Annotated in this window: 46 protein-coding genes and 1 pseudogene (2 of these 47 running past the window's edge); 27 read left to right on the forward strand and 20 right to left on the reverse strand. The window is 70.5% G+C overall.

Going from position 1 to position 57,354, the window contains the following annotated elements:
• Positions 1–442, reverse strand: partial view of a THUMP-like domain-containing protein gene (locus ACLQ23_RS15480; RefSeq protein WP_355629021.1) — the 5' end (the start) only. It extends 755 nt beyond the left edge of the window; 442 of the gene's 1,197 nt are visible here — the first part of the coding sequence; the start codon lies at positions 440–442; its stop codon lies off the left edge, out of view.
• 301 nt (positions 443–743) lie between these two features.
• Between ACLQ23_RS15480 and groES the strand changes: the two genes are divergently transcribed.
• The 3 genes from groES (at position 744) to ACLQ23_RS15495 (ending at position 4,576) form a co-directional block, all read left to right on the forward strand.
• A complete protein-coding gene (gene groES / locus ACLQ23_RS15485; RefSeq protein ID WP_030330046.1) occupies positions 744–1,058 on the forward strand; it encodes a co-chaperone GroES in 315 nt (104 codons plus the stop codon).
• A gap of 70 nt (positions 1,059–1,128) precedes the next feature.
• Entirely contained in the window at positions 1,129–2,769 is a 1,641-nt protein-coding gene (groL, locus tag ACLQ23_RS15490; RefSeq protein ID WP_355590620.1) for a chaperonin GroEL, read from the forward strand.
• A gap of 124 nt (positions 2,770–2,893) precedes the next feature.
• The gene (locus ACLQ23_RS15495) at positions 2,894–4,576 is read left to right on the forward strand and encodes a molybdopterin-dependent oxidoreductase (protein WP_355629018.1); all 1,683 of its coding nucleotides are present in this window, start codon (positions 2,894–2,896) and stop codon (positions 4,574–4,576) included.
• Between the two features lie 136 nt (positions 4,577–4,712).
• Here ACLQ23_RS15495 and ACLQ23_RS15500 read toward each other — a convergent pair whose 3' ends face one another.
• Positions 4,713–5,096: a WhiB family transcriptional regulator gene (locus ACLQ23_RS15500; RefSeq protein WP_355590626.1), complete on the reverse strand. Its 384-nt coding sequence runs from the start codon at positions 5,094–5,096 to the stop codon at positions 4,713–4,715.
• Between the two features lie 255 nt (positions 5,097–5,351).
• Between ACLQ23_RS15500 and ACLQ23_RS15505 the strand changes: the two genes are divergently transcribed.
• A complete protein-coding gene (locus ACLQ23_RS15505) occupies positions 5,352–6,170 on the forward strand; it encodes a helix-turn-helix transcriptional regulator (RefSeq protein WP_355590629.1) in 819 nt (272 codons plus the stop codon).
• Between the two features lie 170 nt (positions 6,171–6,340).
• Here the strand turns inward: ACLQ23_RS15505 and ACLQ23_RS15510 are convergent, their stop codons facing one another.
• On the reverse strand, positions 6,341–6,757 hold the full coding sequence (locus ACLQ23_RS15510) for a DUF5319 domain-containing protein (RefSeq protein ID WP_355590632.1): 417 nt from the start codon (positions 6,755–6,757) through the stop codon (positions 6,341–6,343).
• A gap of 186 nt (positions 6,758–6,943) precedes the next feature.
• Between ACLQ23_RS15510 and guaB the strand changes: the two genes are divergently transcribed.
• Together guaB and ACLQ23_RS15520 are read left to right on the forward strand one after the other, a co-directional pair.
• Positions 6,944–8,506 carry an IMP dehydrogenase gene (gene guaB / locus ACLQ23_RS15515; protein WP_355590635.1) on the forward strand — a complete coding sequence of 521 codons (1,563 nt, stop codon included), beginning with the start codon at positions 6,944–6,946 and terminating at the stop codon, positions 8,504–8,506.
• Positions 8,507–8,536: 30 nt separating this feature from the next.
• Positions 8,537–9,655: a GuaB3 family IMP dehydrogenase-related protein gene (locus ACLQ23_RS15520; RefSeq protein ID WP_355590638.1), complete on the forward strand. Its 1,119-nt coding sequence runs from the start codon at positions 8,537–8,539 to the stop codon at positions 9,653–9,655.
• Positions 9,656–9,724: 69 nt separating this feature from the next.
• On the opposite strand, the gene ACLQ23_RS15525 is transcribed toward ACLQ23_RS15520, so the two are convergent.
• Positions 9,725–13,039 carry a ThuA domain-containing protein gene (locus ACLQ23_RS15525; protein WP_425734835.1) on the reverse strand — a complete coding sequence of 1,105 codons (3,315 nt, stop codon included), beginning with the start codon at positions 13,037–13,039 and terminating at the stop codon, positions 9,725–9,727.
• Positions 13,040–13,255: 216 nt separating this feature from the next.
• Entirely contained in the window at positions 13,256–14,389 is a 1,134-nt protein-coding gene (locus ACLQ23_RS15530) for a sugar phosphate isomerase/epimerase family protein (protein WP_355590644.1), read from the reverse strand.
• 398 nt (positions 14,390–14,787) lie between these two features.
• Between ACLQ23_RS15530 and ACLQ23_RS15535 the strand changes: the two genes are divergently transcribed.
• Positions 14,788–16,209 (forward strand): M1 family metallopeptidase, encoded by a 1,422-nt coding sequence (locus ACLQ23_RS15535; RefSeq protein ID WP_425880754.1) that lies wholly within the window; start codon positions 14,788–14,790, stop codon positions 16,207–16,209.
• Between the two features lie 105 nt (positions 16,210–16,314).
• Positions 16,315–17,775 (forward strand): M1 family metallopeptidase, encoded by a 1,461-nt coding sequence (locus tag ACLQ23_RS15540; RefSeq protein WP_355629010.1) that lies wholly within the window; start codon positions 16,315–16,317, stop codon positions 17,773–17,775.
• A gap of 121 nt (positions 17,776–17,896) precedes the next feature.
• Here the strand turns inward: ACLQ23_RS15540 and ACLQ23_RS15545 are convergent, their stop codons facing one another.
• Positions 17,897–19,018, reverse strand: coding sequence for an LCP family protein (locus ACLQ23_RS15545; protein ID WP_355629007.1), 1,122 nt, complete (start codon positions 19,016–19,018; stop codon positions 17,897–17,899).
• 142 nt (positions 19,019–19,160) lie between these two features.
• Between ACLQ23_RS15545 and ACLQ23_RS15550 the strand changes: the two genes are divergently transcribed.
• Together ACLQ23_RS15550 and guaA are read left to right on the forward strand one after the other, a co-directional pair.
• On the forward strand, positions 19,161–20,858 hold the full coding sequence (locus tag ACLQ23_RS15550) for an FAD-dependent oxidoreductase (RefSeq protein WP_425880755.1): 1,698 nt from the start codon (positions 19,161–19,163) through the stop codon (positions 20,856–20,858).
• A gap of 298 nt (positions 20,859–21,156) precedes the next feature.
• The gene (gene guaA, locus ACLQ23_RS15555; protein WP_355590659.1) at positions 21,157–22,713 is read left to right on the forward strand and encodes a glutamine-hydrolyzing GMP synthase; all 1,557 of its coding nucleotides are present in this window, start codon (positions 21,157–21,159) and stop codon (positions 22,711–22,713) included.
• A 7-nt stretch (positions 22,714–22,720) separates the two neighbouring features.
• On the opposite strand, the gene ACLQ23_RS15560 is transcribed toward guaA, so the two are convergent.
• On the reverse strand, positions 22,721–23,107 hold the full coding sequence (locus ACLQ23_RS15560; protein WP_355590662.1) for a PspC domain-containing protein: 387 nt from the start codon (positions 23,105–23,107) through the stop codon (positions 22,721–22,723).
• Positions 23,108–23,250: 143 nt separating this feature from the next.
• Here ACLQ23_RS15560 and ACLQ23_RS15565 point away from each other — a divergent pair, with 143 nt between their 5' ends.
• From ACLQ23_RS15565 to ACLQ23_RS15575, 3 genes are all read left to right on the forward strand, one after another.
• Entirely contained in the window at positions 23,251–24,201 is a 951-nt protein-coding gene (locus ACLQ23_RS15565) for an NUDIX hydrolase (protein ID WP_355590665.1), read from the forward strand.
• A gap of 98 nt (positions 24,202–24,299) precedes the next feature.
• Positions 24,300–25,289: an NUDIX hydrolase gene (locus tag ACLQ23_RS15570; protein WP_425880756.1), complete on the forward strand. Its 990-nt coding sequence runs from the start codon at positions 24,300–24,302 to the stop codon at positions 25,287–25,289.
• A 344-nt stretch (positions 25,290–25,633) separates the two neighbouring features.
• On the forward strand, positions 25,634–26,572 hold the full coding sequence (locus ACLQ23_RS15575; RefSeq protein ID WP_355591375.1) for a CDP-alcohol phosphatidyltransferase family protein: 939 nt from the start codon (positions 25,634–25,636) through the stop codon (positions 26,570–26,572).
• Positions 26,573–26,648: 76 nt separating this feature from the next.
• Here the strand turns inward: ACLQ23_RS15575 and ACLQ23_RS15580 are convergent, their stop codons facing one another.
• The 3 genes and pseudogenes from ACLQ23_RS15580 to ACLQ23_RS15590 all read right to left on the reverse strand — a co-directional run bounded on the left by ACLQ23_RS15580 (position 26,649) and on the right by ACLQ23_RS15590 (position 30,749).
• Entirely contained in the window at positions 26,649–27,902 is a 1,254-nt protein-coding gene (locus ACLQ23_RS15580) for a phosphatidylserine decarboxylase (RefSeq protein ID WP_355590668.1), read from the reverse strand.
• Positions 27,903–28,518: 616 nt separating this feature from the next.
• Positions 28,519–28,773, reverse strand: a pseudogene (locus ACLQ23_RS15585) (hypothetical protein); the annotation flags it as partial.
• A complete protein-coding gene (locus ACLQ23_RS15590; protein WP_355628998.1) occupies positions 28,770–30,749 on the reverse strand; it encodes a PspC domain-containing protein in 1,980 nt (659 codons plus the stop codon). The pseudogene ACLQ23_RS15585 and the gene ACLQ23_RS15590, both read right to left, overlap by 4 nt.
• A 159-nt stretch (positions 30,750–30,908) precedes the next feature.
• Here ACLQ23_RS15590 and ACLQ23_RS15595 point away from each other — a divergent pair, with 159 nt between their 5' ends.
• From ACLQ23_RS15595 to ACLQ23_RS15625, 7 genes are all read left to right on the forward strand, one after another.
• The gene (locus tag ACLQ23_RS15595) at positions 30,909–32,174 is read left to right on the forward strand and encodes a PspC domain-containing protein (RefSeq protein ID WP_355590674.1); all 1,266 of its coding nucleotides are present in this window, start codon (positions 30,909–30,911) and stop codon (positions 32,172–32,174) included.
• A 2-nt stretch (positions 32,175–32,176) separates the two neighbouring features.
• Positions 32,177–32,863 (forward strand): response regulator transcription factor, encoded by a 687-nt coding sequence (locus ACLQ23_RS15600; protein ID WP_355590677.1) that lies wholly within the window; start codon positions 32,177–32,179, stop codon positions 32,861–32,863.
• Between the two features lie 777 nt (positions 32,864–33,640).
• Positions 33,641–35,281, forward strand: coding sequence for a peptide ABC transporter substrate-binding protein (locus tag ACLQ23_RS15605; RefSeq protein ID WP_355590680.1), 1,641 nt, complete (start codon positions 33,641–33,643; stop codon positions 35,279–35,281).
• Positions 35,282–35,427: 146 nt separating this feature from the next.
• On the forward strand, positions 35,428–36,354 hold the full coding sequence (locus tag ACLQ23_RS15610) for an ABC transporter permease (RefSeq protein WP_355590683.1): 927 nt from the start codon (positions 35,428–35,430) through the stop codon (positions 36,352–36,354).
• A complete protein-coding gene (locus tag ACLQ23_RS15615) occupies positions 36,347–37,312 on the forward strand; it encodes an ABC transporter permease (RefSeq protein WP_355590686.1) in 966 nt (321 codons plus the stop codon). Before ACLQ23_RS15610 ends, ACLQ23_RS15615 begins: the two co-directional genes overlap by 8 nt.
• 26 nt (positions 37,313–37,338) lie before the next feature.
• Complete coding sequence (locus ACLQ23_RS15620; RefSeq protein WP_355591378.1) at positions 37,339–38,367, forward strand: ABC transporter ATP-binding protein; 1,029 nt, start codon at positions 37,339–37,341, stop codon at positions 38,365–38,367.
• On the forward strand, positions 38,360–39,373 hold the full coding sequence (locus ACLQ23_RS15625) for an ABC transporter ATP-binding protein (protein WP_355590689.1): 1,014 nt from the start codon (positions 38,360–38,362) through the stop codon (positions 39,371–39,373). The genes ACLQ23_RS15620 and ACLQ23_RS15625 overlap by 8 nt, the downstream gene beginning before the upstream one ends.
• Before the next feature lie 146 nt (positions 39,374–39,519).
• On the opposite strand, the gene ACLQ23_RS15630 is transcribed toward ACLQ23_RS15625, so the two are convergent.
• Positions 39,520–39,888: a chorismate mutase gene (locus ACLQ23_RS15630; RefSeq protein ID WP_355590692.1), complete on the reverse strand. Its 369-nt coding sequence runs from the start codon at positions 39,886–39,888 to the stop codon at positions 39,520–39,522.
• A gap of 346 nt (positions 39,889–40,234) precedes the next feature.
• On the opposite strand from ACLQ23_RS15630, the gene pcrA reads away from it, so the two are divergent.
• A complete protein-coding gene (gene pcrA, locus ACLQ23_RS15635) occupies positions 40,235–42,640 on the forward strand; it encodes a DNA helicase PcrA (RefSeq protein ID WP_355628995.1) in 2,406 nt (801 codons plus the stop codon).
• Between the two features lie 135 nt (positions 42,641–42,775).
• Here the strand turns inward: pcrA and ACLQ23_RS15640 are convergent, their stop codons facing one another.
• Complete coding sequence (locus ACLQ23_RS15640; RefSeq protein WP_425734839.1) at positions 42,776–43,564, reverse strand: M23 family metallopeptidase; 789 nt, start codon at positions 43,562–43,564, stop codon at positions 42,776–42,778.
• Between the two features lie 274 nt (positions 43,565–43,838).
• Positions 43,839–44,546: a M23 family metallopeptidase gene (locus tag ACLQ23_RS15645; RefSeq protein ID WP_355590695.1), complete on the reverse strand. Its 708-nt coding sequence runs from the start codon at positions 44,544–44,546 to the stop codon at positions 43,839–43,841.
• A 432-nt stretch (positions 44,547–44,978) separates the two neighbouring features.
• Here ACLQ23_RS15645 and ACLQ23_RS15650 point away from each other — a divergent pair, with 432 nt between their 5' ends.
• The 3 genes from ACLQ23_RS15650 (at position 44,979) to sucD (ending at position 47,883) form a co-directional block, all read left to right on the forward strand.
• Positions 44,979–45,383 (forward strand): cobalamin B12-binding domain-containing protein, encoded by a 405-nt coding sequence (locus ACLQ23_RS15650; protein ID WP_355590698.1) that lies wholly within the window; start codon positions 44,979–44,981, stop codon positions 45,381–45,383.
• Positions 45,384–45,814: 431 nt separating this feature from the next.
• Positions 45,815–46,993 (forward strand): ADP-forming succinate--CoA ligase subunit beta, encoded by a 1,179-nt coding sequence (gene sucC, locus ACLQ23_RS15655; RefSeq protein WP_355590701.1) that lies wholly within the window; start codon positions 45,815–45,817, stop codon positions 46,991–46,993.
• A 2-nt stretch (positions 46,994–46,995) separates the two neighbouring features.
• Entirely contained in the window at positions 46,996–47,883 is an 888-nt protein-coding gene (sucD, locus tag ACLQ23_RS15660; protein WP_355590704.1) for a succinate--CoA ligase subunit alpha, read from the forward strand.
• 84 nt (positions 47,884–47,967) lie between these two features.
• On the opposite strand, the gene ACLQ23_RS15665 is transcribed toward sucD, so the two are convergent.
• The gene (locus ACLQ23_RS15665; protein ID WP_355590706.1) at positions 47,968–48,237 is read right to left on the reverse strand and encodes a DUF4190 domain-containing protein; all 270 of its coding nucleotides are present in this window, start codon (positions 48,235–48,237) and stop codon (positions 47,968–47,970) included.
• A gap of 198 nt (positions 48,238–48,435) precedes the next feature.
• Here ACLQ23_RS15665 and ACLQ23_RS15670 point away from each other — a divergent pair, with 198 nt between their 5' ends.
• A complete protein-coding gene (locus ACLQ23_RS15670) occupies positions 48,436–49,773 on the forward strand; it encodes a cell division protein PerM (RefSeq protein ID WP_355590708.1) in 1,338 nt (445 codons plus the stop codon).
• A gap of 101 nt (positions 49,774–49,874) precedes the next feature.
• On the opposite strand, the gene ACLQ23_RS15675 is transcribed toward ACLQ23_RS15670, so the two are convergent.
• Together ACLQ23_RS15675 and ACLQ23_RS15680 are read right to left on the reverse strand one after the other, a co-directional pair.
• Complete coding sequence (locus tag ACLQ23_RS15675) at positions 49,875–50,465, reverse strand: DUF4190 domain-containing protein (protein WP_355590711.1); 591 nt, start codon at positions 50,463–50,465, stop codon at positions 49,875–49,877.
• Between the two features lie 25 nt (positions 50,466–50,490).
• Positions 50,491–50,787, reverse strand: coding sequence for a CD225/dispanin family protein (locus ACLQ23_RS15680; protein ID WP_355590714.1), 297 nt, complete (start codon positions 50,785–50,787; stop codon positions 50,491–50,493).
• 179 nt (positions 50,788–50,966) lie between these two features.
• On the opposite strand from ACLQ23_RS15680, the gene purN reads away from it, so the two are divergent.
• Positions 50,967–51,581, forward strand: a complete 615-nt coding sequence (gene purN / locus ACLQ23_RS15685) for a phosphoribosylglycinamide formyltransferase (protein ID WP_355590717.1) — start codon at positions 50,967–50,969, stop codon at positions 51,579–51,581.
• A complete protein-coding gene (gene purH / locus ACLQ23_RS15690; RefSeq protein ID WP_425880757.1) occupies positions 51,578–53,149 on the forward strand; it encodes a bifunctional phosphoribosylaminoimidazolecarboxamide formyltransferase/IMP cyclohydrolase in 1,572 nt (523 codons plus the stop codon). The genes purN and purH overlap by 4 nt, the downstream gene beginning before the upstream one ends.
• A 138-nt stretch (positions 53,150–53,287) precedes the next feature.
• Here the strand turns inward: purH and ACLQ23_RS15695 are convergent, their stop codons facing one another.
• From ACLQ23_RS15695 to ACLQ23_RS15710, 4 genes are all read right to left on the reverse strand, one after another.
• Positions 53,288–54,319, reverse strand: coding sequence for an ABC transporter ATP-binding protein (locus tag ACLQ23_RS15695; protein ID WP_355590723.1), 1,032 nt, complete (start codon positions 54,317–54,319; stop codon positions 53,288–53,290).
• Positions 54,303–55,331 (reverse strand): ABC transporter ATP-binding protein, encoded by a 1,029-nt coding sequence (locus ACLQ23_RS15700; RefSeq protein ID WP_425734840.1) that lies wholly within the window; start codon positions 55,329–55,331, stop codon positions 54,303–54,305. The genes ACLQ23_RS15695 and ACLQ23_RS15700 overlap by 17 nt, the downstream gene beginning before the upstream one ends.
• 188 nt (positions 55,332–55,519) lie before the next feature.
• On the reverse strand, positions 55,520–56,476 hold the full coding sequence (locus tag ACLQ23_RS15705; RefSeq protein WP_355632939.1) for an ABC transporter permease: 957 nt from the start codon (positions 56,474–56,476) through the stop codon (positions 55,520–55,522).
• An 18-nt stretch (positions 56,477–56,494) separates the two neighbouring features.
• Positions 56,495–57,354, reverse strand: the 3' portion of a protein-coding gene (locus ACLQ23_RS15710) for an ABC transporter permease (RefSeq protein WP_053660488.1). Its footprint extends 79 nt past the window's final position; 860 of the gene's 939 nt are visible here — the last part of the coding sequence; the start codon falls outside the window, past its right edge — the gene reads right to left on this strand; the stop codon is at positions 56,495–56,497.

The raw sequence follows: 57,354 nt of genomic DNA on the forward strand, positions 1-57,354 counted from the left end.
AGCGCTCGGCCAGCCCTGCCGCTGCGGCGTTGGCGGCTGCCATCTCGGCGGTCACCGGGTCGGCTTCCACCCCGTACACCCGGATGCCGGCGCGGGCGGCGGCGAGCGCGTCGGCGCCGAGGCCGCAGCCCAGGTCGGCAAGCGCGCGGACGCCGGCCGCGTGCAGCCGTTCGGCGCGGCGGTCCGCGACGACCCGGCGGGTGGCCTGCTCCAGCCCGGCGCGGGTGAGGAACATCCCGGCGGCGGCCGGGCCGAACTTGCCGACCGCCCGGTGGCGCAGCTCCGCCTGGGTGAGCGCCGCCGCGGCGAGCGCGGGTGGCACCCCTGCCGATCGTAGGGCCGACGCCGCCGCCAGCGGGTCGCCGCCGGCCAGCCCGGCCGCCGCCGCGAGCGCGGCCGACCCCTCGGGGGTACGCAGCGCGGCCAGCTGATCGAGATCCACCCGAGCATTGTCCCGACCAGCGGCAGGGGCGGCCGGTCCGGGTTGATTACCGACGTCGGCTCGCCGAGATTGTGGCGACACGACAGGCCGCGCGTTGGCACTCTCCTTGACGGAGTGCCAGCCACGGAATAACCTGCGATTAGCACTCTCACCCCGAGGGTGCCAGCTTCCGGGTCTCGCGACCCGGGTGCGCAACGCCAGGCGGACCGGCACCCGCGACGACGGCCCCGCCCGGTGGCATGTGGCAAATGACGCTGGTCGGCCCCGCCGACCGGTAACGAATCCAGTACCCCAGGAGGGTATGCCCGTGACTACCGCGACCAAGGTTGCGATCAAGCCGCTCGAGGACCGCATCGTGGTCCAGGCGAACGAGGCTGAGACCACCACGGCGTCGGGCATCGTGATCCCCGACACCGCCAAGGAGAAGCCGCAGGAGGGCACCGTCCTCGCTGTGGGCCCGGGGCGCGTCGACGACAACGGCAACCGGGTTCCGGTTGACGTGCAGGTCGGCGACACCGTCCTCTACTCGAAGTACGGCGGCACCGAGGTCAAGTACGCCGGCGAAGAGTACCTGGTGCTCTCCGCCCGCGACGTCCTCGCGGTCATCGAGAAGTAAGCAACCGATCAGTGTCGTTGCCCCGGTCCGGCTCGCCGGGCCGGGGCAACGTCGCTTCGAAGGGACATTCATGGCGAAGATCCTGAGCTTCTCGGACGACGCCCGACACCTGCTGGAGCACGGTGTCAACGCCCTCGCTGACGCGGTCAAGGTCACCCTCGGCCCGCGCGGGCGCAACGTCGTCCTGGACAAGAAATTTGGTGCGCCGACGATCACCAACGATGGTGTGACCATCGCCAAGGAGATCGAGCTCACCAACCCCTACGAGAACCTCGGCGCGCAGCTGGTCAAGGAGGTGGCGACCAAGACCAACGACGTCGCCGGCGACGGGACCACCACCGCGACCGTGCTGGCGCAGGCGATGGTCCGTGAGGGCCTGCGCAACGTGACCGCCGGCACCAACCCGGCCGGCCTCAAGCGGGGCGTCGACGCGGCGGCCACCAAGATCTCCGAGGCGCTGCTCGGCCGTGCCGTCGAGGTCGCCGACCAGAAGGCGATCGCGAACGTCGCCACGATCTCCGCGCAGGACTCCACGATCGGCGAGCTCATCGCCGAGGCGATGGAGCGGGTCGGCCGCGACGGCGTCATCACCGTCGAAGAGGGCTCGATGCTCACCACCGAGCTGGAGGTGACCGAGGGTCTCCAGTTCGACAAGGGCTTCATCTCGCCCAACTTCGTCACCGACCTGGAGGGCCAGGAGTCCGTCCTCGAGGACGCCTACATCCTGGTCACCACGCAGAAGATCTCCGCGATCGAGGAGCTGCTGCCGCTGCTGGAGAAGGTCCTCCAGAACAGCAAGCCGCTGCTGATCATCGCCGAGGACGTGGAGGGCCAGGCGCTCTCCACCCTCGTGGTCAACTCGCTGCGCAAGACCCTCAAGGTCTGCGCTGTGAAGGCCCCGGGCTTCGGTGACCGGCGCAAGGCGCTGCTCCAGGACATCGCCATCTCCACCGGCGCCGAACTGGTCGCCCCGGAGCTGGGCTACAAGATCGACCAGGTTGGCCTTGAGGTGCTGGGCACCGCTCGGCGCGTGGTGGTCGACAAGGAGAACACCACGATCGTCGACGGCGGCGGCCAGAAGGCCGACGTCGAGGACCGGGTGTCCCAGATCCGCAAGGAGATCGAGGCCTCCGACTCCGACTGGGACCGGGAGAAGCTGGCCGAGCGGCTCGCGAAGCTCTCCGGCGGCGTGGCCGTGATCAAGGTGGGCGCGGCGACCGAGGTCGAGATGAAGGAGCGCAAGCACCGCATCGAGGACGCCATCGCGGCGACCAAGGCTGCGGTCGAGGAGGGCACCGTGCCCGGCGGCGGCGCCGCCCTGGTGCAGATCCTCCCGGTGCTCGACGACGACCTGGGCTTCACCGGTGACGAGAAGGTCGGCGTCTCGATCGTGCGCAAGGCGCTCGTCGAGCCGCTGCGCTGGATCGCTCAGAACGCCGGCCACGACGGCTACGTCGTGACCCAGAAGGTCGCCGAGATGAAGTGGGGCCACGGCCTCGACGCCGCCACCGGCGAGTACGGCGACCTGGTCAAGGCCGGCATCATCGACCCGGTGAAGGTGACCCGCAACGCGGTCACCAACGCCGCCTCGATCGCCGGCCTGCTGCTCACCACGGAGAGCCTCGTGGTGGACAAGCCGGAGCAGGCCGAGCCGGCCGCCGCCGGTGGGCACGGCCACGGCCACGGTCACCAGCACGGCCCGGGCTTCTGACCCGATAGCGTCACCCTTTCCGGGGCACACCGTCCACGACGGTGTGCCCCGGCTTGTTCCCGAGATATCCATCGAGGGCCGCCACGGTTGGCAGCCCGGCGAGTCGACCGCGCACACTGGGTCGATGAGCACGACGTCACGGCGGTACGCCGCGCTGGCCGGAGTCACCGCCGCCGCCGTCGCCATCGGAGTCGCCGAACCGGTGGCCGTCCTGACCGGCCCTCGGTCGGCGCCGCTGGTAGCGGTCGGCGGGGTGGTCGTCGACGCCGTTCCCGAGCCGCTGAAGCAATTCGCCATCGACGTCTTCGGCACCGCCGACAAGATCGCCCTGCTGGTCGGCACGGCAGTGCTGCTGGGCGGGTTCGCCGCGCTGATCGGGGTGCTCGCGGCACGCCGACTGGCCGTCGGTCTGGCCGGCATCGGCGCGCTGGGCGCCGTGGGGGTTGCCGCCGCTCTGACCCGTCCCGGCGCGGACCTCGCCGACGCCCTGCCATCGCTCGTCGGCGGTGGGCTCGGAGCGCTGGTGCTCTGGCTGTTCATCGCCGGCCCGTTCGAGATGGACCCCTGGCCCTGGACGCCACCCACGCCACCCGAGCCGACCACGAGCGGTCCGGCACCAGGGCTGCCGACCGCCTCGTCGGCCAACGAAGACCTGCACGCACCGGCAGCTCCGACCGCCTCGCCGCCTTCGGGTGGGTCTCCGAACCCGGTGGGGTCGGAACGGCAGGAGGGGGTCGACCCGGAGTCGCGGCGGCGGTTCCTCACCGGCACCGGGGTTCTGCTCGGCACGGCCGCGGTGGCCGGTCTGGGCGGGCGCTGGCTGGCCGGGCGGCGTGGGGTGTCGGCCGCCCGGGACGCGATCCGCCTGCCCGCGCCTGCCGTACCCGCGGCGGCGGTGCCGGCGGGGGCGGACCTCTCGCTGGCGCAGCTCGCGCCGTACGTGACCCCGAACTTCGGCTTCTACCGCATCGACACCGCGCTCGTGGTGCCGCAGGTGGACCCGGACACGTGGCGGCTGCGCATCCACGGGCGGGTCGGCAACGAGCGCACCTACACCTACGCCGACCTGCTGGCCCGGCCGCTGGTCGAGCGCTACGTGACGCTTGCCTGCGTCTCCAACGAGGTGGGTGGCGACCTGATCGGCAACGCCCGCTGGCTTGGCGTACCCCTGCGGGAGTTGCTCGACGAGGTCGAGCCGGACGACGACGCCGACCAGGTCGTCGGTCGGTCGGTCGACGGCTGGACCTGCGGCACCCCCACGGCGGCTCTGCGCGACGGGCGCGACGCGCTGCTGGCCATCGGCATGAACGGGGAGCCCTTGCCTGTCGATCACGGCTTCCCGGCCCGAATGGTGGTGCCGGGCCTGTACGGCTACGTGTCGGCGTGCAAGTGGGTCACCGAGTTGGAGCTGACCCGGTTCGCGGACTTCGACGCGTACTGGGTGCCGCGCGGCTGGTCCGTCGAGGGGCCGATCAAGACCCAGTCGCGGATCGACGCGCCCCGCAGGCGCAACCGGCTGACCGCAGGGCCGGTCACCGTCGCAGGGGTGGCCTGGGCGCAGCACCGGGGCATCCGCAGGGTCGAGGTGCGCGTCGACGACGGCGAGTGGCAGGAGGCGGAGTTGGCGCCGACGGTGTCGGTGGACACCTGGGTGCAGTGGTCCTGGCGCTGGGACGCCACGCCGGGCGAGCATCGGCTCCAGGTCCGGGCCACCGACGCGACAGGCGAGACCCAGACCGAGCGTACGCAGGGTGTCGTCCCGGACGGTGCCACCGGCTGGCACACGGTCCCCGTCCTGGTCCGCTGAGCACCCAACCACGCAGATCTTGGACAGTTACCGTTCCGCGCGAACGGTAACTGTCCAAGATCTGCGGGCCACAACGCGCGAACCGCGCCCCCGTTGTGGGGGCGCGGTTCGCATGTTGGTCTGGGGAGTGTGGGTGTCAGGCGACGTTGCGCTGGGACGGAAGAGTCGACCTGTGCGTGCTGCCGAGTCGGGCCTCCAGCCGTGAGACGTCGACCCGGGCGTGCCGGCGGTCCGCGACGTCCTCCCAGCCGAGGGCGAGCAGCCGCAGCCGCTCCGACTCGCTGAAGCCGCCCCACACGCCGTACGGCTCACGGACCGACAGCGCGTGCGCCGCGCATTCGGCGCGGACGGGGCATGCGCGGCAGACCGCCTTGGCGGACGACTCCCGACGCAGCCGGGATGAGCCCCGCTCGCCGTCGGGGTGGAAGAACTGGGCGCTGTCGCGGCCTCGGCAGGCACCGAGCCGCTGCCAGTCCCAGAGGTCGACGATGGGTCCGGGCAGTCTACGTACGTTCGACATCAGCACCCCTCCTCCCGCGCGGCACCGCGAGATCCTTGTGGCCGGCTTCCGGGCGGCGGGCCGCGCAGGCGCACCGTTCCCGGCCTGGCCCCTCCGGTACCCCAGTCGTTGCCGACTCACACACCTGTGATCGAAAACGCTTGGCAACTCAGGGCTTTTGCCCTAGTTGTCGGAAAAGTTCAGATGATTGCCCGGAACCTCCTCCGGGGCCGACCTCGTCATGGTCTGCTCGTGTGCGGAGAGGAGACCACCACAGTGCGTACTGTTCTTGTGTGCGTTCGGACACCGCTCGCGGCCCAGCACCTGACATCCGCTGCCGCGCGGCTGGGGTTGTCCGCGATCGTCCGTACCGCCGTCTCCGATCCCGAGGTGATGCTCCGGCTCGCCGAACGGCCGGTCGACGTGGTGCTCGCCGACACGGCCCTCACCCGGCCGGACAGCGCGGGCTTCGTCCGCCGGGTGCTCGCCCGCGCGCCGCAGGCCGCCGTCCTGCTGCTCGGCACCGAGGAACCCGAGGCCGCGGCGGCCACCATCAGCGCCGGCGCGCGGGGCCTGATCCAGAACGTCGACCATGACCTGACCAGCGCGGTGGCCAAGGCCCTGCTGCTGCTCACCGTGCCCGGCCGGGCCTCCCGGCAGCGGGTCACCGACCCGGCCCGGGACACCGCGTCGGTCGGCGGATCGGGCCGCTCGGTGCCATCCCTGCGGGGCTCCGCCGAGCCGGGCTGGACCGCCGTGGCGGGTGAGGGCTCTGCCGGCATGCCGTCAGTGCCCGTGCAGCGGGGCGAGGACGAGGTCGACCCGGCCACCGACGAGCAGGCGACCGGCCAGAACGACGCCGCCCGACCGGCCACGAACACCCGACCCACCCGGGCGTCCATCGGTCTCACCGAGCGGGAGTTGCAGGTCCTGCTCGGCATGGCCGAGGGCAAGAGCAACGCGGAGATCGGCCGGGAGCTGTTCGTGTCCGAGGACACTGTCAAGACCCACGCCCGGCGGCTGTTCCGCAAGCTCGGTGCCCGGGACCGGGCACACGCGGTGGCCGCCGGCTTCCGCGCCGGCCTAGTCGCCTGACGGCGCGAGCAGGCCGGGCAGTCCCGTGACGGCGTGAACGGGCTAAGCACTCACCCGGCGGCGGGAACAGGCCAGCCTCGTCGCCCGACGGCGCGAGCGGGCCGGGCCGTCTCGCCTGAGGCCGTGAGTAGGCCGGGCAGTCGCGTGACGGTGGGAACAGGCTGCGGCAGTCAGGCGGTCGTCGGGGTGCCCGGCTCGTCCTCGGTGCCCTCGGTCAGGGTGTCGTGCACCCCGTCGGCGTACCCACGGGCGTAATCCCAGGTCACGTAGTGGTCCGGGTCGGGGTCGTAGGCCGGCTCGTGCACGCGCGGACGCCCCGAGTTGAGCAGGTGCCGCAGGTTGCCCCGCAGCAGGTCCCAGTCGAAGTAGTGCGGCTCCCGGCAGTCCTCGCACTCGATCACCAGCCCGCGCACCCCGATCGGTGCCAGCAGAGCCTGGTAGATCTCCAGGTCGGCGAGGTCTTCGAGCACGTCCTGCCGCTCGACGTCGGTAAGCGGGTCCGGCGTCGCGTCGTCGCCCGGATCGTCAAGCCCCGCAGTCGGGTCGGCCGGGTCGCCGTTGAACGGGTCGATGGGCTCGTCGTGCACCCCCTCACCGTAGACCCAACGCGGCGTGAACGTCCGCCCCCCGGCACCGCGCCGGGAGTGCCGCCACCGCCGGAGGTCGCCCAGCTCACTGGGTACGATGGGACGACCGGCCGGCACCGCGGCGTGTCCCTGTGTCCGCCCGCGCCACCTCGCTGAAGCCCATCCGAGCAGCTCAGGGGAGCAATCGTGGAAATTTCGCCCAGCACCGATCTTCCGGCCGGCGTCGAACACGCCGACCTGGGCGGCCACCTGCCCGAGTTGCCGGCAGGGTCGGCGCGGGTAGTTCCGCTCGGGCTCACCTTCGACGACGTGTTGTTGCAGCCGGGCGAGTCGGATGTCGTGCCCAGCCGGGTCAACACCCGTACGAAGCTCACCCGCAACATCGAGTTGACCATTCCGCTGCTGTCGAGTGCCATGGACACCGTCACCGAGGCGCGGATGGCGATCGCCATGGCCCGTCAGGGCGGCATCGGCGTGCTGCACCGCAATCTGTCCGTTGACGACCAGGCGCTCCAGGTCGACCTGGTCAAGCGCTCCGAGTCCGGCATGATCACCAACCCGGTGACGGCAAGCCCGGACGACACACTGCGCGAGGTCGACGAGCTGTGCGGCCGGTACCGGATCTCCGGTGTGCCGGTGGTCGACGGCGACGGGCAGTTGGTAGGCATCGTCACCAACCGCGACATGCGCTTCGTGTCCGAGCCGAGCACCCCGGTCCACGAGATCATGACCCGTACCCCGCTGATCACCGCCCGGGTCGGCGTGAGCAAGGACGACGCGTTGGCGCTGCTGCGTCAGCACAAGGTCGAGAAGCTGCCGATCGTCGACGAGTCGGGCCGGCTGCGCGGGCTGATCACCGTGAAGGACTTCACCAAGAGCGAGCAGTACCCGGAGAGCACCAAGGACGCCGCCGGACGGCTCCGGGTGGCCGCCGCGATCGGTGTCGGCGAGGACTCCTACAAGCGGGCGCGCACGCTTGTCGACGCGGGCGTGGACGTGCTGATCGTGGACACCGCGCACGGGCACCAGCGGGCTGTGCTGGACATGGTCCGCCGGCTCAAGAAGGACGTGAGCGTCGACGTCGTGGGCGGCAACGTGGCGACGTACGCCGGCGCGAAGGCGCTCGTCGATGCCGGCGCCGACGGGGTCAAGGTGGGCGTCGGCCCGGGTGCGATCTGCACCACCCGGATCGTCGCCGGGGTCGGCGTTCCGCAGATCACCGCGATCATGGAGGCGGCCCGCGCCGCCCGGCCGGCCGGTGTGCCGGTGATCGGCGACGGCGGCATCCAGTATTCGGGTGACATCGCCAAGGCCCTTGTGGCCGGTGCCGACACTGTGATGCTCGGCAGCCTGCTGGCCGGCTGCGAGGAGAGCCCCGGCGAGCTGATCTTCGTCAACGGCAAGCAGTTCAAGACGTACCGGGGGATGGGCTCGCTCGGCGCGATGCAGTCCCGTGGCCAGGCCAAGTCGTACTCGAAGGACCGCTACTTCCAGCAGGACGTGCTCAGCGACGACAAGCTGGTACCCGAGGGCGTCGAGGGCCAGGTGCCCTACCGGGGGCCGCTGTCGCGGGTGGCCCACCAGCTCGTCGGTGGGCTGCGACTGGCGATGGGATACGCCGGCGCGGAGAACATCCCCGACCTGCACCACCGTGGCCAGCTCATCCGGATCACCGCGGCCGGTCTCAAGGAGAGCCACCCGCACGACATCCAGATGACCGTCGAGGCGCCCAACTACCACACCCGCTGACCCACCACCCCCAACCACCTGGAGTCCCCCATGCGTGACGTGGTCGAGATCGGGCTGGGCAAGACCGCGCAGCGCGGCTACCACCTGGACGACATCGCCATCGTGCCGAGCCGCCGGACCAGGGACGTCGACGACGTCTCCACGGCCTGGCAGCTCGACGCGTACCCGTTCGGTATTCCCTGCGTCGGGCACCCGTCCGACGCCACGATGAGCCCGGCGTCGGCGGTGCGGCTGGGTCAGCTCGGCGGCCTCGGCGTGCTCAACGTCGAGGGGCTGTGGACCCGCTACGAGAACCCGACGAAGGTGCTTGATGAGTTGGCAGGCCTCGACGAGGACGCCCGCGCCACCAAGCGGCTCCAGGAGGTGTACGCCGAGCCGATCCGCCCGGACCTGATCGCCGAGCGGGTCCGTGAGCTGCGGGCCGGCGGCGGCACCGTGGCGGTGCGGGTGTCCCCGCAGCACACCCTGGCGCTGGCGCCGGTGATCCTGGATGCCGGGGTTGACATCCTGGTCATCCAGGGCACCATCGTCTCGGCCGAGCACGTGTCGACTACCGACGAGCCCCTGAACCTCAAGGAGTTCATCGCCGACCTCGACCTGCCGGTGATCGTCGGCGGCTGCACCGACTACAAGACGGCGCTGCACCTGATGCGCACCGGCGCGGCCGGCGTGATCGTCGGCATCGGCGGCGACGAGTGGTCGACCACCGAGTCGGTGCTGGGCATCCGGGTGCCGATGGCCACCGCGATCGCCGACGCCGCGGCGGCCCGCCGGGACTACCTCGACGAGACCGGCGGCCGGTACGTGCACCTGATCGCCGACGGCGACATCCAGACCTCGGGCGACATCGCCAAGGCGCTCGGCTGCGGCGCGGACGCGGTGATGCTCGGCGAGCCGCTGTCGCTCTGCGAGGAGGCGCCCGCCGGTGGTGCCTGGTGGCACTCGGCGGCGAGCCACCCGTCGCTGCCCCGGGGCGCGTTCGAGGTCTCCGGCGACCCGCTCGGGTCGATGGAGCAGTTGCTGTTCGGCCCGGCCGACGAGGCCGACGGCCAGCTCAACCTGTTCGGCGGGCTGCGCCGGGCGATGGCCAAGTGCGGCTACCGCGACCTCAAGGAGTTCCAGAAGGTGGGCCTGGTCCTCGACCGCTGACCTGCCCCCTGCATGCCGGAAGGCCGGCCCCGCCACGTTGCGGGGCCGGCCTCCGTCGTTCCCAGGGGGTCAGCCCACTGTGAATTCGACCCAGTTCAGGTTGCCCAGGCCGCTGGTCGGCCCGCCCGGTACGGCGGTGTAGACCAGGTAGAGCCGGTGCGCCCCGGCCGGCTGGTTCACCGGCACCGAGGTGCTGGTGAAGGCCGCGTTGCCGGTGGTCGCGTTCAACGTCGCAGTGGCGACGAGCGGGCCGGTCGGCGAGTCGAGCCGCAGCTCCACCGCCGCGCGGGGGGTGCCCGCTGTGGCGGCCGAGCCTCCGGAGTGCCGCAGCGTCACGCTGGACACCCCACCCAGGTTGATCGGGTCGAAGGCGATGTGGTCGCCCGGGTCGATCGAGCTGACGTGCTGACCGCCGCCGGTGTCACCGGTGTTGGCGATCGTGACGCCCTCCTTCACCTGGGCGTTCTCGGCCTGCTGGCGAGGCGTCTGGATGATCGCCTGGCCGACTGTGGTGAGCGGGGCCTGCCCGCCGCCGCCCAGGTCGGTGTAGGAGGCGCTGATCCCGCCGTACAGGTAGCCGCCGGCGTGGTCACCGCCGTCGGCGGGGGTGGCCAGGATGCCCGTGCAGCCGGTGGTGGAGCTGTCCGGGTGCCCGTGGCTGTCGTGGCCGAGGACGAACGTCACCGTCACCCGTGAGCAGTCCACCGGCCCGTCCTCCGGGTCGGTCACCGTGACCGTGAACGGCACCGTGTCACCCCAGTTGAAGAAGCTGCCGGACACCGGGGAGGTGACTGTCACTGTGGGCGCGGTGTTGCCGACCACGATCTCCCTGGTGAGTACGGCGGTCCTGCCGCTGGAGTCGGTCACCGTCAGCTTGGCGCTGTAGGTGCCGTTCGCCGTGTAGGTGAACGACGGGTTCGGGTCTGCCGAGTCGACGGTGCCGTCGTTCGTGAAGTCCCAGGCGTACGAGATGGACTCGCCCGGGTCCGGGTCGTAGCTGCCGGCCGAGGAGAACTGCACGGTCAGCGGCACGGTCCCGGAGGTTGGCGTGGCGTCGAGCTTCGCCACCGGCGACCGCTGGCCCTTGACGTACCGGATCACCGACAGTTGCGCGTCGGGGTTGGCCCGGAAGAAGCCGTCGCCGTACTCCAGCAGGTAGAGCGAGCCGTCCGGCCCGAACTCCATGTCCATCGGGTTGTCGAAGACGAAGCCCGGCAGGAACTGCTCCACGCCGGTCAGCTTGCCCTTGCCGTCGGTACGCATCATGAAGATCTTGTCGCGGGTGAACTCACCGAAGACCACAGCGTTCTGGTAGTACTCGGGGAACTTCACCTCGGAGGTCGACTTCGAGTCGTACGAGTAGATCGGGCCGCCCATGGGGCCGACGCCGCCGGTGCCGATCACCGGCCACTTGAAGTCGCAGGCGACCGGCGGGTTCTCCAGGTACGCCCCGGCGCACGGGGTACGGGCGTCGAACGTGTACCAGAACTGCGGCTGCTCGACCTTCGGCAGCACCCGCAGGCCGGTGTTGCGCGGCGAGTCGTTTACCGGGGCACCGCAGTTGAACGGTGCGCCGGAGGTCCGGGTGACGAAGTCGTAGTCGACATACGGCAGGCTCGGCGAATAGCAGTACGGCCAGCCGTAGTTGCCGGCCTTCTTTGTGGCGAACCAGCGGCCGGTGCCGTCCGGGCCCCGGGTGGCGCTGGGCACGCGGGAGTCCGGCGAGTAGTCACCGACGTAGACAGTGCCGTCGGCGCCCACGTCGTACCGGAACGGGTTGCGCAGCCCCATCAGGAAGATCTCCGGCCGGGTCTTGCCGGCCTGGTCCTTCGCCTCGTCGAAGAGGTTGCCCTTCGGGATTGAGTACGTGCCGTCGGACCGTACCTTGATCCGCAGCAGCTTGCCGCGCAGGTCGTTTGTGTTGCCCGACGAGCGCTGCGCGTCGTACCCGGGGCCCTGGGCCGGCGACTCGTTGATCGGGGTGTACCCGTCGGAGCCGCCGGCGTTGGTGTCGTCGCCGGTGACGAGGTAGAGCAGTCCCTTGGCGTCGAACTTGATCTCGCCGGCCACGTGGCAGCAGATGCCGCGGTCGGCCTCGACCCGGAGGATCTGCTGCTCGGTGCTCATGTCCAGGCGCGGGGTCGGGGTTTCCACGAGCTTGACCCGGGAGAGCTGGTTGTAGCCCTTGAACTTGTCCCACACCGTCGGGTCGTTCGACGTGGCGGGCGCGTCGCCCTCGTTGACGCCCGGGGTGCTCGGGTCGTCGACCGGGGTGTTGAGCTTCGGCGCGTAGTAGATGTAGACCCACTTGTTCTTCGCGAAGTCCGGATCGATCGCCACCGACTGGAGGCCGTCCTCGTCGTGCTGGTACACGTCGATGGTGGTGATCACCGGGCTGGCGCCGGTCGCCGGGTCGTAGAGGCGTACCTCGCCGCCACGGGTGTTGTGCAGCACCCGGCCGTCGGGGAGCACTGCCAGCGACATCGGCTCGCCCGGTTCGCCGTTGAGGGTGACCTTCTCGTAGTTGCCGAGCACCGTCGCGCCGCAGTCGCCCTCGATCACGCCGGCGGACCACTGGATGCCGCCGAGCAGGTGCTCACGGAACTTCGCCGAGCGGTACGTCTCGATGCTGTGCCCGAGGCCGGTGTAGAAGGAACGCCCGCCCTGGTAGTCCTTGCACCAGGTGATCGGGTGGTCGTACCCCATCGTGCCGCCGGTGTAGGTCTTCTCGTCGACAGTGGCCAGGACGTGCGAGGTGCCCCGGACGTTGCGGTCGAAGTTGTACCACTCCTCGGTGAGGGTGAGCGTGCGCGGCAGCGTCTCCGACGCCGGGTGGGCGCGGTCGGCGACGTCGACCACGCCACGGGTGACGGTCGAGGCGCTTGCCACCTTCGCGCCGACCAGGTCCTGGTAGAAGGTCCAGTCCGGTTCGGTCTCCGCTGCGGCGTGTACGCCGACGTAGCCGCCGCCGGCCTTCACGTACGCCTCGAAGGCTGCCTCCTGGCTGGCGTTGAGGACGTCACCGGTGGTGTTGAGGAAGACCACGGCCCGGTACTTCGCCAGCTCGGTGGGGGTGAACACTGCGGCGTCCCGGGTGACAGTGACAGTGAACTTGTTGGCCTTGGCCAGTTTCCGGATCGTGTCGACACCGTCGTTGATGGACGCCCGGCGCTCACCGGCGGTCTTCGTGAACACCAGGACCTGGTAGGTCTTCGGGGCGCGCTTGGGGGAGCGGAGCGCGGCGGGGCCGTTCTCCACGACGGCTGTACCGCTCGGGGGTGGGTCGGTTGGCGCCGCAGTGGCGGGTGCGGCGGAGATGAGGGGGACGGTCAGGATGAGCCCAGCGGCGACGGCGAACCATCGTCGTCCGGTCGGTCGGATCATCGTTCCTCCGGTGGTCGGCGGGCGCGCGGCATCCCCGGCCCGGTGGGGCCGGCCGCGCGACTGCGTGGGGGGATGGACCGTGCGCGTCCCGTCGCCGTACGGGAGCGCGAAGGTGATCGGGGACGGCGGTTGTCCGCGCCCGTCACCACCGCCGGCTCGACGGCCGGCGGAGTGTGGGCACGGCCGGCGTCGAGCGGACGCCGGCCGTGCGGGGTGTTACTTCTTCAGGTAGATCGTCAGGTCGGACATGTTGCGGTAGCTGAGCGCCGCGAGGTCGAGCGACTGTCCCCGGTTGGCGGTGCCGCCGGGAGCGGTGTCCATCTCCCAGTTGGCGTGGTGGAAGTCCCGCTCGCCGATGGTCTGGAAGAACTGCTGGAAGTTGATGTCGCCCTCGCCGAGGGGTGCCATCTGGTGACCGTTGGGCACGCTGGTGTCGCGGTCGCCGTCCTTCGCGTGGAACAGCGGGAACCGGGTGGTCCGGTCGGCCACGTTGAGGATCGGGTCGAACAGGTCGGTCACCTCACGCCCGGCCGGGTCGACGTACTTCTGGTGCTTGTAGCGGGCCACGTAGCCCCAGTAGATGTCGAACTCGAAGAAGACGTACTTCGGGTCGGTCTTGCCGAAGAAGTACTCCAGCCGCCGGACGCCCGACGAGCGGGTGGGGCGGCCCTGCGCGTCGAGCGGCCCGGAGTCGAGCAGGAAGCTGTACGCGACGTCGTGGTTGTGCGTGTAGAGCCGCATGCCCCGGGCGCGGGCCTGCCGGCCCAACTCGTTCCAGAGGTCGGCGGCGGCGTCCCAGTCGGCCTTGTAGGCGCTGTTGGTCGGGTCGCTGCCGGTGCCGATGTTCTTCATGCCGAGTTCCTCGGCGATGTCCAGCTGCTGCTGGAAGGTGGCCGCCTGGATCGAGGCGTGGGTGCCGTTGGCGACCAGGCCGTTGTCGTCGAGGATCTTGCGGATCTCGCGCGGGGTGATCTGCCGGCCGAGGATCGAGGTGTGCTGGGTGTAGCCAGCGAACTCGATTTCCTTGTAGCCGATCTCGGCGAGTCGGGCGAGGACGCGTTCGAAGCCGTACGGCACTCCGCTGTCGTCGGGCGCTGCGGTGATCCGGTCCCGGACGCTGTAGAGGATGATGCCGCGGTTCTTCTCCGGGATCAGCGGTTCGACCCGCAGCTTGCTCTTGTCCTTACCCTTGCCCTTGTCTTTGTCCTTGGGGTGGGCGAGGGCAGGGGAGCCGGTGGCGAGGACCGGCAGGCCGGCCGCGCCAAGTGCGGCGGCGACGCCTGCGGAGGCGGCGAGCAGGGACCGGCGGTTGATCCGGTTGGTCGGCGTGGCGTCGGTGTGGTCTGGCATGGTCCCACCTTTCGCGACGGCGTATGCCGTCGATAACGATCAGCAAGGGTGCGACGAGGGTCCGTCGCAGGGCGCCGCCGAGCGCCTTGTCCGCGTCTCCGGCGAGGCCGGGAGCCTGCGGTGTCGTGACATCGAAGGGGCAACTGCACGCCGCCGCCACGGCGTGTCGGTGTGGGACGCGACGTCCCGCTCCTGGACGCGATCGGCTGGGATGTTCCGAACGCGTTACATCTTGGGGTCAGACAGTAACGTCGGCGGTGGCCAAAAGAAAGTGTCAATGTGAGCTAACTTTTGCTTGTTTAAACGAAAGTAACTGACGATCGTCGATACACACCTCCGGCCCGGCCGTGCTGGCTACGCTCGTCGTGACCCGGGCGACCGGGCGAAAGGAGACGTGAATGGTCCTGACCGGACGGACGCCGCGCCGCCACCGGCTGGCCATAGTCACCGCGTTCACCTGTGCCGTCGCGCTCGGCGCCGCCGGATGTACGGGTGCAGACAACGACGGGTTCCGGCCCGGCGCCGCCGACGCCGGTGACCCGTACGTGCCCGGACGCGGCAACGGCGGCTACGACGTCACGCACTACGGCCTGGACGTCCGCTACGACCCGACGGCCGACCGGCTCACCGGCCGGGCCGCCATCACGGCCACCGCGACACAGGATCTGTCCCGGTTCAACCTGGACCTCGCCGGCCTGGACGTCGGCGCGGTCACCGTCGACCAGGCGCGGGCCGAGCACCGCCGCGACGCCAGCGAACTGGTGGTGACACCGCGCGACCGGCTGCCACGCGGCCGACAGTTCACTGTGGTCGTCGACTACCAGGGTGTGCCCAGTGCCGTCACCGACGGTGCGCTGGGCAGCGGCGGCTTCCTGCACACCGACGACGGCGCGATCGCGCTCGGTCAGCCCGACTCCGCAGCCACCTGGTTTCCGGTCAACGACCACCCGTCGGACAAGGCCAGCTACGACATCGCCGTGACCGTTCCAGACGGACTCGCCGCGCTCAGCAACGGCGTGCCCGGCCCGCGGAGCAGCGCCGACGGCTGGACCACCTGGCGCTGGTCGGAGCGCACCCCGATGGCCAGCTACCTGAGCACCCTCGTGATCGGCAACTACCGGGTGGTCGACGGCAACCACGCCGGACGGCCGATTGTCACCGCCGTCGCGGCGAGCCTCCCGGCGACCGGTGGCGCGGCAGGCTCGCTGGCCCGCACCGGCGAGATCGCGGACTTTCTGGCCAGCCGCTTCGGCCCGTACCCGTTCGACTCGTACGGGGGCATCGCCGTCGCGGACGACCGGATCTCCTACGCGCTGGAGACCCAGTCCCGGCCGGTCTACGGGCCCGCCTTCTTCACCGACGACAGGCCCAACCCGGGCGTTGTCACGCACGAGTTGGCCCACCAGTGGTTCGGCGACAGCGTCTCCCTCAGCAGGTGGGGCGACATCTGGCTCAACGAGGGTTTCGCCAGCTACGCCGAGTGGCTGTGGGAGGAGCACGACGGCGGCCGGACCGCGCAGCGCAACTTCGAACTCCAGTACGCGGTGACCGACTGGTCGCAGCCGTCGGTCGAGCCGGGCCGGGAACGGATGTTCGGCACCGCCGTCTACAAGCGCGGCGCGCTCGCCGTGCACGCGCTACGCCGGACCGTCGGTGACGACACGTTCTTCCGCATCCTGCGTACCTGGACCACCGAGCGGGCGGGAGGAAACGCCACCACCGCGGACTTCGTGGCGCTGGCCGAGCGGGTGTCGAACCGGCAGCTGCGGCCACTCCTGGACGCCTGGCTGGTCGGCGGCACGGCACCCACCCTGCCGTGACGGGCCTGTGATGCCCTGTCGATAGGCTGCCGCCTGCGATCGGCACGGGCACCGGTCACGCGCGGGCGGCGATGCCTCCGCGCTGCCATACGGGGAGGGTTCGCGATGCGGAAAACGCCGCGCAGGCTGCGGGTGGCCGCCGCACTGCTGGTAACCGGGGCGCTAGTGACATCGGGGTGCGACTCGACAGCGCCGGACACTGCGACACCGGCGCCGAGCACGTCCCCGAAGCCTTCGCGTGTGTTCACCGCCGGTGCCGCCGGAGTCGGCGACAGCTACTTCCCCACCTACGGCAACGGTGGCTACGACGTCGGGCAGTACACGATCAAGGTGCGCTACGACCCGGCAAAGGACCGGCTGACCGGCACCGCCACCGTGCAGGCCACAGCGACAGCCGACCTGTCGACGTTCAACCTCGACCTGGCCGGCCTGACCGTCTCAGAGGTCACGGTGGACGGCGCGCCGGCCACCCACAGCCGGGACAAGAACGAGCTGGTGATCAAGCCGGCTGCCGGCCTGATCAGCGGCAACGGGTTCGTCGCCGAGATCACGTACTCCGGCGTGCCGAAGCCACTGGAGAACGAGGCGCTCGGCAGCGGCGGCTTTCTGCACACCCCCGACGGCGCCATCGCGCTGGGCCAGCCCGAGTCGGCGAGCACCTGGTTCCCGGTCAACGACCACCCGTCCGACAAGGCAGCCTACGACATCGAGATCACCGTCCCGAAGGGCCTCACCGCGATCAGCAACGGCGTGCCGGGCGGCTCGACCACCACTGACGGCTGGACGACCTGGAAGTGGTCGGAGAAGTCGCCGATGGCCAGCTACCTGAGCACCGTGGTGATCGGCAAGTTCCGGATCACCACCGGCGAGCACAAGGGGCGGCCGGTCTACAGCGCGGTCACCACTACCGTGGCCAAGGGCGCCCCGGACGCGTCGATCGCGCAGACCGTCAAGGTGGCCGACTACCTGGAGAGCGTCTTCGGGCCGTACCCGGTCGACGCGTACGGCGGTGTGGTGGTCTCCGACAGCCGGATCTCCTACGCGCTGGAGACCCAGAGCCGCCCGGTCTACTCCGCAGGCTTCTTCAGGCGTGGCGAGAACACCGATGTGGTCGCCCACGAGTTGGCCCACCAGTGGTTCGGCAACAGTGTGGCGATTGCCAAGTGGGAGGACATCTGGCTCAACGAGGGCTTCGCGACGTACGCGGAATGGCTCTGGGCTGAGCACACCCGGCAGTCCACGGCCAAGCAGGCGTTCGAGGCCCGGTACGCAGGCGTGCCGGCCGAGGTGTGGAGGACGCCGCCGGGCCGGCCGGGGATGACGAAGCTGTTCAGCGAGTCGGTCTACCAGCGCGGAGGAATGACAGTGCACGCGCTGCGGGTGGCCGTCGGGGACAAGGCGTTCTTCGAGATCCTCAAGGCCTGGCTGGCCGAGAAGCGCAACGGCACCGCCACCACAGCGGAGTTCGTGGCCTTAGCCGAGCGCATCTCCAACAAGAAGCTCAAGCCCCTCTTCGACACCTGGCTCTACGGCACCCAGAAGCCCCCAACCCCCAAACCCCTCTAACCCCCCGTGCGCGCCCTTCCACCCCCGCGATCTTGCACTTTCTGCCAGGGCGAAAGGGGTGAATCACCACGCACCGGCGACCGCAAGTGCAAGATCGCGGGGAGGGTGGGGTGGGGTGGGGTTAGGTCTTTACCAGCAGGGTTGGGTGTTTTGTTAGGTAGGCGTCGGCTCGGCCGGCGCGGAGTTCGGTGAGGAACCCTCGGCCGGTCGCGGTGAGCTGCTCGCCGCGGTAGGCGCTGCCCCTGCCGACGCCCGAGCCGGGCAGGCCGACAAGCACGAACCGGTTCTCCGGCACCTTGCTGAGCGCGTACGCCAGGTCGACGATCTGGCGGCCACCAACGTAGATCAGGGTGTTTCCCAGCGCCTTGACCACCTGGTCGACGCGTTCCGGCTGCCGGGCCAGGTCCTCGGCGAGGATCTTGCGGGTCAGGGCACGGATCAACTGCTGCTGGTGGCGTTGCCGGGCGTAGTCCCCGCCCGTCATGTAGCGCTGCCGCGCGTAGTCCAGCGCCTGCCAGCCGTTGAGGTGCCGCTCGCCCTTCTCGTAGACCATCTGTGGCCCGGTGTAGCCGCCGGGCGCGCTCTGCCGGTGCTTGCCGTCCGGCCGGCGGTGCATCGACGCGACCCGCTGGTCGACGTAGATGTCCACCCCGCCCAGCGAGTCGACCAGCCGGTCGAACCCGGTGAAGGTGAGCACCGCGCCAGCGTCGATGCGCAGCCCGGTGTAGCCGCTGACGGTGCTGCGCAGCAGCTCGTACCCCTGGGCGGTGTTCGGCTGCTTCGGCTTGCCCGGCACCCGGCTGCCGTAGCTCATGGCGTGGGTGAGCTTGGTCCGGCCGCCCGGGTAGCCGGCCTTGGGGAACGCCGGGATGTCCACCACCAGGTCGCGGGGCAGGGAGAAGAGGTACGCCTTACCCAGCCCTTTCGGAACGTGCAGCACGAGTACGGCGTCGGAGTGCGGCTCCCAGCCGGGCACGCTGACCCGGGTGTCGACCCCGACCAGCAGCAGGTTCAGCGGGCCGGTGATGTCGGCGCCCGGCGGCGGGCCGGTGGGGCTCGGGGTGGGCGGGCTGGCCGGCGACGGGCTCGGCGAACCGGCCGCCGGTGCCGCGCGCTGTGGCGTGTCGTCTCCGGCCAGCCGGTTGACGACCACCGTCCCGGCCACGACAAGCGCCACGATCGCCAGGGCGGTCAACCCGAGTAACAACCACCGTCGGCGCGGTGCCATCGATCCCAGAACCATCTCTGCTTCCTTCCCCGTATCGGAACAACGCTCCGACGGGTGCTCCGGGTTGCGGCCGGAAGGCTCCGGGTCGGTCGGCCGGAGCATGATCGCGCGAAAACTGCCGCTAGCGCGAGCGCTACTCGCGAGTAATGATGCGTGTATGCGGTATGACGTGCTCGTCATCGGATCCGGGTTCGGTGGCAGCGTCACGGCGCTCCGCCTCGCCGAAAAGGGCTACACGGTCGGCGTGCTGGAGGCCGGCCGGCGCTTCGCCGACGACGAGTTCCCGCAGACGTCCTGGCGGTTCCGCAGGTTCCTGTGGGCGCCAAAGCTGGGCTGCTACGGCATCCAGCGGCTCACCCTGCTCCGCCCGGCCGAGCGGCGCTCCGGAAACGGGGTGCTGGTGCTCTCCGGTGCCGGTGTGGGCGGCGGGTCCCTGGTCTACGCGAACACCCTCTACGAGCCGCTGCCCGCGTTCTACACCGACCCGCAGTGGCGGGACATCACCGACTGGCGCGACGAGTTGGCCCGCCACTACGACCAGGCGAAACGAATGCTCGGCGTCACCACGTACCCCGTGGACACCGGCGCGGACCGTGCCATCCGGGCGGTGGCCGAGCGGATGGGGGTGGGAGACACCTTCCACGCCACCCCGGTGGGTGTGCACATCGGGCGCCCCGGCGAGCGGGCCTCCGACCCGTACTTCGGCGGCGTCGGCCCGGAGCGCACCGGATGTCTGCACTGCGGCTCGTGCCTGACCGGCTGCCGGCACGGGGCCAAGAACACGCTCGTGAAGAACTACCTGTGGCTCGCCGAGCGGCTGGGTGTCACAGTGCACCCACTGACAACTGTGACCGCCGTCAAACCGGCCGCCGGCGGTGGGTACGACGTGCACACCGTCCGCACCGGCGCCTGGGTGCGTCACCGCCGTCAGGTGATCCACGCCGACGAGGTGGTGTTCGCCGCCGGGGCGCTGGGCACCCAACGGCTGCTGCACGCGATGAGGGACGACGGCGTGCTGCCGAAGCTCTCGCCCCGCGTCGGCGAGCTGACCCGGACCAATTCGGAGGCGATCCTGGGCGCCTCGGTGGCCCGCCACCGGGCCCGGTCCGAAGGGCTGGACTTCACCGACGGGGTGGCGATCACCAGTTCGTTCCACCCCGACCCGCAGACCCACATCGAGCCGGTCCGTTACGGGCGCGGCTCCAACGCCATGGGGCTGCTCCAGTCGTTGCTTGTCGACGGCGGCCCGCACCGGGTCCGGCGCTGGCTGGGCAGTATCGCGCGGCAGCCGAGGCTGGCCGCCCGGATGCTGTCGGTGCGCGGCTGGTCGCAGCGGACGGTCATCGCCCTGGTGATGCAGTCGGTGGACAACTCGCTTACCACCCGCTGGCGGCGGGGCGTGTTCGGCCGCCGGCTGGTCACCGGCCCCGGCCACGGAACGCCGAACCCGACCTGGATCCCGGCTGGCAACACCGCCGCCCGGCTGCTCGCCGACGAGATCGGCGGTACGCCCGGCGGCTCGGTCACCGAGCCGTTCGACATTCCGGTGACCGCGCACATCCTGGGCGGGGCGGCGATCGGCGCCACCCCTGCCGACGGGGTGATCGACCCCTGGCACCGGGTGTACGGCCATCCAGGGCTGCACGTCGTCGACGGTGCCGCGGTCTCGGCCAACCTCGGGGTCAACCCGTCGCTGACGATCACCGCGCAGGCGGAGCGCGCGATGTCCTTCTGGCCCAACAAGGGCGACGAGGACCCCCGCCCGCCTCTCGGCACCCCGTACCGCAGGCTCCCGCCCGTACCCCCGAACAACCCGGCAGTCCCGCCAAACGCCCAAGGCGCGCTACGCCCCTAACCCCCACCCCACCCGGGAGCCCGAGCCCAAGCCCGACCGCATCGTCGATCATGGAGTTGTGGTGCCTCGCAAAAGGTGCATCTAGCCGCCATTTGCCCACCACAACTCCATGATCGACGTGGGCTGGCCCTCGGCTCGCGCGATCTTGCGGTTTTGGTCGGGCATGCGTGGCTTAGGAGGCGTTTGACCCGGGCGGCAACTGCAAGATCGTGGAGGAGAGGTGGGGGGAGACGCGGGGGTGTGGTGACTGGCGAGCCGGTGCTGGGGGTGGGGGTGACTGTCGGTAGGCTTTGTGCACATGAGCCTGCCTCGCCCTGTCCTCGTGGTGGACTTCGGAGCCCAGTACGCCCAGCTCATCGCACGCCGGGTCCGCGAGGCGAGGGTCTACTCCGAGATCGTGCCGCACTCGATGCCGGTCGCCGAGATGCTGGCGAAGAACCCCGCCGCGATCATCCTCTCCGGCGGCCCGTCCAGCGTCTACGCGCCGGACGCCCCGCAGATCGACGCCGGTATGTTCACCGCAGACGTGCCGGTCTTCGGCATCTGCTACGGCTTCCAGGCGATGGCCCAGGCGCTCGGCGGCACTGTCGCGAAGACCGGCAACCGTGAGTACGGCGGCACGCCGCTGCGCCCCCGCCTCCTCGAGCCGGGTGTGCTGCTGCGAGACCTGCCGGCCGACCTGCCGGTGTGGATGAGCCACGGCGATTGCGTAACCGAGGCCCCGGAGGGCTTCACGGTGACCGCCGAGTCGGCCGGCGCGCCGGTGGCGGCGTTCGAGGATGTGGCCGGTCGCCGGGCCGGTGTGCAGTTCCACCCGGAGGTCGGGCACACTGCCCACGGCCAGGAGATGCTCCAGCGCTTCCTGTACGACATCGCCGGCATCGAGCCGACCTGGACGCCCGAGAACATCATCGACGAGCAGGTGGCCCGGATCCGCGCCCAGGTGGGCGACAAGGAGGTCATCTGCGGCCTGTCCGGCGGCGTGGACTCCGCGGTCGCCGCCGCGCTCGTGCACAAGGCCGTCGGTGACCAGCTCACCTGCGTCTTCGTCGACCACGGCCTGCTGCGCGCGGGTGAGGCCGAGCAGGTGGAGAAGGACTACGTGGCGGCCACCGGCATCAAGCTCAAGGTGGTCGACGCGGCGGACCGGTTCCTGGGCGCGCTGGCCGGGGTGACCGACCCGGAGCAGAAGCGCAAGATCATTGGGCGGGAGTTCATCCGGGTCTTCGAGGCCGCCGCCCGCGAGATCGCCTCACACGGCGACGTGGAGTTCCTGGTCCAGGGCACCCTCTACCCGGACGTCGTCGAGTCCGGCGGCGGCACCGGCACCGCCAACATCAAGAGCCACCACAACGTCGGCGGCCTTCCGGAGGACCTGAAGTTCGCGCTTGTCGAGCCGCTGCGCACGCTCTTCAAGGACGAGGTCCGGGCGCTCGGCCTGCAACTCGGTCTGCCCGAGGCGATGGTCTGGCGGCACCCGTTCCCCGGCCCCGGCCTGGCCATCCGCATCATCGGCGCTGTCGACCAGGAGCGGCTCGACCTGCTGCGCCGCGCCGACCTGATCGCCCGTGAGGAGCTGACCGCTGCCGGGCTCGACCGGGGCGTGTGGCAGTTCCCGGTGGTGCTGCTCGCCGACGTTCGCAGCGTCGGTGTGCAGGGTGACGGGCGCAGCTACGGGCATCCCGTGGTGCTGCGCCCGGTCTCCAGCGAGGACGCCATGACCGCCGACTGGTCGCGCCTTCCCTACGAGGTGGTCGCCCGGATCTCGACCCGGATCACCAACGAGGTGGCCGAGGTCAACCGGGTGGTGCTGGACGTCACCAGCAAGCCGCCGGGCACCATCGAGTGGGAGTGAGCACCGCTCAGGCCGCCGGCGGCGGCGTGCTGGGCGGGGTCGACGGCGGCATGCTCGGCAGGGTCGTCGTCGGCGTGCTGGGCGGGTAGGGCGGCGTCGGGGCGTACCCCTGCTGGCCGCCCATCGTGGGCGGACCGTGCGGCGCGGCGCCCGCCGGGTGCGGCCACGCGGGCGCGCTTGTGGGCTCCTCGGGCATCAGGAACCACATGATCGGGTACGCGAACAGCGCCAGCCCGCCGGTGAGCAGGCCGGTGACCGCGAAGATCACCCGGACCGCTGTGGGGTCGACGTTGAAGTAGCGACCGAGACCGCTGGCGACACCGGCCACCATGCGGTCGGTCGTGGGTCGCCGGAGCTGCTTGTACGGGGCGCGGGGAGGGGCGGTGTCTGTCATGCCTCCACGGTCCGCGCTGACGCCCGACCCGACCTCGGTGACCGCCCGGATCCTTACCCTGACCGACCCCTGAGTGGGGCCGTAAAGTCAGGAATCCGACTCTTTTCCGTTCCGGTAACCCGACCCGGGGAGAATTTGGTTCCGTGACCACCATGCTGGAGCCGCTTCGCAGGATCGCGGCATACGCAGTTTGTGCTGATTCAGACGGCCGAGTGTTGCTGGTCCGCGCATCGGAGCGCTCCGGCACCCCCGGCACCTGGTCGCTGCCCGGCGGGGCGGTCGACCACGGCGAGGACCCCAACCACACAGTGGTCCGCGAAACCGCAGCCGAGACCGGCCTGTCCGTCGCCGTGGCGGGCCTGGCCGACGTGCTCGCCGACATGCGGGCCCTGCCCGAGCGCGGCATCACCATCCACACCGACCGGCTGATCTACCGGGTCGGGGTGCGCGGCGGGACGCTCGCCGACCGGGCTGGCGATCGCCCCACCGACCTGGCCCGCTGGTACACCCTGGACGAGGCCCGTCGGCTGCCGCTGCGCTCGTTCACCGCACGTGCCCTGGGGCTGCCTGCGTCCTCAGCCGACGTGGTGCCCGACGAGGCACCCGAGTTCCCCTCCTTCTACGCGGTTCCCGGCCCCGACGGGCTGCACCGGGCGCAGCGCTTCGCCGCGTACGCCGTGTGCACCGACCCGGCCGGTCGGGTGCTGCTCACCCGGGTCTCCGACGGCTACCCGGGCGCCGGCTGCTGGCACCTGCCCGGTGGCGGCACCGACTACGGCGAGCAGCCCGGCGCGGCGCTGATCCGTGAACTTGTCGAGGAGACCGGCCAGACCGGTCGTCTCGTCGAGCTGCTCGGTGTGGCCAGCCACCGCGATGCCGCCTCGCTCGGCCCGGAGGGCTACCCGATCGACTGGCACGGCGTCCGCGCCTTCTACCGCGTTGTCGTCGACCAGCCCAACCCGCTGACCATCGCCGACGTGGGCGGCTCCACCTGCGAGGCCCGCTGGTTCGCCCGCGACGAGCTGGGCGCCCTCCCCACCGACCGCCTAACCGAGGTAACAGCAGAAGCGGTCCAAGCAGCCCGCCTAACCTAACCCCCGCCCCCACCTCCCCGCCCCCACCCGCCCTGCGTTGTTGATCATGAGGTTGACGGGGTGATCTGTCTGTCCCGGCCCCGCTAACCTCATGATCGATGACACTGGCGGGTGGGCGGGAAGCGCGTGGGTGGGGGCGGCAGGTGCGGGAGTTGCGACAGGTCGGGGCGTACGGAGTGCTGCGGGACGAGCGCGGGCGGGTGTTGCTGGCGCGTGGGTCGGAGACCTCCCCGTGTCCGGGGGTGTGGCAGTTTCCCGGGGGTGGGGTCGAGCACGCTGAGCACCCGGCCCGGGCGGTCGAGCGCGAGTTCGCAGTGGGGACCGGGCTCGCCGTCACGGTGGGCGCGATCCGCGCGGCCGTCGCCGATGTGGCCACCTTCCCCGACGCCGACGCCGACGCCGACGCCGACGCCGACGCCGTCCACGCCGACGTCAGGGTGCACACCGACCGGCTGATCTTCGAGGTCGAGGCGACAGGTGGCGACCTTCGGCCGGAGCCCGCCGGTGGCACCGACGAGCTGGGTTGGTTCAGTCCCGATGAGGCGGCCCTACCGCTGATGCCGTTCACCGCCGAGATGCTCGGGCTGCCGGTGTCACCCCTGCCCGCCGGTCTTCCCCGGATGCCACCGCCCGATCCGGTCCCGAACGCCGACCGCCGCCTCCGCTTCGGGGCGTACGGGCTGGTCACCGATCCGGCGGGACGGATCCTGCTCACTCAGATCGCCACCGGCTACCCGGGGTCCGGCAAGTGGCACCTGCCCGGCGGCGGCACCGATCACGGCGAGCAGCCGACCACGGGGCTGCTCCGTGAGTTGGTCGAGGAGTGCGGTCAGTTGGGCCGGGTGGTGGAGCTGCTCGGGGTGGACAACCTGCACAACCCCGCCGCGCTCGGCCCGGAGGGCCGTCCACTGGACTGGCATGGCGTCCGGGTGATCTATCGGGTGCTCGTGGACGTACCTACCGACGCGGTGGTGACGGAATCCGCAGGCGGCTCGACTGCTCGGGCCGGCTGGTTCACCCGGGCCGAGATTGCCGGCCTGTCGTTGACAGGGGTTGCGGCGATGGCAATCGGGCAGCTGGGCCGATAGCCCTCCGCTCGACGAGCCGAGATGGTGACCCTCCGGTACAGTCAGAGGTGGGAATGATGGAGGAAACGGGCGATGAAGCCCGGGATGGGAATAAGACAGCGATTCGTGCGGTTTAAGCCTACAAGTACCGCCGGCAGCTATCGCCAAGCCACATTCCCCTATGCGATGGTGTACTCCGCAGAACGGCTGCCGGGCCCACGCAAGGTCCGGCACTAGATGACCGGACACCCGCCCCCACGGCGGTAAGCCGATCCGGTGATGGAGGAAACGTGCCGAGAGCCCCATGGCGCCGGCGTCGTACGACTGACAGTCCGCGCCCCGCCGGGCGTCGCTGGGCGGGCCGGTTGCGCCGCAGCAGCACGTTCGCCCGCCAGGTGCTTCTGGTTCGCGTGGGCCGCCGCGACGGCGACCTGCGCCCCACCGACCTCGCGCTGCCCGAGCACCGGTACGCAGAGCGGCAGCGTCGCCGCTACGGCCTGGACCGGCTCAACCGGCAGTCGCTTACCGCCAGCCGGGCGGAGATCGAGGCGGTGACGCCGGTCAGCCCGGCGCTGCCGCCCAGCGCGTACGCCGACGAGGCGTCGTCCAGCACGATCCCGCTGCTCCCTGGGGAGCGCACTGTCGCCCGCCGGATGAAGTTCGCACTGGTCAACGCCTGCACGCTTGCCAGCCTGATGCTCGGCATGCTGGCGATCTTCCTTGCCATGCAGGGTCAGGTGCAGATCGCCGCGCTCTGCCTGATCGCCTGCGTCGCCTTCGACGGTCTCGACGGCGCACTGGCTCGCCGGCTCGGCGTGGCCAGCCCGTTCGGCGCTCAGATGGACTCGCTTGCCGACATGTGCTCGTTCGGCCTCGCGGCACCCGTGGTGGTCTACGCGTCGCTCGCCGGCTCCGTTCCGACGGCTGCGGCCGCGGTGGCCTGCGCCCTGGTCGCAGCCTGTGCCGCGATCCGGCTGGCCCGCTTCAACGTCTCGCCGAAGGACGGCCGGTTCTTCTCCGGCGTCCCCACCACGATGGCGGCGGCGGTGCTTGCCGTGACCGTGGCGATCGGCGTGCCGGTGCCCGGCCCCGTGCTTGTCGCCGGGGTGGCGCTGCTCGCCTTCGCGATGGTGTCCAGCTTCCCGTACGCCAAGCTCGCCCGCCTGGTGAAGCTGCCGCCGTGGCTGTGGCTTGCCCCGGTGGTCGGCGCGCTTGTCGACGTCCAGCTCACGTTCGTCCTGATCGTGGTGGGTTACCTGGTCAGCGGGCCGGTGCTCTGGCTGCGCCAGCGTCGCACCGCCTGACCCGAGCACCCGAAACCTCCGAGCACACGAAACGGGGCGCCGCTGACAAGCGGCGCCCCGTTTCGCTCGTCGTGGGTCAGCGCCAGCGGGCGATGACAGTGGAGCCGCCGACGACCTTGTCGCCGGGCCCCACCAGCGGCTCGGCGGCGTCGGCCGGCAGGTAGACGTCGGTCCGCGAGCCGAACCGGATGAGCCCGAAGCGCTCGCCCTTGGCCAGCAGCGCGCCGATCGGCGCGCGCTGCACGATCCGCCGGGCGATCAGGCCGGTCCGCTGCGCGACCACCACCGTGCCGTGGCTGGTGTCCAACACCGTGTACGCGGCGACGTTGTGCTCGGCATCCGGCTTCATGGCGTTGACGAAACCGCCGTCGGCCACGAAGTAGTCGACCACCTTGCCGGCGACCGGAGACCGGTTGACGTGCACGTCAAGCACCGACAGGAACACCGCGACGCGCAGCCACTCGGCGTCGCCGAAACGCTCGTCGTGCAGGCGCTGCACCGACAGGACCTTGCCGTCCGCGCTTGCCACCACGGCGTTCGGATCCTCGGGTACGTCCCGCTCCGGGTCGCGGAAGAACGCGGCGACCGGCCCGGCGGCCAGTGCCGGCAGCAGCCACAGCTTGGAGGACGGCCGCGCCACCCGGGCCAGTGCGGCCAGGCCCAGCGTGATGCCCGCCGCCGCCACCCCGTTGGAGTCGATGTGCATGCCTCGGACCAGCGGCACGCTCGACGGCCGGTACGCCGGAGCCAACCGGTCCGCCGCAGCGGGAGCAGCCGTGGTGAAACGCAGCCGGTAGACGCGCACCGGAGGCACGTTGCGCACCACGAGGTCGGCGCCGACGCCGTAGAGGGCGTCCTGCCTGGCCAGCTCGGCAGCGGCGCCGGTGGTCCGGCCCGGTGTCGCCGGGGTGGCGACGCTGAGCACCGCGCCGTCGGTCAGGTGCTTGGCCAGCCCGTCGATGGCGCTGCGGGTCTCCTCGGCGGTGCCGGTGAACGCCTCACCGGCGATGACCACCGCTGCGGCCTCCGCCTCGGGCAGCGAGTCGACCACGCGTACCCGGTCGGCGACCCAGCGGCCCTGGGCGGTGACGTGCTCGCGGAGCGCGGTGGCGTCGGACGTCTCGGCGGGGACCACTGTGAGCCGGTCACCGGGGAGCAGCGCCTCGATGGCCGCGGCCAGCACCGCGGACTCCGGGCTCGCGCCGACCAGCAGGGCGGCCTTGGGGTCGTTCATCCGGGCCAGCTCGGCCACGAGCGTACGGGCGGCTCGCTCGCCGATGCGGACCGGACCGGACCGGCCGGTGGTACGCACGGCGGGGGACTGCGTCATGTCGGGCGGGCTCCTGACGGGGGTAGAGACGGGAATCGCGGCGGGGCCGTCACGGCGGGACGGGCCGGCCGGCGGAGGCGAGATCTCTCCAGCGGCCAGCATATGCGCCTGCGCGCGCCAACCGCACTGCCGTGGTGGTGCGGCAGTGCGGTCGGCGGCGACACCATGGTCACGATTTCGGCTGCGGGCCCTTCCGCTCGTCTGCCGGGTCGACGTCGGGCTGCCGGAGGTCGACCCGGGTCGGCCCGTCGGCCCCAGCCTCGACACCAGCACCGGCCTCGGGTGGACCGGAGACCGGCGCGCCCGCCGCCTCCGTCGGTGGCTCTGCCTCCGTCGACGGTTCCGCCGTCTCAGCCGCTGGTTCCGGTTCGGCGGGCGGATGGGCCAGCCAAGCGGGGTGGATCACGTCCGCCGTCGACGGTTGCGGGGTCGATGCCTGTGGCGTCCGCAGTTCGGCGGTCGGCGTCTCCGGCGTCGATAGTGGCGGGGGTGCGCCCCAGGTCGGTGCCTCCGGCGCCGGTCGTGACGGGGGAGCGTCCCAGGTCGGCGCTTCCGGTGCCGGTGATGGCGAGGGAGTGTCCCAGGTCGGCGCCGAGCCGAAGGCCAGGGTCGGTGCCCCGGAGGTCGGTGCCCCGGGCTCGGCACCGACAGTGTTCGGTGCGGCGTCGTCCGGCGTCGGACGGCCTGGTTGGCCGGAGCGCAGCGCGCCGACCAGTCCGAAAACGCCGATCAGGATCAGCGCGCCGGCCAGGAACCAGCCCACCGGCGGCAGGACGAGCCCGAGCAGTTGGGCGAGCAGCCACCAGGCCGAGAGGGCGAGGAAGAGCAGCCCGAAGGCGAACGAGATCAGATCAGTGCGGTGAGCCTTCACCGGGTCACCTCCAGGTTGCCGGCGTTGACATGGATGTACAGGCGCAGTGTTCCGCCGCCGGCGCCGTCCGCACCGAGGTCGGTGGATTCCCGCAGTTCGCCGTCAAGCCCGCCGGAGCGCTTGCCGAAGATGATGGCGTCGCCCGCGTTGACGTCTGCCACCGTCGTCACGTCCACGTTCGGGGGAACGACAACTGTCGCGTGACCGAAGTTGACCTGCACGGTCACCTGGCTCTCCTGCTTCGTGAAGTCGATCCCCCGCAGGTCGAGCACTGCGTCGCCGAAGCTGTTCTCGTACCGGTCGGCGAGGTCGCGGTGATCGGTTGGTGCCCAGGTGACCGCGCCGTCGACGCCGCGGATCCGGTCGTAGGACTCGGCGACCGTCGCCGTCCCCAGCGCGGCTGCGGTCACCAGACCGAGCGCGATCAGCCAGCGGGCCCGGCCGAACCAGGTGCCGACCAGCAGCCCCAGCCCCACCGTTGCCAGCGCGGCCGCGAAGTACGCCGACGCGCCGAAGGTGAAGACGTCCAGCAGGTCGAGCAGACCGACCAGACCGAGGGCCAGGAAGATCAACGAGAAGGTGACCGCGCCTAGCGGCGAACGCTCCCGGGGCCGCTTCGGCGGCTTCGGTGGTTTGGGCGGGGGGGACGCGGCCGGAGTCGCCGAGGCGTACGGGCCGTGCGGCGCGAACGGGGGACGGTAGCCGCCCGGTGTCGCCGCGCTCCGGTGACCGGTTGGCGCGCCGGTCACCGGAGCCGACGGCCAGCTGGCGCTGCGCGTGCCGGTGGTCGGCGTGCCCGTGCTGGGCCAAGTGGACGTGCCCGTGCTGGGCCAGGTCGGCGCGGGAGCCGACAAGCCCGCCGGCGAAGGAGCCGTCGAGTCGGCAGGCGCCCCGGTCACCGGCTGCCCGGATACCGGCTGTTCGGTCGTCGGCTGCTCGTACACCGACTGCTCGGTCACCGGCTGCTCGGTCACCGGCTGGCCGGTCGCCGGCTGCGCGGTCGCGGGCTGCGCGGCGGTCGAGGGTTGTGCCGCGTAGGCGGGGGCGGTCGGTGGTGCGGTCGTGGTGGCGTACGCCGGGTCACCGCCGGACAGCGGTGCCGTAGCGAGCGGGCCGGCGGGCGGTGCCGCACCGTGCGCCGGTGCCGGCCAGGCAACCGGCGGGACCGGCCCGGGTGGCGTGCCGGCCGGGCCGGGCGGGGTGCCAACCGGAGTTCCGGGCTGTGGCCCCCGGCCGTCCCGGTTGAGCAGCAGGGCGCCGCCGATCAGGATGGCAACGCCGAGCAGCACCGCGCGGAAGGCGTCCGTGACGATGTAGCCGAAGCTTGCCGCGACCAGGATGCTCAGCACGATGACTGTCACCGGCGACATGCTGGAACGGCCGCGGCCCAGCATGGATTCCACCGGGGACGCCGTGTCGCCCTCGTTCGGGATGATCAGCCAGGCGGCGACGTACACGAGGATGCCGATGCCGCCGAAGAAGCCGAGGACTGCCAGCAGTACCCGCCAGAGCACCGGATCGGTGTTTGTGGCCCGTCCGATCGCCGCACAGACGCCGGCCAGGTAGCGGCCGTCGCGGGGCCTGACCAGCCCGTACCGCGAGGTGAAGCCGTTGCCCCCCAGCGGGCCGACCGACGGTCCCCCCGGCCCGGGTGGCGGCGTGCCGGCGCCACCGCCCGCTCCGTACCCGGGTCCGTATCCCGTGCCCGCCGCGAACCCGGCAGCGGGCCCGGAGCCGGTCGCGCCCGGCTGGAAGCCGCCACCGGGGTGTTGGCCCGTGCCCGGCTGGGAACCGGCGGATTCATACGTGCCGGACGGGGCGCTCGGTGTCGGTCCGCCGGTCGGGCCGGCGCTGGTGGGCGGGCCGAACGTGGTGGGCTCGGTCCAGCCGGCGGGTGTCGTGGCTGGTGCGGGCGGTGCTGAACCGCCCGGCGGTGACGACCCGGGGCGGGGCGACGGGGCAGCTTCCTCGGTCATAGGTCGATCCTGCTGCCCACTGCGCCCGAGCGACCTCAGGACCCGACCCTGACCCCACCCTGAGATCCGGGCCTCCGGAATGTCGGGGGGCTCCCCGTGGTCGTGGGACGCCGCAGCGTGTGACGATCGGACGCACCGACCTCGCCCATCCACCACACCGTGACCAGGGAGCCTCCGATCAGCACCGTGACCACGCCACCGCGCCTCTACCGCGCACCCGAGCATCGGATGGCCGCCGGGGTCGCTGCGGGCATCGCCGACCACCTCGGCATCTCGGTGCTGCGCGTGCGGGTCGCCTTCATGGTGCTGCTCGGGCTGAGCGGGCTCGGCCTGCTGCTCTACGCGGCGTTCTGGGCGGTGGTGCCGCTGCGGCCCGGTGACACCGCCGTGCCACCTCGACGCGACGTGGGGCAGCTTCTGCCGTTCGTCGGGATCGGGCTCGGCGTCCTGCTGATCCAGGTGATGGTCTTCGACTCGGTGGGGGCGGCAGGCACCGCAGGCTGGCTGGTGGCGATCATCGCGGTCGGCGCGGGGGTCATCTGGCACCAGTCCGCGCCCGAGCGGCGGCGGCAGTGGGGCGACACGATGGCGGTGCCCTGGCTCGGTGCGGTCGTGGAGGAGAGTGACCGGCGGGCCTTCGTCCTCCGGTTCATCGGCGGCGGGATCCTGGTCGCGGTCGGCATCATCGGCGTCGCCGCCGTCTACTCGCCGGCGCAGAACTTCGACGCGGTGATCAACGGCGTGATCTTCGCGCTGGTGGGGCTGGCCGGCGTCGGTGTGGTCGCCGCGCCGGTGCTGTGGCGCACGTACAGCCAGCTCCGTTCGGAACGGGAGGGCCGCATCCGCGAGCAGGAGCGGGCCGAGCTGGCGGCGATGGTGCACGACCAGGTGCTGCACACGCTGGCCCTGATCCAGCGCAACGCCAGTGACGTCAAGACGGTGCAGCGGCTGGCCCGCGGGCAGGAGCGCTCGCTGCGTAACTGGCTCTACAAGCCCACCGCGTCGCCGAACGAGCGCTTCGCCGCCGCCCTGGAGCAGGCCGCCGCCGAGGTCGAGGACACCTTCGCCATCACCGTGGAGGCGGTGGTGGTGGGGGACCGGGAGACCGACGAGCGGGTCGGCGCGCTCGTCGCCGCCGCGCGGGAGGCACTGGTGAACGCCGCACGGCACGCCGGCGTGCAGACCGTGTCGCTCTACGCCGAGGTGGAGCCCGACCAGGTAAGCGTCTTCGTCCGGGACCGAGGTGCGGGCTTCGACCCGGATACCGTGGAGGACCACCGGCACGGCGTACGCGGCTCGATCATCGGGCGGATGAAGCGGCACGGCGGACGGGCCGAAATACGGTCCGGTCCGGGGGAGGGGACCGAGGTCCGGTTGATCCTGCCGATCTCCCGGGACTCGTCCGCAGCGGAGAGGAACAAATGACCATGTCCGAGCAGCCGACGGAGCACCTGGACCCGGCGAACGACCGCCCCGAGCGGCTCAGGGTGTTCCTGGTGGACGACCACGCCATGTTCCGTGCCGGCGTACGCGCGGAGCTGGGTGCCCACGTGGAGGTGGTGGGCGAGGCGAGCACTGTGGCCGAGGCCGTCACCCGCATCGCTGCCGTCGCCCCGGACGTGGTGCTCCTCGACGTGCACATGCCCGACGGCGGTGGCCGCGCGGTGCTGGAGGCGATGCGGCGCAGCCACCCGCAGGTCAAGTTCCTGGCGCTGAGCGTGTCCGACGCCGCGGAGGACGTGATCGGGTTGATCCGGGCCGGTGCCCGGGGGTACGTCACAAAGACCATCTCGCCGGACGAGCTCGCGGCGGCGATCCGCCGGGTGGCCGACGGTGACGCGGTGTTCAGCCCACGGCTGGCCGGGTTCGTGCTGGACGCCTTCGCCGCCCGGCCGGACGCCCCGGTGGCCGACCCGGAGCTGGACCAGCTCACCAACCGGGAGCGGGAGGTGCTGCGGCTGCTGGCGCGGGGCTACGCGTACAAGGAGATCGCCAAGGAGCTGTTCATCTCCATCAAGACGGTGGAGACGCACGTGTCGAACGTGCTGCGCAAGCTCCAGATGTCCAACCGCTACGAACTCTCCCGCTGGGCGGCGGACCGTCGGTTGGTGTGATCCGCCCCCTACCTGTTTCGCCTTCGGCCCCGGCCCGCTCTCGCGGTGCCGGGGCTGATGTCTTCTCCGCCCGTGACGAGGATGGCCCGGTCGATGTCTTCGGCGCCGTGACGGCCACGGCTCCGGCCGCTGGGCCGACGCATCGGGTAGGTAATTCGGTTGCGGGTGTCGATCGAGAGCGGCGGCACCGTCGCCCGCCGATGATCAGACGGCCTACCTCGGCGTCTTCATCCGCCCGGCCGGTGATGACACCCGTGCAGACGAGGTCGACATCGTCCGGATGGCCAAATAGCAGGGCTGCGCGCTGACGTCGAATGTGCCGGGACGGGACGCGGGAAAGCTCACAGAATGCCCGGACCCAGGTCGTGCGGCGACGTCCGGCTAGCCACGTTTCTCCTGGTCAGAGCTGTTTGAGTGGCCGGTTTTATGATCATTTTTCAAGTATCGGCAACGTGGCGGGCAACTAACGTCTTGATAACGGCACCTTCACGGAACCGGCAGGTAGGTGTCACAGTGGCAACACCTCACCCTCGGTGTAGGGCACTCCGCACGGCTCGCGACCACGACCTCCGCTGTTTCCCGGCGATTCGTGGTCGTGATGCCTGCGTAGAGTCGTGCCCCGTCGGGTGGGGAGCCCGGCGGATCGGAACATCAGGGGTGTCCCCAGCTTCCCTGTGGTCCCGGCGACCCCCGCCCCGGGGTGGTCGGGCGGTGTCACCCCCAAAACGTGCGTGAAACCCACGACGGAACCAGGTTAGAAAGAGGAGGCCCCTCGGAATGAGAGTCTCGAAGCGGGCGACGAGCGCGATCGCGCTCAGCGCGGCTGCCGCGCTTGTCGCGAGTGGTTGCTCGAGCGGTGACGGTGACGGCGACGCCGCCGCCAGCAAGGACGGCTCGATCGTCATCCACGGCGTCCAGCCGGAGAACCCGCTGGTCCCGTCCAACACCACGGAGACCGGCGGTGGCAAGGTCATCGACTGGCTGTGGACCGGCCTGGTCGAGTACCCGAACGACGGTGGGGCCCCGCGCAACGCGCTGGCCGAGTCCATCGACACCAAGGACTCCAAGGTCTTCACGATCAAGATCAAGAAGGGTACCAAGTTCCACGACGGTACCGAGGTGAAGGCGAAGAACTTCGTCGACGCCTGGAACTGGGCCGCCTACTCCCCGAACGGTGCGCAGAACGGCACCTTCTTCTCGGACATCGACGGCTTCGACAAGACCTACACCTCGGACCCGGATGGCCCGGACGGCCCGCAGAAGGCCCCGGAGCCGTCGGCCAAGGAGATGTCCGGTCTCAAGGTCATCGACGAGCAGACCTTCGAGGTCACGCTGGCTGCCCCGACCGCGGTCTTCCCGACCAAGCTCGGCTACAGCGCCTTCATGCCGCTGCCGGACGCCTTCTTCACCATGAAGCCCGAGGAGTTCGGCAAGAAGCCGATCGGTAACGGCCCGGTGAAGTTCGTGTCGTGGGACGACAACGTCCTCATCAAGCTCACGCGCTTCGATGACTACAACCTGCGCGACAAGATGAAGATCAAGGACGTCGACGTCAAGCTGTACCAGGACGAGACGGCGGCCTACAACGACCTGCTGGCGAACAACCTCGACTTCATGGAGGTTGTCCCCACCTCGGCGCTCGCCGGTGACAAGTGGAAGACCGACCTCGGTGACCGGGGCATCTCGACCGTCACGCCGTCGACCGCTTTCATCGCGTTCCCGATCTACGACAAGCGCTTCCAGGACCCGCGCCTGCGTCGTGCCGTGTCGCTGTCGATCAACCGGCAGGAGATCTCGGACAAGATCTTCTTCGGTACCCGCAAGCCGGCCGACAGCTGGGCCAACCCGCTGACCCCGGGCGCCAAGCCGGGTAACTGCACCGCCTGCAAGTTCGACCCGACCACGGCGAAGCAGCTGCTGGACGAGGCCGGCGGCTTCAAGGGCGAGATGGTGCTGTTCTACAACGCCGACTCCAGCCACAAGGACTGGATGGACGCCGTTGCCCAGCAGATCAAGACCAACCTCGGCATCGACGCTCGGGCTGAGGGCGTGCCGACCTTCGCGGTCTTCCGCCAGAACATCAACGCCCACAAGATGACTGGTCTGTACCGCGCTGCCTGGCAGCAGGACTACCCGGACGTGGAGAACTGGGTCAACCCGCTCTTCATCACCGGTGGTTCCTCGAACGACGGCCTCTACAGCAACAAGGATGTCGACGCTCTTGCCAAGCAGGCCAGCGCCGCGCCGAGCCTGGAGGCCTCCCACGAGGCGTTCGCCAAGGCCGTCGAGCTGGTCGACAAGGACGTCCCGAGCATCCCGGTCTACTTCTACGGCCAGCAGTCCGGCCACTCGGAGAAGATCAAGAAGCTCGAGCTGACCAACGTCGGCGAACTCGACATCACCTCGGTCGAGCTCTGATCCGAACGGTCTGACCCCGGGTCGGGCTCGCCACATCCGGTGAGCCCGACCCGGGGCCGTTCCGCGAGTGGGTGTCACCACACGCACTCGCACGTTGTCACCCCGTGTCGGCCGTCCGACGCGCCCCTTGTCTGGAGGACCACCCCATGGGCCGTTATCTGTTGAGGCGGCTGCTCCAACTCGTGCCCGTCTTCATCGGGACGACGTTCCTGATCTACGCCCTCGTCTGGGCCGTTCCGGGAGATCCGTTCGCCGGCAAGTGCGGTGAGCGCCGTTGCCCGGACCAGTACATCGCCTTCATGACCGAGAAGTACAACCTGGACCAGAACGTTGTCGTCCAGTACGCCAGCTACATGAAGAACCTGCTGCAGGGCGACTTCGGTCAGACGTTCTCGCAGCGCGAGATCAGCGACATCATCCTCACGTCGTACCCGAACACGCTGAAGCTGGCCCTTGTGGCCCTCGCCATCGAGGCCGTGATCGGCCTCGGCGCCGGCGTCCTGACCGGCCTGCGGCGCAACGGCTTCCTCGACAACCTCGTTCTGGTGTCGACCCTCTTCCTGATCGCGCTGCCGGTGTTCGTCATCGGCTTCGTGCTCCAGTGGCTGCTCGGCGTGCAGTGGGGCATCATCAAGCCGACCGTCTCCTCCGAGATGCGGTTCTCCGAACTGATCGTGCCGGGCTTCGTGCTCGGTAGCGCGTCAGTGGCATACATCGCGCGGGTGGCACGAACGAGCATCGCGGAGAACCGCCGTGCCGACTACGTGCGTACCGCCATCGCCAAGGGCCTTCCGATGCGGCGGGTGGTGGGCGTGCACCTGCTGCGCAACTCGCTCATCCCCGTGGTCACCCTGCTCGGCACCGACCTCGGTGCCCTGATGGGCGGCGCGATCGTCACCGAGGGCATTTTCGGCATCAACGGAATCGGGCGCCAGGTCTTCCGTGCGATCGTCACCAAGGAAAGCGCTACCGTGGTAGGGATCGTGGTTGTCCTGGTGCTGGTCTATCTCGTGATGAACCTGCTGGTTGACCTGCTCTACGCCGCCCTGGACCCGAGGATCCGCTATGAGTGACCCGAGTACCGCATCGATCGTCAGTACCCCTGCCGCGCAGCCGACCGAGGCGGGCACCCCTGCCACCGGCGCGCCGCAGAGCAACGAGAAGCCGCGTGGCCTGCTCGGGGATGCCTGGCGTGACCTGCGACGCAAGCCGCTGTTCTGGATCTCGTCCACGCTGATCGTGATCTTCCTGCTGATGGCCGCCTTCCCGGCGCTGTTCGCCCCGGGCGACGCGGTCAACGGCGCGTTGTCCCGCAGCCTGGTCAAGCCGGGCGCGGACGGCTGGTTCGGTTACGACGTGCAGGGCCGGGACGTGTACGCCCGGGTCATCTACGGCGCGCGTGCCTCCATCGTGGTCGCCGTGCTCTCCGTGATCGGCACACTGCTTGTCGGTGGCACCATGGGCATCATCGCCGGCTACCGTGGTGGCTGGGTGGACGCCCTGCTCAGCCGCATCGCCGACGTCTTCTTCGGCCTGCCGTTCGTGCTGGGTGCGATCGTCATCCTCACCACGTTCAACGGCTCGGGCACCAGCAACAGCAAGGCCGAGATCATGGGCCTGGTGATCGTCTCCCTGGTCGTGCTGAGCTGGCCGGTCGTCATGCGCCTGATGCGTTCCTCGGTGCTCGCCACCAAGGAGGCCGACTACATCGTGGCGGCCCGCGCACTGGGTGCCGGCACCGGGCGGATCATCCTCAAGCACCTGCTGCCGAACTGCCTGGCCCCGCTGCTGGTATACGGCACGATCATGGTCGGCTCGTTCATCGGCGCCGAGGCAACGCTGTCGTTCCTGGGCGTCGGCCTGAAGTCGCCGGTGGTGTCCTGGGGCATCATGATCAGCGACGGGCAGCAGTTCATCCGGGTCGCGCCGGGTCTGGTGTTCTTCCCCGCCGCGTTCCTCGTCGCCGCAGTGCTGAGCTTCGTGATGCTCGGCGAGGCGGTCCGCGAGGCCCTCGATCCGAAACTCCGCTAGGGGAGATCCAGTTGTCCGACATTCTCGTGTCCGAGCAGTCCGCGCCGGGAACCGGCGGCTCCGGACGTCCCTCCGGCCGGTTGCTCGAGGTCGACGACCTGCGGGTGGAGTTCCGTACCCGGGACGGCGTCGCAAAGGTCATCAACGGGGTCACGTACCACGTCGACGCGGGGGAGACCCTTGCCGTGCTCGGCGAGTCCGGCTCCGGTAAGAGCGTCACGGCACAGACCATCATGGGCATCCTCGACACGCCGCCCGGCTTCGTCACCGGTGGGCAGGTCCGCTTCCATGGCAAGGACATGCTCAGCATGGGCCAGGAGGAGCGCCGCCGCATCCGCGGCGAGGGCATCGCGATGATCTTCCAGGACGCGCTCTCCGCTCTGAACCCGGTCTTCACCGTCGGGTTCCAGATCGCCGAGCAGTTCCGGGTCCGGCGGGGCATGGGTCGCGCCGAGGCCAAGAAGCGCGCGATCGAGATGCTCGACCAGGTCAAGATCCCGAACGCCAAGAGCCGGTTCAGCAACTATCCGCACCAGTTCTCCGGCGGTATGCGGCAGCGCGCGATGATCGCGATGTCGCTGGCGCTCGACCCGGAGGTGCTGATCGCCGACGAGCCGACCACCGCGCTCGACGTGACGGTGCAGGCCCAGATCATGGACCTGCTCGCCGAGCTCCAGCGTGAGCGGCAGATGGGCATGATCCTGATCACCCACGACCTCGGTGTGGTCGCCGACGTCGCGGACCGGATCGCTGTCATGTACGCGGGCCGCATCGTCGAGGAAGCCGACGTGTACGACCTGTACGCCAAGCCGGCGCACCCGTACACGATGGGTCTGATCGACTCGATCCCGCGCATGGACGAGAAGGGGCAGCAGCTCCGGACGATCAAGGGCCTGCCGCCGAACCTGATGAACATCCCGCCGGGCTGCCCGTTCAACCCGCGTTGCCCCATGGCTCAGCCGGTATGCCGGGAGAAGATCCCCCCGCTGCTGCAGGTGGGTCCTGCCCGGGCCAGCGCCTGCCACTTCGCCGAGGAGCTGGTGAACCGTGTCTGAGAACATCCTCGAGGTCCGTGACCTGGTCAAGCACTACCCCGTCACCCAGGGTGTGGTGTTCAAGAAGACCGTCGGTCAGGTCAAGGCCGTCGACGGGGTCTCGTTCGGTCTGCGTACTGGTGAGACGCTCGGCGTGGTCGGCGAGTCCGGCTGCGGCAAGTCGACCCTCGCGCGGGTGCTGATGAACCTGGAGAAGCCGACCGCGGGCAGCGTGGTCTACAAGGGCCAGGACATCTCCAAGCTCTCCGGTGGGGCACTGCGGCGGCTGCGTCGGCAGATCCAGCTGGTCATGCAGGACCCGTACACCTCGCTGAACCCGCGGATGACTGTCGGTGACCTGATCGGCGAGCCCTTCGAGATCCACCCGGATGTGGCACCGAAGGGCAGCCGGCGCACCAAGGTCCGGGAGCTGCTCGACCTGGTGGGCCTCAACCCGGAGCACATCAACAGGTACCCGCACCAGTTCTCCGGCGGTCAGCGCCAGCGCATCGGCATCGCCCGCGCGCTCGCGCTGCGCCCTGAGGTGATCGTCTGCGACGAGCCGGTCTCGGCGCTCGACGTCTCCATCCAGGCCCAGGTGATGAACCTGCTGGAGAAGCTGCAGAGCGAGCTGGGGCTGTCGTACGTCTTCATCGCGCACGACCTCTCGGTGGTCCGCCACCTGTCGGACCGGGTCGCGGTGATGTACCTCGGCAAGATCGTCGAGATCGGCACCGAGGACGAGATCTACGAGCGGCCGACCCACCCGTACACCCAGGCGCTGCTCTCGGCGGTGCCGGTGCCGGACCCGACACAGCGGAACAACAAGACGATCATCCGGCTCACGGGTGACGTGCCGTCGCCGATCAGCCCGCCCTCGGGCTGCCGGTTCCGGACCCGCTGCTGGAAGGCGCAGGACATCTGCGCCGAGCAGGTTCCGCTGCTGGAGGTCCGACGCGACTCGGACCACCCGAGCGCCTGCCACTTCGCGGAGCGGCGCGAGATCGTCGCCACCCACGAGGCGTAACAGGTCATCGGAACCGCCTGCCGACGTCACCACGACGTCGGCAGGCGGTTTCGTCTGTCCGGTGTTCCCTCAGCGGGCCGGTGCGACCCCGAACCCCCGACCGGTGCCCGGAGTGCCTCCGGTGCCCGGCGGAAGGCCGGAGGCGGTCACAGCGGGCCGCGACCCGCACGGAGCAGCAGCAGTGCCAGTTGGGTGCCGTCCGCGCCGAGCGCACCCCGGAAGCGTTCCAGGATCTCCCGCTCCCGGGAGAGCACAAGACGCGTCCCGCCGGAGGCCATCCGGGTCACCCCGACCTCCTGCGACAGCGCGGCCCGCTCCTGCCAGAGCGAGATCAACGCGTGGTCGATCTCGTCGATCCGTTCCCTGATCTGCACGATCCGTGCGGCTGCGGTCGGCTCAACGGTGCCGGTACCGGTGCCGCTGCGGGCCCCGGCCGTGTCGCCGGCCTCGACCGAGGGCTGGTCCGGCTCCGGCAGGGTCGGGCCGCTGCTGTGCTCCACCACGTCTGTCATCATCGGGTACCTCTCGCGCTGTGGTGCCCGGTGCCCAGAACCCGGGACGAAAAAGCCCCGGGCTCCAGGAGCCCGGGGCTTTCGCAGGTCTGATCGATCAGGCGCGACCTACGGCAGCCGGACTCCCGGTGCCGTAGTAAAAGTAGTAGCGCTCAGCGATCACGCGGTCGAGTATGCCCACGTCGACTGTGGGTGCGCAAGGATTCCGCGGCAAAAGGCGGCCCCTGCCACAGCGGGAAGCGTCGGCAGTGGGAGCCGTCCACCGCCGGAGGACGCGGTCGGCAGGCTGCCTGCTCCGGCGACGGCGCGGTCGGGAAGTGTCCGGCCGGCGGCATAGACTTGTCGCGCGATGCATCCTCTCTTCGACATTCCCGCGTCCCCGCCCGCGCCGGAGTCCGCGCCGGCCCGTCCGCACCGCCCCGGGTCGGCCTCAGCCCGCCTCGATCCGCGTGAGCTGCTCGCCGGGTTGAACGGGCCGCAGCGCGACGCGGTCAGTCACGCCGGCTCGCCGCTGTTGATCGTGGCCGGGGCCGGGTCCGGCAAGACCCGGGTGCTCACCCACCGGATCGCCTACCTGCTTGCCGCCCGGGACGTGCATCCCGGAGAGATCATCGCCATCACCTTCACCAACAAGGCGGCCGGCGAGATGAAGGAGCGGGTCGCGGCCCTTGTCGGCCCGCGGGCCCGGCTGATGTGGGTGTCGACGTTCCACTCCGCGTGTGTCCGCATCCTTCGCGCCGAGCACGAGCACGCCGGCCTCAAGTCGACGTTCTCGATCTACGACGCCGACGACTCCCGCCGGCTCATGCAACTGGTCACCCGGGAGCTCGACCTCGACCCGAAGCGCTACCCGGCGCGCGGGCTGGCCGCCCAGGTCTCCAACCTCAAGAACGAGCTGGTCGACCCGGAGCAGTTCGCCGCGCGGGCCAGCGGGCCCAACGAGCGGGCGCTCGCCGAGGCGTACACGCTCTACCAGCGCCGGCTGCGCGAGGCGCACGCGCTCGACTTCGACGATCTGATCATGACGACGGTGCACCTGCTCCAGTCCCACCCGCACGTCGCGGAGAGCTACCGGCGACGGTTCCGGCACGTGCTTGTCGACGAGTACCAGGACACCAACCACGCCCAGTACGTCCTGATCAAGGAGCTGGTGTCCGGCACCGACGGGCTGGCGCCGGCCGAGCTGTGCGTGGTCGGTGACGCCGACCAGTCGATCTACGCGTTCCGGGGCGCGACGATCCGCAACATCCTGGAGTTCGAGCGGGACTTCACCGACGCGCGGACGATTCTGCTGGAGCAGAACTACCGCTCCACCCAGACCATCCTCAACGCTGCCAACGCGGTGATCGACCGGAACACCTCCCGCAAGCCGAAGCGGCTGTGGAGCGAGGCCGGCGACGGCGAGCGGATCGTCGGCTACGTGGCCGACACCGAGCACGCCGAGGCGGACTGGGTGGGCCGGGAGATCGACCGGCTTGTCGACGCCGACGAGACCCGCCCCGGCGACGTCGCGGTGTTCTACCGCACCAACGCGCAGTCCCGCGTCTTCGAGGAGGTGTTCATCCGGGCCGGTCTGCCGTACAAGGTGGTCGGCGGGGTGCGCTTCTACGAGCGCAAGGAGGTCCGCGACGCACTGGCGTACCTGCGGTCGGTGGTGAACGACGACGACACGGTGAGCCTGCGGCGGGTGCTGAACACTCCGCGCCGGGGCATCGGTGACCGCGCGGAGGCGTGCGTCGAGGCACTGTCCAGCCGGGACCGGATCTCTTTCGGGGCGGCGCTGCGCCGGGCCCGGGAGGCGCCCGGCATCTCCACCCGGGCGGCCAACGGCATCGCCGACTTCGTGGCGCTGCTCGACGGCGCCCGGGAGATGGCCGAGACCGGCACCCCGGAGGAGGTGCTGGAGGCTCTGCTGACCCGCTCGGGCTACCTCACCGAGCTGGAGGAGAGCCTGGATCCGCAGGACGCCGGCCGGGTGGACAACCTCCAGGAGTTGGTGAGCGTCGCCCGGGAATTCACCGAGCGGATCGAGGCGACCGGCGCCGACGGCGAGCGGGCCACGGTGGCGGGCTTCCTGGAGCAGGTGGCGCTGGTCGCCGACGCCGACCAGATCCCCTCCGACGACCCCGACCACCAGGGCGTCGTCACGCTGATGACATTGCACACCGCCAAGGGCCTTGAGTTCCCGGTGGTGTTCCTCACCGGTCTTGAGGACGGCGTCTTTCCGCACCTGCGCTCGCTCGGTGACACCCGCGAGCTGGAGGAGGAGCGCCGGCTGGCGTACGTCGGCATCACCCGCGCCCGGCAGCGCCTCTACCTCTCCCGTGCGGTGACCCGCTCGGCCTGGGGCCAGCCGTCCTACAACCCGCCGTCGCGGTTCCTGGAGGAGCTGCCACCGGAGCTGGTGCGCTGGGAGCGCACCGAGGGGTCGTACACCTCGTGGGCAGGCGGTGGCGGCGGCGTCGGCGGGCGCGCGGACCGCGCACCCGGCGGTCGCGGCACCTTCACCGGGGGTACGCCGAAGGCGGCGCAGTTGGCCCAGCGGCTCGGCGTGGACGCCAGTCGCCTCACCACGGCCAGCGAGTTGCCGCAGGGACCGAAGGTGTCCGCCGGTGACCGGGTCAACCACCAGCGCTACGGGCTGGGGCGGGTGCTCGCCGTCGAGGGGCACGGCCCGGGCGCCCGCGCGCAGATCGACTTCGGTGACCAGACCATGTGGCTGGTGCTGCGGCACGCCCCTGTCGACAAGCTCTGATCAGGGCGGCCACGGCTGCCCGCCGCGCGACCGGCCGGCATCGCGCTGTTGCACGGAAAGAGTGGCCTCGGCGCTGCCGGAGGCCACTCTTTCCGTGCTGTCGCAAGAACAGGCGGACCTGCCAGGTGCGCTGGTTCAGCAGCCGAGGTCGACGCCGCGCGCCCGCATGAACGGCGCGGGGTCGACCTGGTTCCACATGCCCTGGTGCACCTCGAAGTGCAGGTGCGGGCCTGTGGAGTCGCCGGTGCTGCCCTCGTAGCCGATGACCTGACCGGCCTTGACCTTCTGGCCGACGGTGACCGCGAGCCGGCTCTGGTGGGCGTAGTGGGTCAGGTAGCCGTTGCCGTGGTCGATGAAGACGGAGTTGCCGTATCCGTCGTAGGCGTCGCCGGCCTTGGTGACGGTGCCGGCGGCCGCGGCGTGGATGGGCGTGCCGGAGGGCAGCGCCAGGTCGATGCCGGCGTGCAGGGTGCCCCAGCGCTGCCCGTAGCAGGAGGTGATCGCGGCACCCGACATCGGGTTCACCCAGGCGGCCGTGGTCTTCGTGGTCTTCGTCGCCGCCTTCTTCGCCGTTGCCTTCGGCTTGGCGGTGGCCTTCTTCGTCGGCGTCGGGCTGGCGGTGGCCGACGGGCTCACGGTCGGGCTCGCGCTGGGCGTAACCGACGGGGAGTCCGGCGCTGTCGACTCGCGGGCGGAGCGGTCGGCCCGGCTGGCGGCATCGGCCCGCGACTGCGCGTCGAGCGAGACGGCGGTGGGTGCCGGGCGGTCGCCGCCGGTGGTGGCGACGGCGACGCCACCCAGGCCGAGGGCCACCAGGGCAGCTGCGCCGAGCGCGATGCGACGGTTCCGCTGGCGGGCGCGTCGCGGCTGCTCGGTGATGGTGTCGGGGGTGTTCTCGTTCTGGACGGGGCTGTCTTCCTGCACGGCGGACCTTCACAGTCGAGGGGGCACTTGACCTCGAAATACTGGTGTCGGGTCGAGCCGGACGGGGCATCGGGACCGGGCGGCCGATCAACGGGCGCGGCGCCGACTGCCCGGATTTGAGGCACTACGAAGCGGTCTGTCCGAAAAAGGGATCATGTGGGATGGTGCCGTCGGTCACACTCGCCACTGTGATTCGGCAGACATCCGGCGGCGGCCGGCAACGAAAAACCGCCCGGATCGACAGATCCGGGCGGTCAACGGTCGGTACGCAGCGTCAGGACGCGGCTACCTCGCTGTAGATTGCCTCGACTTGCAGCTTGATGTCCACTCCGCGCTTCTGGAGGTAGGGCACCGGGTCGATGGGCTGGCCCTTGACATGCAGCTCGAGGTGCAGGTGGGTGCCGTAGGCGTGGCCGGTCTGACCCACGAGGCCCAGTTGGTCGCCTGCCTTGACCTGCTGCCCCTCCTTGACGCTGAGCGCGGAGGAGTGGCCGTAGATGGCCTCGCTGCCGTCAGGGTGCTGGACGATCACCGCGTAGCCGTAGCCGCCGAACCAGCCGGCCTTGGTGACCAGTCCTTCGTGCACCGCCACGTACGGCGTGCCCTCGGGGACGACCAGGTCGACGCCGGTGTGCAGCTTGCCCCACCGCATCCCGTACGGCGAGTTGAAGTCGTAGCCCTGCAGCGGCAGCATCCAGACCTCGGGCTCGGCCGCTTCCTTGCCGCGGCTGTCCCGGGAGGCACGATCGGCGTTGCCCGCACGCTCTGCGGCGTCCTGGCTGGTGACCGACGCCTGCTTGAGCTCGTCGAGAACCGACGGGCTGACGTCCTTGGCGTCGGGCAGGGCGCTCGCGCCGAGGGCGACGAGGCCGGCACCGACGAACGCGGTGGTGACGACTGCCGCGTAGCGGCTACGCGGGGGGGTGGGGACACGGCGACGACCGCGATATCGATCGGGCTCAGACGACAGGCGCTGGCGCACGCACACCCTCCGTTGTCGGGGTTCCGAAGCGGCTAATGGACGTCTGTGAAGCTCGGATGAACGTCTGCCAACCGCGTCGTCACCCGTCCATGGACCTGATGACAACCGTGGACACGTTAGCCAACCCCCAGGCGAGTCACAAGCCAGAGTGAAGAATTGGCGTGTCGATCTGTCCGTTTGCGTTCCCGATTGTCACGCATCACGGCGTCGATCGGTGCCCCCGTAACTGCCCGTTCGTCGCCGAGCGTGACCGGACCGGCGGAGTCGTCCGACTTGACGCTGCAGCCTGCCGGACTTTGTGCTCCGGCGGGTACGTCAGGTCGGTGCGGCCGGAACGCCAGGCGGTTTTCCGGTCCGGATTTCCCGCCCCCCGTCGTACGGGTTACCGTTCGTTCAGGTGAAGGTCGTGTAGCCGGTGAAAGGTGTGCGCTGATGAGCTCTCGAATTCGGGTCGTCGTCGCCAAGCCGGGCCTGGATGGCCATGACCGGGGCGCGAAGGTCGTGGCGCGTGCCCTGCGGGACGCCGGGATGGAGGTCGTCTACACCGGCCTGCACCAGACCCCGGAGCAGGTAGTGGAAGCCGCCATCCAGGAGGACGCCGACGCGGTTGGCCTCTCCATTCTCTCCGGCGCGCACATGACGCTGTTTCGCCGGGTGCTCGAACTGCTGGGGGAGCGGGACGCCCGCGACATCGTCGTGTTCGGTGGCGGCATCATCCCCAACGGCGACATCCCCGAGCTGGAGAAGATGGGCGTAGCCAAGATCTTCACGCCGGGAGCCACCACCCAGGCGATCGTCGAGTGGGTCCGGCAGAACGTCGGACAGCCCGTCGCCTGAAAGACGGTGCGCCGGGGGTGTCGAACCGGAGCCGGGCACGGGGGAGGGGCCGGACGCACCCCTCACACGTCCGGCCCCTCTATGCACGATGCCCCGCCGCCACCCCTCGACCGACAGGGCATCGGCCGTCTCCCGTCATCGCGCTGTTCAGCGCTCCGACACCTGACTCAACGACGCCCCCACGGCCGGGTTACGCACCCTTGCCAACATCGCCCGGTCGATTGATGCCGGCCAAGCCGTGACCGGAACTCCCACGTCAGGTGTCCGGTTGTGCATTACCGCACACCGCGCACCCGCTCGGTTGCCGGCCGTGCCCACCTCGCTAGGCTGCCGCCAATGGCCTGTGTGAAGTGATGACAGGCGTCAAACTGTTTTTGAACGCTGGTGGCGGCGCGACGGCGCGCCGCGGAGACGGGACGGGACGCGCAATCGTGGACCTGTACGAGTACCAGGGGCGGGACCTGTTCGAGCGGCACGGCTTGCCCGTGTTGGCCGGCGGCGTCGCCACTACCCCGGAGGAGGCCCGCGCGATCGCCGAACGCCTCGGCGGTCGGGTGGTCGTCAAGGCGCAGGTAAAGGTCGGCGGCCGAGGCAAGGCCGGTGGCGTCAAGCTCGCCGAGGGCCCGGATGAGGCGGTGGCCAGGGCCACCGACATCCTCGGCATGGACATCAAGGGCCACACCGTCCACAAGGTCATGATCACCGTGACCGCGGACGTGGCCGACGAGTACTACTTCTCTTATCTGCTCGACCGGGCGAACCGCACCTTCCTCTGCATCGCCAGCGTGGCCGGCGGTATGGACATCGAGCAGGTCGCCGCCGAGACCCCGGACCGCGTGGTCAAGGCCCCCATCGACGCCGTCAAGGGTGTCGACGAGGCGAAGGCCCGCGAGATCGTCACCGCCGCCGGGTTCCCGGCCGAGGTCGCCGACCAGGTCGTCGAGGTGGCTGTCGGGCTGTGGCAGGCGTTCGTCGCCGAGGACGCCACCCTGGTCGAGGTGAACCCCCTCGCGAAGAACGGCGACGGGCGGCTGCTGCTGCTCGACGCCAAGATCAGCCTGGACGAGAACGCCGCGTTCCGGCACCCGGACCACGAGGCGCTTGTCGACCAGGCCGCCGTGGACCCGCTGGAGCAGGCCGCCAAGGCCAAGGACCTCAACTACGTCAAGCTCGACGGCGAGGTCGGCATCATCGGCAACGGCGCGGGTCTTGTCATGTCGACCCTCGACGTCGTCGCGTACGCCGGTGAGCGGCACGGCAACGTCAAGCCTGCCAACTTCCTCGACATCGGCGGCGGCGCGAGCGCCGCGGTGATGGCGAACGGGCTGGAGATCGTGCTCTCCGACCCGGCCGTGAAGAGCGTATTCGTCAACGTCTTCGGCGGCATCACCGCCTGCGACGAGGTCGCCAACGGCATCATCCAGGCGCTGGCCCTGCTCGAGCAGCGTGGCGAGCAGGTCACCAAGCCGCTCGTCGTCCGCCTCGACGGCAACAACGCCGAGGCTGGCCGGGCGATCCTGGACGGCGCGAACAACCCGCTCGTACAGCGGGTCGACACCATGGACGGCGCGGCCGAGCGGGCCGCCGAGCTGGCAGCTGCGGGGGTCTGATCATGGCTATCTGGCTGACCAAGGACTCGAAGGTCATCGTTCAGGGGATGACCGGCTCCGAGGGCTCCAAGCACACCCGGCGGATGCTCGCCGCAGGCACCAACGTCGTCGGCGGCGTCAACCCGCGCAAGGCGGGCCAGAAGGTCGACTTCGACGGCGCCGAGCTGCCGGTCTTCGCGTCCGTGGCGGACGCCATGGCCGAGACCGGTGCCGACGTCACAGTCATCTTCGTGCCGCCGCAGTTCACGAAGGCCGCAGTGGTCGAGGCGATCGACGCCGCGATCCCGCTGGCCGTGGTGATCACCGAGGGCGTGCCGGTGCACGACACGGCCTCGTTCTGGGCGTACAACCTGTCGCAGGGCGAGCGGACCCGGATCATCGGGCCGAACTGCCCCGGCATCGCCTCCCCGGGCGCCGCCAACGCCGGCATCATCCCTGCCGACATCACCGGCTCCGGCCGGATCGGCCTGGTCAGCAAGAGCGGCACGCTGACCTACCAGATGATGTACGAGCTGCGCGACATCGGCTTCTCCACATGCGTCGGCATCGGTGGCGACCCGATCATCGGGACCACGCACATCGACGCCTTGAAGGCGTTCGAGGCCGACCCGGACACCGACGCCATCGTGATGATCGGTGAGATCGGCGGCGACGCCGAGGAGCGGGCTGCCGAGTTCATCAAGGCCAACGTCACAAAGCCGGTGGTCGGCTACATCGCCGGCTTCACCGCGCCCCCCGGCAAGACCATGGGCCACGCCGGAGCGATCATCTCCGGTTCGGCCGGCACCGCCGAGGCGAAGCAGGCGGCGCTGGAGGCGGTCGGAGTCAAGGTCGGCAAGACGCCGACCGAGACCGCGAAGCTCATGCGGGAGATCATGTCCGGCAACTGAGCCGGTCAGGCAGCAGCGCAGGGGTCGACCGGTATCGAGCCGGTCGACCCCTGCGGCGTACCACCCAGGCGAAGTGGCCCAGGATCAGTCGTTGTTGCTCCAGAACGGGTAGTTGCCCGTCGACCGGAGGATCGCGCTCCCGATGATGTTGATCACGCCGAATGCGATGGCGAGGTAACCGAGAACCGGCGACTGGCCGTACCGCCGGGCGTCGCGGATCGACAGGTAGCCGAAGATGACGCCGAGAATGCCGCAACAGATCAGGCCCAGCACGATGCCCAGCACGCCCCAGAGCGTGGTGCGGTCCCGGCCCCTGGCCGGAGGGGGTGGGGGCGGTGGGTATGCGGTCGTCACGGCTACCTCCGGGCGATCATGGGCGGGCCGACCCGGGAGTGACCGGCGGACCCGACCCGGAAGGCGGCGACGGGCCACCTCCTCTGGGCCGAGGCTAGACCCGGCCGGGCGGCTCCGAACCCCGGTTCGCCCAACTCGCCGCAGTCCAGGCCGCTTAACGGACTGCCACCGCCCGTCTGACATGCCAGAGTAGAGCGGATGTCCCCCGTCACCCCTGACCATCCCAGTCGCCCCGGCGGCGTGCGTGCCGACGACCTGTCGGTCGACCGCGCCGCACCGCGGCGGCGGGTGCCCGCGCCCCGCGCCGGCGAGTCGCCGCGCGGGCGGGCACCGCTGCCCGTCGCCGCCGGGGTGGCCGCCGGTTGGGCAGCCCTCACCTCGTACCTGCCGGTCGCCATCGTGCTCGGCCTGGTGCAGCTCGGCGCCGACTCCACCACCCTGAGCGGCACCCTGCGCACCGCGCTGGCCGGCTGGCTGGTGGGGCACGGCGTACCGCTGCACACCGACGCCGGCCCCTTCGGTCTCGCCCCGCTGGCGCTCACCGTGCTCGCGCTCTGGCGACTGACCCGGGCCGGCGTGCACGTCAGCCGCGCGATCGGCGCGCGTGACAGCTATTCACCGCGACGAGCGCTTATCGCCGCGGGCACTGTCGGCCTGGCGTACGCGCTGCTCGGCGCGCTGGCCGCGGTACTGGTGGGCACGGGAGGGCCGGACGTGTCCCCGGTGCGGGCGGCGGTCACGTTCGCGGTGGCCGCCACGCTCGCCGCACTTGTCGGCGCAACCCGGACCACCGCTGTGACCCGCCTGCTGAGCACCCGGCTGCCGGATCCGCTGCGAGACGCTGTGCGCACCGGGCTGGTGGCCGCGCTCCTGCTACTCGGGGCGGGTGCCGGCGCGGCAGGTCTGGCTGTGGCCACGGGCGGCGGTGACGCCGCGGACATGATCGGCGCGTACCAGACCGGGGTGGCCGGGCAGGCCGGGATCACCCTGGTCAGCATGGCGTACGCGCCGAACGCCGCGATCTGGTCGACAAGCTATCTGCTCGGGCCGGGCTTCGCGGTCGGCGTCGACACCGCCGTCCGCACAAGCGAGGTGTCGGTGGGCGCGCTTCCGGCCATCCCATTGCTCGCCGGCCTGCCCCGTGGCCCCGTGGACGGCCTCGGCGCACTGCTCCTCGCGGTGCCGGTGCTGGCCGGGATGGTGGTCGGCTGGTTGCTGGCTCGCCGGATGGCCCGCCTCGCCGGGCCGGAGCAGGCCCCGCTGCGCTGGGGCGGGCTGTTGGCGCCGGCGGCACTGGCCGGGCCGGTGGCCGGCGTACTCCTCGGCGTGGCCGCCGCGGTCTCCGGTGGGCCGCTCGGTGCCGGCCGTCTGGCGCAGGTCGGTCCGGTGGCCTGGCAGGTCGGGGTGGTCACGGCCGCTGTCATCACGGCCGGCGCACTGCTCGGAGCCGCCGCCACCCGGACGCTCACCCGGAGCCCTCGCGGCAACCAGCCCCGCCGGCGCGATCCGGAGCCGGACCGGCGCGACCTGTCCTAGACGAACGCGCCGTTGCGGCTCGCTGGACGCGGCCCGGATGTGCTGGGGACGGCGCGGGGCGCCCCGGACGAATCCGGAGCGCCCCGTCAGGACCGGACCGATCAGGGCTGGGCCGGCAGGTTGATGTTCGCGAAGATGCCCAGGATGATCAGCAGGATGCCCAGGCCGGCACCGACTGCACCGCAGATCAGACCCGTCTTGGCCTGGCCGCCGTTGCTGGCCTGGCCCTGAGCGGCCTTCTGCTGGCCCAGGTAACCGGTCACCACAGCGGCGATGCCGACCGGGATGCCCAGGTACAGGCAGCAGACCAGCGGGATCGACGCGATGCCGAGGATCATCGACACCAGGCCGAGGGTGTTGTTCTGGCCCTGCTGCTGCGGGTAGCCCGCGTTCGGGTAGCCGGGAGCGCCACCGTACTGCGGCTGCTGACCGTACGGGTCCTGCGGCTGCTGGCCGTAGGGCTGGCCCGAGGTGGGCTGCTGGCCGTACTGCTGGCCGTACGGGTCCTGCGGCTGCTGGCCGTACGGCTGGCCCGAGGTGGGCTGCTGACCGTAGGGCTGACCCGACGTCGGCTGCTGGCCGTAGGGGGCGGCCGGCGGCTGACCGTACGGGTCGTGCGGCGGCTGGGGTGCGGTCGGGTCCGGGTTCGGCTGCTGGCCGTACGGGTCCTGACCGGGGTTGCCGGGCTGCATTCGAGAAGCTCCTTGGATTGTTCCGTTAGTTACTGCTGCCGTTCCCACTCATGATCGCGCTCAGACCGCCCAACGCGCAGCACAGCAGCACGATGACATACCACGCAATGCCGACGATAAGTGCCCACTTGGACCACTTGCGTGATTCTGCGGCCGCGGCCTGGGCCCCGGCGTAGTCGCCCTGCTGAAGCAGCGGGTTCACCTTTGACGCGTTGATGATCGCTGGGATGGCCAGCGGCCAGAAGAGGAAGACAGCGACGATCGACATCGTCATGTTGTTGTCGACCGGCGGTTGCTGCTGGGGGTGGTGACCGGGCTGCATGGGGGTGCTCCTCATTCCAACGACACGGCTGGCGTGCCGGAACAGTGACGTGGTGCGGGCCGGCACGGTGTCCAGCCCGGGCGACCGGCAGCGTACCTGGTCGATGCCCGTGAAATCTGTCAGAGATCGGCGCGCCGCCCAGCCGGAGAGCGTCCTGACCTGCCCGATAGGGTGGCCCGGTGACCGCGTCCGTCGCCCGCCTCGTCGTCCTCGTCTCCGGCTCCGGAAGCAACCTTCAGGCGCTGCTGGACGCCACCGCCGACCCCGCGTACGGCGCGCAGGTGGTGGCGGTCGGCGCGGACCGCGACGGCATCGCGGGCCTGGACAGGGCGCAGGCCGCGGGGGTGCCGACCTTCGTCGAGCGGGTCCGCGACCATGAGACGCGCGAGGACTGGGACCTGGCGCTCACCGCGCACGTCGCGAAGCACCAACCCGACCTGGTCATCTCCGCAGGCTTCCTCAAGCTGGTCGGTGAGCATTTCCTCGCCGCCTTCGGTGACCGCTACCTGAACACCCACAACACTCTGCTGCCGGCGTTCCCCGGCATCCACGGCCCGCGCGACGCCCTCGCCTACGGCGTGAAGCTCACCGGGGCCACGCTCTTCTTCGTCGACGCCGGCATGGACACCGGGCCGATCGTGGCGCAGGTCGCGGTGCCGGTGCTCGACGACGACGACGTGGACGCGCTCACCGAGCGCATCAAGGAAGCCGAGCGGCGCCAGCTCGTCGAGCAGGTCGGCCGCCTGGTCCGCGAAGGCTGGACCATCACCGGAAGGAAGGTCACGGTTCCGTGAGTTCCACTCAGGACGGGCGCCGCCCGATCAGGCGGGCGCTGGTCAGCCTCTACGACAAGACCGGGCTGGTCGAGCTGGCGCAGGCCCTGCACGCCGCCGGTGTGGAGATCGTCTCCACCGGCAGCACGGCGGGCACCATCGCCGCCGCCGGGGTGCCGGTGACGCCGGTGGAGACGGTGACCGGTTTTCCCGAGGTGCTCGACGGCCGTGTGAAGACCCTGCACCCGAAGGTGCACGCGGGTCTGCTCGCCGACCTGCGCAAGGACACCCACGTGGCGCAGCTCGACGAGCTGGGGGTGGCGGCGTTCGACCTGTTGGTCTCCAACCTCTACCCGTTCCAGGCGACGGTCGCCTCCGGTGCCGGCGTCGAGGAGTGCGTGGAGCAGATCGACATCGGTGGGCCGGCGATGGTGCGGGCCGCCGCCAAGAACCACGCCTCGGTGGCGGTGCTGACCGACCCGGCGGGATACCCGGCGTTGCTCGGCGCGCTCGGCGAGGGCGGCTTCACGCTGGCCCAGCGTCGCGCCCTGGCTGCCCGCGCGTACGCCGACATCGCCGAGTACGACGTGGCAGTGGCCCAGTGGTGTGCCCGGGAGCTGGCCCCGGCCGACGACTCCTGGCCGGCGTTCGCGGGGACCGCACTGCGTAAGTCGACGGTGCTGCGCTACGGGGAGAACCCGCACCAGCCCGCCGCGCTCTACACCGACCCGGACGCCCCGGCCGGGCTGGCGCAGGCAGAGCAGTTGCACGGCAAGGAGATGTCCTACAACAACTACGTCGACGCGGACGCCGCCTGGCGGGCTGCGAACGACTTCGCCGACCAGCCGGCCGTGGCGATCATCAAGCACGCCAACCCGTGCGGCATCGCCGTGGGCGCGGACGTGGCCGAGGCGCACCGCCTGGCGCATGCCTGTGACCCGGTGTCGGCGTTCGGCGGCGTGATCGCGGTCAACCGGGCGGTCTCGGTCGAGATGGCCCGGCAGGTGGCCGAGATCTTCACCGAGGTGGTGGTCGCCCCCGGCTTCGACGAGGGCGCCGTCGAGGTGCTGCAGGGCAAGAAGAACATCCGGCTGCTGCGCGCGCCGGTGTGGACCCCGGCGACTGTCGAGTGGCGGCAGGTGACCGGTGGCGTGCTGACCCAGATCGCCGACCGGGTGGACGCCCCGGGCGACGATCCGGCCAACTGGCAGTTGGCAACCGGTGAGGCCGCCGACGAGGAACTGCTGCGTGACCTGGCGTTCGCCTGGCGGGCGGTCCGCGCCGTGAAGAGCAACGCGATCCTGCTCGCCAAGGACGGCGCCACAGTCGGCGTCGGCATGGGTCAGGTCAACCGGGTCGACTCGGCGCAGCTCGCGGTCAGCCGCGCCGGCGCCGACCGGGCCCGGGGTTCGGTGGCCGCCTCGGACGCGTTCTTCCCGTTCGCCGACGGCCCGCAGATCCTCATCGACGCCGGCGTCCGCGCCATCGTCCAGCCCGGCGGCTCGATCCGCGACGAAGAAGTAATCGCAGCGGCCAAGAAGGCAAACGTAACGATGTACCTAACCAAAACCCGCCACTTCTTCCACTAACCGCGCTGCCCCACCCCCCCACCCCGCCCCGCCCCGTCGATCATGGAGTTGTGGTGCCCCGCAAAAGGGGTATCGGCTGAGAAATCGCCCACCACAACTCCATGATCGACGCGATTGGTGGGGGGAGGGCGAGAGGGGTTAGGGGGTTGGGGGGCGTAGTTCTGCGAAGTGGCAGGCGGACGGGTGGGGGTCTGCTGCGCGGGGCACGGTTTGCGGGTCCTCGACCGCGCAGATCTCCTGGGCCTTCCAGCAGCGGGTGCGGAAGTGGCAGCCACTCGGCGGGTCGGCAGGGCTGGGCACGTCGCCGACCAGGCGGATCATGTTGCGCTGGTCGCGTACCTCCGGGTCCGGCACCGGCACGGCCGAGAGCAACGCCTGGGTGTACGGGTGGGTGGCCCGCTCGTAGATCTCGTCCTCGGTGCCGATCTCGACGATCCGACCGAGGTACATGACCGCCACCCGGTCGGCGATGTGCCGCACCACGGACAGGTCGTGCGCGATGAAGATGTAGGAGAGCCCGAACTCGTCCTGGAGCTGCTCCAGGAGGTTGATCACCTGGGCCTGGATGGAGACGTCGAGCGCGGAGACCGGCTCGTCGCAGACGATCACCTCGGGCCGCAGCGCGAGCGCGCGGGCGATGCCGATGCGCTGGCGCTGACCGCCGGAGAACTGGTGCGGGTACCTGTTGATGTGCTCTGGGTTGAGCCCGACGACGTCCAGCAACTCCTGTACCCGCTTCTGCTTGCTGCCCTTCGGCGCCGCGTCGCGGTGGATCTCGAACGGCTCCCCGATGATGTCGCCGACGGTCATCCGCGGGTTCAGCGAGGTGTACGGGTCCTGCATGACCATCTGCATGTTGCGGCGCAGCCGACGTAGTTCGCCGCCGGAGGCCTTGAACAGGTCCTTGCCCTCCAGGGTGGCCCGTCCGGCGGTGGGTGTCTCCAGCCGCATGAGCAGCCGGGCGAGTGTGGACTTGCCGCAGCCGGACTCGCCGACGACGCCGAGCGTCTCGCCCCGGCGCAGCTCGAAGCTCACGCCATCGACTGCCTTTACGGCGCCGATCTGCCTCTGGAACAGCACGCCCTGGGTGATCGGGAAGTGCTTCACCAGGTTGTCGACGGAGAGGATGGTCTCGCCCCGGACCTTCGTGGGGCTAGCGGGCGCTGTCATCACGGACCTCCTGCGCGAAGTGGCAAGCGCTGGTCCGGCCGTCGCCGAGGACCAGGTCGTGCGGCACCACGTCCACGCAGACCTGCTGGACGTACGGGCACCGGGGGTGGAACGGGCAGCCGGAGGGGATCCGCATCAGGTTCGGCGGCAACCCCTTGATCGTCGACAGTTCCTGGCCGCGGACGTCCATCCGCGGGATCGATTCCAACAACCCTTTTGTGTACGGGTGGGCGGGCGCCTTGTAGAGCGAGCGGACGTCGGCGTGCTCGACGATCCGGCCGGCGTACATGACGGCGATCCGGTCCGCGACGCCGGCGACCACCCCGAGGTCGTGGGTGATCAGGATCATGGCCATGTTGAGGTCGCGGCGCAGGTCGGCCAGCAGGTCCATGATCTGGGCCTGCACTGTGACGTCGAGGGCGGTGGTGGGTTCGTCGGCGATGAGCACCTTCGGGTCGAGCGCCAGCGCCATGGCGATCATGACGCGCTGCCGCATGCCGCCGGAGAACTGGTGCGGATAGTCGCCGACCCGCTTGGCCGCCCCGGGGATCTTGACCAGGTCCATGAGTTCGATGGCCCGGCTGCGGGCGTCGCTGCGGGACATACCGGAGCGCTGGCGTAGCGTCTCGCCGATCTGCCAGCCGACCGGGAAGACCGGGTTCAGCGCCGAGAGCGCGTCCTGGAAGATCATCGCGATCTCCTTGCCGCGGACCTGCCGGCGCTGCTCCTCGGAGCTGGTGAGCAGGTCCTGACCCTGGTAGAGGATCTGGCCGGAGCGGACGAACGCGGGCGGGGTGTCCAGGATGCCCATGATCGCCTGGGCGGTGACCGACTTGCCGGAGCCGGATTCGCCGAGCACCGCGAGGGTCTCCCCGGCGTCCAGGTGGTACGACACGCCGTTGATCACCCGGGCCACGCCCTCGTGGGTGCGGAACTCGACGTGCAGGTCCCGCAGCTCCAGCAGATGACCGCCCTCGGGTGTGGCGGAGGCGGGCGTGGGTTGAACGGTCATGACGGTGCCTGCCTTTCGCTCGCGACTGCGGGGCTCGCTTCGCTCACTCCTCGCGCTCGCACGGTGCCTGCCTTTCGCTCGCGACTGCGGGGCTCGCTTCGCTCACTCCTCGCGCTCGCACGGTGCCTGCCTTTCGCTCGCGACTGCGGGGCTCGCTTCGCTCACTCCTCGCGCTCGCACGGAGAATCTCACCGCAGCTTCGGATCGAAGGCGTCACGGATCGCGTCGCCGAGCATGATGAACGCCAGTACGGTCAGCGCGAGGAAGGCCGACGGGACGATCAGCGGGGTCGCCGCCTCCCGCATGTGGATCCGGCCGGTGTCGATGTCCTGGCCCCACGAGATGGTCGGTGCTTTCAGGCCGATGCCCAGGAACGAGAGTGTGGCCTCGGCTGCGATGAACGAGCCGAGCGCGATCGTCAGCACCACGATGGCCGGGGCCAACGAGTTCGGCAGGATGTGCCGCCACATGATCCGGCCGTTGCCGGCGCCGAGCATCCGGGCCGCCGCCACGTAGTCCTGTTCCTTGGCGGTGATGACCGAGGAGCGGACGACACGGGCGGCCGTGGTCCAGCCGAGGATGGCCAGGACGAAGATCACCGCGGCGATCCGGGCGTTCTCGCTGTCACTGGAGACGCGCTTGAGCAGCACGATCGCCGCCAGCAGCAGCGGGATGCCGAGCACCACGTCGATCACCCGGGAGAGCACCGCGTCGATCCAACGGCCGAAGTACCCGGCAAGCATGCCGACCGTCAGCGCGATCACCCCGGTGCCGAGCGCGGCGAGCGCGCCGACAAGCAGCGAGGCCCGTGTGCCGTAGACCGCCCGGGAGTACGTGTCGCAGCCCTGGAAGTCGTACCCGAAGATGGCCCCGCCGGACGGCCCGGCGTGCTGCCGGGACAGCAGGCAGTCGTTCGGGCTGTTGGCGGTGAACAGGCCGGGGGCGAGGGCCATCAGGGTGAAGACGACGACAAGCGTCAGCGAGATCCAGAAGATCGGGTTGCGGCGCAGGTCGCGCCACGCGTCGCCGGCCAGGCTGCGCGGTCTCTGCGGCGTGTCGACCTGGTTGGGTGCGCCGGGTTCACCGGAGGGGCCGCGACGCGCCGCCTGGTTCTCGGTGGCGGCCACCGTCTCGAAGTCACTCATGCCGGCACCTCGCTGTGCTCACTCATAGCGGATCCTCGGATCGAGTACGGCGTACAGGACGTCCACCAGCAGGTTCGAGACCAGGTAGACCACGACGAGCACGCTGACGATGCCCACCACGAGAGGGCCGTCCTCGGTGCGGATGCCGCGGAAGAGGTTGAAGCCCACACCGGGGATGTTGAAGACGCCCTCGGTGATGATCGCGCCGCTCATCAGGTTGCCCAGCTCCACACCGAGGAAGGTGACCACCGGGATGAGCGAGTTGCGCAGGACGTGGACGGTGACGATGCGACGTTTGACGAGGCCCTTGGACCGGGCGGTGCGCACGTAGTCGGCGCGGAGGTTCTCGGCCACCGAGGTGCGGGTCAGGCGCAGCGCTGTGGCCAGGGACAGCGAGCCGAGCACGATGCCCGGCAGCAGCAGGGCGTAGAACGTCGGTTGGGAGCCGGCGGTGGGCGGGAAGAGCTGCCACTTGACGCCGAGGAAGTACTGGGCGAGCGGTGCCAGCACGATGGTGGGGATGCCCAGCACCAGCAGTGTCAGCACCAGCGTCGAGTTGTCGAAGATGCTGGCCCGGCGGATGCCGGCGATCACACCGGCGCTGACGCCGAAGATGATCGCCACGGCGAGCGCTATGAGTGCGAGCTTCACGGTGACCGGCCAGGCGGCCTGGAGGATGTCGCCGATCTGCCGGCCGGTAAGGGACTGGCCCAGGTCGCCCTGGAGCAGGTTCTTGACGTAGTCGAAGTAGCGGTAGAAGAAGCCGCCGACGCCTGTCGCGTCGAGGTGGTACTTCTCCGTCAGGTAGGCCCGCTGGGCCGGCGTCACCGGTCGTTCGCCAGCGAGTGCCTGGATGGGGTCACCCTGGCCGGCGAACA

The organism is Micromonospora sp. DT41 (genome assembly GCF_049841715.1).
In the GTDB taxonomy this organism is placed as follows: domain Bacteria; phylum Actinomycetota; class Actinomycetes; order Mycobacteriales; family Micromonosporaceae; genus Micromonospora; species Micromonospora profundi.

Excerpts from the sequence above, each read along its gene's own strand:
- ACLQ23_RS15580 (WP_355590668.1), bottom strand. The coding sequence starts at position 27,902 with ATGACGCAGTCCCCCGCCGTGCGTACCACCGGCCGGTCCGGTCCGGTC.
- ACLQ23_RS15540 (WP_355629010.1), top strand. The coding sequence starts at position 16,315 with ATGCGGAAAACGCCGCGCAGGCTGCGGGTGGCCGCCGCACTGCTGGTA.
- ACLQ23_RS15530 (WP_355590644.1), bottom strand. The coding sequence starts at position 14,389 with ATGCCAGACCACACCGACGCCACGCCGACCAACCGGATCAACCGCCGG.
- ACLQ23_RS15630 (WP_355590692.1), bottom strand. The coding sequence starts at position 39,888 with ATGATGACAGACGTGGTGGAGCACAGCAGCGGCCCGACCCTGCCGGAG.
- ACLQ23_RS15705 (WP_355632939.1), bottom strand. The coding sequence starts at position 56,476 with ATGAGTGACTTCGAGACGGTGGCCGCCACCGAGAACCAGGCGGCGCGT.
- ACLQ23_RS15695 (WP_355590723.1), bottom strand. The coding sequence starts at position 54,319 with ATGACAGCGCCCGCTAGCCCCACGAAGGTCCGGGGCGAGACCATCCTC.
- ACLQ23_RS15615 (WP_355590686.1), top strand. The coding sequence starts at position 36,347 with ATGAGTGACCCGAGTACCGCATCGATCGTCAGTACCCCTGCCGCGCAG.
- ACLQ23_RS15535 (WP_425880754.1), top strand. The coding sequence starts at position 14,788 with ATGGTCCTGACCGGACGGACGCCGCGCCGCCACCGGCTGGCCATAGTC.
- ACLQ23_RS15500 (WP_355590626.1), bottom strand. The coding sequence starts at position 5,096 with ATGTCGAACGTACGTAGACTGCCCGGACCCATCGTCGACCTCTGGGAC.
- ACLQ23_RS15670 (WP_355590708.1), top strand. The coding sequence starts at position 48,436 with ATGTCCCCCGTCACCCCTGACCATCCCAGTCGCCCCGGCGGCGTGCGT.
- ACLQ23_RS15700 (WP_425734840.1), bottom strand. The coding sequence starts at position 55,331 with ATGACCGTTCAACCCACGCCCGCCTCCGCCACACCCGAGGGCGGTCAT.
- ACLQ23_RS15605 (WP_355590680.1), top strand. The coding sequence starts at position 33,641 with ATGAGAGTCTCGAAGCGGGCGACGAGCGCGATCGCGCTCAGCGCGGCT.
- sucD (WP_355590704.1), top strand. The coding sequence starts at position 46,996 with ATGGCTATCTGGCTGACCAAGGACTCGAAGGTCATCGTTCAGGGGATG.
- ACLQ23_RS15570 (WP_425880756.1), top strand. The coding sequence starts at position 24,300 with ATGACACTGGCGGGTGGGCGGGAAGCGCGTGGGTGGGGGCGGCAGGTG.
- ACLQ23_RS15590 (WP_355628998.1), bottom strand. The coding sequence starts at position 30,749 with ATGACCGAGGAAGCTGCCCCGTCGCCCCGCCCCGGGTCGTCACCGCCG.
- ACLQ23_RS15610 (WP_355590683.1), top strand. The coding sequence starts at position 35,428 with ATGGGCCGTTATCTGTTGAGGCGGCTGCTCCAACTCGTGCCCGTCTTC.
- ACLQ23_RS15520 (WP_355590638.1), top strand. The coding sequence starts at position 8,537 with ATGCGTGACGTGGTCGAGATCGGGCTGGGCAAGACCGCGCAGCGCGGC.
- ACLQ23_RS15545 (WP_355629007.1), bottom strand. The coding sequence starts at position 19,018 with ATGGTTCTGGGATCGATGGCACCGCGCCGACGGTGGTTGTTACTCGGG.
- groES (WP_030330046.1), top strand. The coding sequence starts at position 744 with ATGCCCGTGACTACCGCGACCAAGGTTGCGATCAAGCCGCTCGAGGAC.
- ACLQ23_RS15600 (WP_355590677.1), top strand. The coding sequence starts at position 32,177 with ATGTCCGAGCAGCCGACGGAGCACCTGGACCCGGCGAACGACCGCCCC.
- ACLQ23_RS15495 (WP_355629018.1), top strand. The coding sequence starts at position 2,894 with ATGAGCACGACGTCACGGCGGTACGCCGCGCTGGCCGGAGTCACCGCC.
- pcrA (WP_355628995.1), top strand. The coding sequence starts at position 40,235 with ATGCATCCTCTCTTCGACATTCCCGCGTCCCCGCCCGCGCCGGAGTCC.
- groL (WP_355590620.1), top strand. The coding sequence starts at position 1,129 with ATGGCGAAGATCCTGAGCTTCTCGGACGACGCCCGACACCTGCTGGAG.
- ACLQ23_RS15680 (WP_355590714.1), bottom strand. The coding sequence starts at position 50,787 with ATGCAGCCCGGTCACCACCCCCAGCAGCAACCGCCGGTCGACAACAAC.
- ACLQ23_RS15650 (WP_355590698.1), top strand. The coding sequence starts at position 44,979 with ATGAGCTCTCGAATTCGGGTCGTCGTCGCCAAGCCGGGCCTGGATGGC.
- ACLQ23_RS15525 (WP_425734835.1), bottom strand. The coding sequence starts at position 13,039 with ATGATCCGACCGACCGGACGACGATGGTTCGCCGTCGCCGCTGGGCTC.
- ACLQ23_RS15675 (WP_355590711.1), bottom strand. The coding sequence starts at position 50,465 with ATGCAGCCCGGCAACCCCGGTCAGGACCCGTACGGCCAGCAGCCGAAC.
- ACLQ23_RS15560 (WP_355590662.1), bottom strand. The coding sequence starts at position 23,107 with ATGACAGACACCGCCCCTCCCCGCGCCCCGTACAAGCAGCTCCGGCGA.
- guaA (WP_355590659.1), top strand. The coding sequence starts at position 21,157 with ATGAGCCTGCCTCGCCCTGTCCTCGTGGTGGACTTCGGAGCCCAGTAC.
- ACLQ23_RS15550 (WP_425880755.1), top strand. The coding sequence starts at position 19,161 with ATGCGGTATGACGTGCTCGTCATCGGATCCGGGTTCGGTGGCAGCGTC.